52 protein-coding genes and 2 tRNA genes (2 of these 54 running past the window's edge) are annotated in these 56473 nt (G+C 72.8%); 20 read left to right on the forward strand and 34 right to left on the reverse strand.

The annotated features are described in order from the left end of the window. The 3 genes in view from AB0M83_RS16630 to AB0M83_RS16640 are tightly spaced (at most 57 nt apart) and all read left to right on the forward strand, a layout consistent with a single transcriptional unit that may run on beyond the window. Positions 1–1110: the 3' portion of a cytochrome bc complex cytochrome b subunit gene (locus AB0M83_RS16630; RefSeq protein ID WP_364517785.1), read on the forward strand. 522 nt of this gene lie to the left of the window's left edge; 1110 of the gene's 1632 nt are visible here — the last part of the coding sequence; the start codon falls outside the window, past its left edge; it ends in the stop codon at positions 1108–1110. After that, the gene (locus AB0M83_RS16635; protein ID WP_364517787.1) at positions 1107–1574 is read left to right on the forward strand and encodes a hypothetical protein; all 468 of its coding nucleotides are present in this window, start codon (positions 1107–1109) and stop codon (positions 1572–1574) included. The genes AB0M83_RS16630 and AB0M83_RS16635 overlap by 4 nt, the downstream gene beginning before the upstream one ends. 57 nt (positions 1575–1631) lie before the next feature. Further along, complete coding sequence (locus AB0M83_RS16640) at positions 1632–2474, forward strand: GAF and ANTAR domain-containing protein (RefSeq protein ID WP_364517789.1); 843 nt, start codon at positions 1632–1634, stop codon at positions 2472–2474. A gap of 40 nt (positions 2475–2514) precedes the next feature. Here the strand turns inward: AB0M83_RS16640 and AB0M83_RS16645 are convergent, their stop codons facing one another. From AB0M83_RS16645 to AB0M83_RS16655, 3 genes are all read right to left on the reverse strand, one after another. Next, a complete protein-coding gene (locus tag AB0M83_RS16645; RefSeq protein WP_364517791.1) occupies positions 2515–3234 on the reverse strand; it encodes a GAF and ANTAR domain-containing protein in 720 nt (239 codons plus the stop codon). Between the two features lie 413 nt (positions 3235–3647). After that, entirely contained in the window at positions 3648–3830 is a 183-nt protein-coding gene (locus AB0M83_RS16650; protein ID WP_364517793.1) for a hypothetical protein, read from the reverse strand. Between the two features lie 20 nt (positions 3831–3850). Next, the gene (locus tag AB0M83_RS16655) at positions 3851–4567 is read right to left on the reverse strand and encodes an ANTAR domain-containing protein (RefSeq protein WP_364517795.1); all 717 of its coding nucleotides are present in this window, start codon (positions 4565–4567) and stop codon (positions 3851–3853) included. A 407-nt stretch (positions 4568–4974) separates the two neighbouring features. Between AB0M83_RS16655 and AB0M83_RS16660 the strand changes: the two genes are divergently transcribed. Further along, a complete protein-coding gene (locus AB0M83_RS16660; RefSeq protein ID WP_364517797.1) occupies positions 4975–5244 on the forward strand; it encodes a hypothetical protein in 270 nt (89 codons plus the stop codon). Between the two features lie 21 nt (positions 5245–5265). On the opposite strand, the gene AB0M83_RS16665 is transcribed toward AB0M83_RS16660, so the two are convergent. The 3 genes from AB0M83_RS16665 to AB0M83_RS16675 all read right to left on the reverse strand — a co-directional run bounded on the left by AB0M83_RS16665 (position 5266) and on the right by AB0M83_RS16675 (position 6747). After that, entirely contained in the window at positions 5266–5487 is a 222-nt protein-coding gene (locus tag AB0M83_RS16665) for a DUF2188 domain-containing protein (protein ID WP_364517799.1), read from the reverse strand. Between the two features lie 178 nt (positions 5488–5665). Beyond that, positions 5666–6151 (reverse strand): hypothetical protein, encoded by a 486-nt coding sequence (locus AB0M83_RS16670; protein ID WP_364517801.1) that lies wholly within the window; start codon positions 6149–6151, stop codon positions 5666–5668. Then, positions 6148–6747 carry a DUF2231 domain-containing protein gene (locus AB0M83_RS16675; protein ID WP_364517802.1) on the reverse strand — a complete coding sequence of 200 codons (600 nt, stop codon included), beginning with the start codon at positions 6745–6747 and terminating at the stop codon, positions 6148–6150. Before AB0M83_RS16675 ends, AB0M83_RS16670 begins: the two co-directional genes overlap by 4 nt. 540 nt (positions 6748–7287) lie before the next feature. Between AB0M83_RS16675 and AB0M83_RS16680 the strand changes: the two genes are divergently transcribed. The 3 genes from AB0M83_RS16680 (at position 7288) to AB0M83_RS16690 (ending at position 8966) form a co-directional block, all read left to right on the forward strand. Next, a complete protein-coding gene (locus AB0M83_RS16680; protein WP_364517804.1) occupies positions 7288–7599 on the forward strand; it encodes an ANTAR domain-containing protein in 312 nt (103 codons plus the stop codon). Positions 7600–7603: 4 nt separating this feature from the next. Beyond that, positions 7604–8182 (forward strand): hypothetical protein, encoded by a 579-nt coding sequence (locus tag AB0M83_RS16685; protein ID WP_364517806.1) that lies wholly within the window; start codon positions 7604–7606, stop codon positions 8180–8182. 118 nt (positions 8183–8300) lie between these two features. Next, a complete protein-coding gene (locus AB0M83_RS16690) occupies positions 8301–8966 on the forward strand; it encodes a PP2C family protein-serine/threonine phosphatase (RefSeq protein ID WP_364517808.1) in 666 nt (221 codons plus the stop codon). 363 nt (positions 8967–9329) lie between these two features. Here AB0M83_RS16690 and AB0M83_RS16695 read toward each other — a convergent pair whose 3' ends face one another. The 6 genes from AB0M83_RS16695 to AB0M83_RS16720 form a co-directional block, all read right to left on the reverse strand. Beyond that, positions 9330–11477: a DUF6351 family protein gene (locus tag AB0M83_RS16695; RefSeq protein ID WP_364517810.1), complete on the reverse strand. Its 2148-nt coding sequence runs from the start codon at positions 11475–11477 to the stop codon at positions 9330–9332. Between the two features lie 163 nt (positions 11478–11640). Continuing rightward, complete coding sequence (locus tag AB0M83_RS16700) at positions 11641–12801, reverse strand: alpha/beta fold hydrolase (RefSeq protein WP_364517812.1); 1161 nt, start codon at positions 12799–12801, stop codon at positions 11641–11643. Between the two features lie 2 nt (positions 12802–12803). After that, entirely contained in the window at positions 12804–13733 is a 930-nt protein-coding gene (locus tag AB0M83_RS16705) for a fumarylacetoacetate hydrolase family protein (RefSeq protein WP_364517814.1), read from the reverse strand. After that, entirely contained in the window at positions 13733–14671 is a 939-nt protein-coding gene (locus AB0M83_RS16710; protein WP_364517816.1) for a VOC family protein, read from the reverse strand. The genes AB0M83_RS16705 and AB0M83_RS16710 overlap by 1 nt, the downstream gene beginning before the upstream one ends. Positions 14672–14689: 18 nt before the next feature. Further along, entirely contained in the window at positions 14690–15820 is a 1131-nt protein-coding gene (locus tag AB0M83_RS16715; protein WP_364517818.1) for an FAD-dependent oxidoreductase, read from the reverse strand. An 8-nt stretch (positions 15821–15828) separates the two neighbouring features. Continuing rightward, on the reverse strand, positions 15829–16788 hold the full coding sequence (locus AB0M83_RS16720) for a cyclase family protein (RefSeq protein WP_364517820.1): 960 nt from the start codon (positions 16786–16788) through the stop codon (positions 15829–15831). A gap of 85 nt (positions 16789–16873) precedes the next feature. Between AB0M83_RS16720 and AB0M83_RS16725 the strand changes: the two genes are divergently transcribed. Next, positions 16874–17818, forward strand: a complete 945-nt coding sequence (locus AB0M83_RS16725) for a LysR family transcriptional regulator (RefSeq protein WP_364517822.1) — start codon at positions 16874–16876, stop codon at positions 17816–17818. Between the two features lie 85 nt (positions 17819–17903). Beyond that, entirely contained in the window at positions 17904–19127 is a 1224-nt protein-coding gene (locus tag AB0M83_RS16730) for an MFS transporter (protein WP_364517824.1), read from the forward strand. A gap of 21 nt (positions 19128–19148) precedes the next feature. Here the strand turns inward: AB0M83_RS16730 and AB0M83_RS16735 are convergent, their stop codons facing one another. Next, a complete protein-coding gene (locus AB0M83_RS16735; protein ID WP_364517826.1) occupies positions 19149–19880 on the reverse strand; it encodes a hypothetical protein in 732 nt (243 codons plus the stop codon). After that, entirely contained in the window at positions 19873–22887 is a 3015-nt protein-coding gene (locus tag AB0M83_RS16740) for a DEAD/DEAH box helicase (RefSeq protein WP_364517828.1), read from the reverse strand. The genes AB0M83_RS16735 and AB0M83_RS16740 overlap by 8 nt, the downstream gene beginning before the upstream one ends. 252 nt (positions 22888–23139) lie before the next feature. On the opposite strand from AB0M83_RS16740, the gene AB0M83_RS16745 reads away from it, so the two are divergent. From AB0M83_RS16745 to AB0M83_RS16755, 3 genes are all read left to right on the forward strand, one after another. Continuing rightward, complete coding sequence (locus tag AB0M83_RS16745; RefSeq protein ID WP_364517830.1) at positions 23140–24681, forward strand: alpha/beta fold hydrolase; 1542 nt, start codon at positions 23140–23142, stop codon at positions 24679–24681. A gap of 198 nt (positions 24682–24879) precedes the next feature. After that, positions 24880–26025 carry a histidine kinase gene (locus AB0M83_RS16750; protein ID WP_364517832.1) on the forward strand — a complete coding sequence of 382 codons (1146 nt, stop codon included), beginning with the start codon at positions 24880–24882 and terminating at the stop codon, positions 26023–26025. Next, positions 26022–26696, forward strand: coding sequence for a response regulator transcription factor (locus AB0M83_RS16755; protein WP_364517834.1), 675 nt, complete (start codon positions 26022–26024; stop codon positions 26694–26696). Before AB0M83_RS16750 ends, AB0M83_RS16755 begins: the two co-directional genes overlap by 4 nt. A gap of 42 nt (positions 26697–26738) precedes the next feature. Here AB0M83_RS16755 and AB0M83_RS16760 read toward each other — a convergent pair whose 3' ends face one another. After that, positions 26739–27251: a lytic polysaccharide monooxygenase auxiliary activity family 9 protein gene (locus AB0M83_RS16760; RefSeq protein ID WP_364517836.1), complete on the reverse strand. Its 513-nt coding sequence runs from the start codon at positions 27249–27251 to the stop codon at positions 26739–26741. Positions 27252–27510: 259 nt separating this feature from the next. Between AB0M83_RS16760 and lexA the strand changes: the two genes are divergently transcribed. After that, positions 27511–28164 carry a transcriptional repressor LexA gene (gene lexA, locus AB0M83_RS16765; protein WP_364517838.1) on the forward strand — a complete coding sequence of 218 codons (654 nt, stop codon included), beginning with the start codon at positions 27511–27513 and terminating at the stop codon, positions 28162–28164. Between the two features lie 6 nt (positions 28165–28170). On the opposite strand, the gene AB0M83_RS16770 is transcribed toward lexA, so the two are convergent. Beyond that, on the reverse strand, positions 28171–29376 hold the full coding sequence (locus tag AB0M83_RS16770) for a cytochrome P450 (protein ID WP_364517840.1): 1206 nt from the start codon (positions 29374–29376) through the stop codon (positions 28171–28173). A 100-nt stretch (positions 29377–29476) separates the two neighbouring features. On the opposite strand from AB0M83_RS16770, the gene AB0M83_RS16775 reads away from it, so the two are divergent. Further along, positions 29477–30922 carry an MFS transporter gene (locus AB0M83_RS16775; protein WP_364517842.1) on the forward strand — a complete coding sequence of 482 codons (1446 nt, stop codon included), beginning with the start codon at positions 29477–29479 and terminating at the stop codon, positions 30920–30922. A 146-nt stretch (positions 30923–31068) separates the two neighbouring features. Here AB0M83_RS16775 and AB0M83_RS16780 read toward each other — a convergent pair whose 3' ends face one another. Both AB0M83_RS16780 and AB0M83_RS16785 read right to left on the reverse strand, forming a co-directional pair. Beyond that, positions 31069–31320, reverse strand: a complete 252-nt coding sequence (locus AB0M83_RS16780) for a DUF4287 domain-containing protein (protein ID WP_364517844.1) — start codon at positions 31318–31320, stop codon at positions 31069–31071. A gap of 76 nt (positions 31321–31396) precedes the next feature. Next, complete coding sequence (locus tag AB0M83_RS16785) at positions 31397–32179, reverse strand: class I SAM-dependent methyltransferase (protein ID WP_364517846.1); 783 nt, start codon at positions 32177–32179, stop codon at positions 31397–31399. A gap of 77 nt (positions 32180–32256) precedes the next feature. Here AB0M83_RS16785 and AB0M83_RS16790 point away from each other — a divergent pair, with 77 nt between their 5' ends. Further along, positions 32257–32856: a TetR family transcriptional regulator gene (locus tag AB0M83_RS16790; protein WP_364517848.1), complete on the forward strand. Its 600-nt coding sequence runs from the start codon at positions 32257–32259 to the stop codon at positions 32854–32856. A 159-nt stretch (positions 32857–33015) separates the two neighbouring features. Here AB0M83_RS16790 and AB0M83_RS16795 read toward each other — a convergent pair. Both AB0M83_RS16795 and AB0M83_RS16800 read right to left on the reverse strand, forming a co-directional pair. After that, positions 33016–33087: transfer RNA gene (locus AB0M83_RS16795), tRNA-Val, on the reverse strand. Positions 33088–33125: 38 nt separating this feature from the next. After that, positions 33126–33200 (reverse strand) — tRNA-Val (locus AB0M83_RS16800). A gap of 194 nt (positions 33201–33394) precedes the next feature. On the opposite strand from AB0M83_RS16800, the gene AB0M83_RS16805 reads away from it, so the two are divergent. Then, on the forward strand, positions 33395–34840 hold the full coding sequence (locus AB0M83_RS16805) for a DHA2 family efflux MFS transporter permease subunit (protein ID WP_364517850.1): 1446 nt from the start codon (positions 33395–33397) through the stop codon (positions 34838–34840). Positions 34841–35417: 577 nt separating this feature from the next. On the opposite strand, the gene AB0M83_RS16810 is transcribed toward AB0M83_RS16805, so the two are convergent. The 13 genes from AB0M83_RS16810 to AB0M83_RS16870 form a co-directional block, all read right to left on the reverse strand. Further along, entirely contained in the window at positions 35418–38774 is a 3357-nt protein-coding gene (locus AB0M83_RS16810; protein ID WP_364517852.1) for a serine hydrolase, read from the reverse strand. Positions 38775–38800: 26 nt separating this feature from the next. After that, positions 38801–39733: an ABC transporter ATP-binding protein gene (locus AB0M83_RS16815; RefSeq protein WP_364517854.1), complete on the reverse strand. Its 933-nt coding sequence runs from the start codon at positions 39731–39733 to the stop codon at positions 38801–38803. Next, the gene (locus tag AB0M83_RS16820) at positions 39730–41616 is read right to left on the reverse strand and encodes a dipeptide/oligopeptide/nickel ABC transporter permease/ATP-binding protein (protein ID WP_364517856.1); all 1887 of its coding nucleotides are present in this window, start codon (positions 41614–41616) and stop codon (positions 39730–39732) included. Before AB0M83_RS16820 ends, AB0M83_RS16815 begins: the two co-directional genes overlap by 4 nt. Before the next feature lies 1 nt (position 41617). Then, complete coding sequence (locus AB0M83_RS16825; protein ID WP_364517858.1) at positions 41618–42598, reverse strand: ABC transporter permease; 981 nt, start codon at positions 42596–42598, stop codon at positions 41618–41620. Next, on the reverse strand, positions 42595–44190 hold the full coding sequence (locus tag AB0M83_RS16830) for an ABC transporter substrate-binding protein (RefSeq protein ID WP_364517859.1): 1596 nt from the start codon (positions 44188–44190) through the stop codon (positions 42595–42597). The genes AB0M83_RS16825 and AB0M83_RS16830 overlap by 4 nt, the downstream gene beginning before the upstream one ends. Next, complete coding sequence (locus AB0M83_RS16835; RefSeq protein ID WP_364517861.1) at positions 44187–45077, reverse strand: serine hydrolase; 891 nt, start codon at positions 45075–45077, stop codon at positions 44187–44189. Before AB0M83_RS16835 ends, AB0M83_RS16830 begins: the two co-directional genes overlap by 4 nt. Next, positions 45074–46459, reverse strand: a complete 1386-nt coding sequence (locus tag AB0M83_RS16840) for a serine hydrolase domain-containing protein (RefSeq protein WP_364517863.1) — start codon at positions 46457–46459, stop codon at positions 45074–45076. The genes AB0M83_RS16835 and AB0M83_RS16840 overlap by 4 nt, the downstream gene beginning before the upstream one ends. Positions 46460–46577: 118 nt before the next feature. Then, complete coding sequence (locus AB0M83_RS16845; RefSeq protein ID WP_364517865.1) at positions 46578–46721, reverse strand: hypothetical protein; 144 nt, start codon at positions 46719–46721, stop codon at positions 46578–46580. Next, complete coding sequence (gene menC, locus AB0M83_RS16850) at positions 46718–47824, reverse strand: o-succinylbenzoate synthase (RefSeq protein WP_364517867.1); 1107 nt, start codon at positions 47822–47824, stop codon at positions 46718–46720. Before menC ends, AB0M83_RS16845 begins: the two co-directional genes overlap by 4 nt. Beyond that, positions 47821–48705, reverse strand: coding sequence for a GNAT family N-acetyltransferase (locus tag AB0M83_RS16855; RefSeq protein WP_364517869.1), 885 nt, complete (start codon positions 48703–48705; stop codon positions 47821–47823). The genes menC and AB0M83_RS16855 overlap by 4 nt, the downstream gene beginning before the upstream one ends. A gap of 32 nt (positions 48706–48737) precedes the next feature. Further along, entirely contained in the window at positions 48738–49859 is a 1122-nt protein-coding gene (locus tag AB0M83_RS16860) for a M20 family metallopeptidase (RefSeq protein ID WP_364517871.1), read from the reverse strand. After that, positions 49856–51328: an amidohydrolase family protein gene (locus tag AB0M83_RS16865; RefSeq protein WP_364517873.1), complete on the reverse strand. Its 1473-nt coding sequence runs from the start codon at positions 51326–51328 to the stop codon at positions 49856–49858. The genes AB0M83_RS16860 and AB0M83_RS16865 overlap by 4 nt, the downstream gene beginning before the upstream one ends. Positions 51329–51560: 232 nt before the next feature. After that, entirely contained in the window at positions 51561–52199 is a 639-nt protein-coding gene (locus AB0M83_RS16870) for a TetR family transcriptional regulator (protein WP_364517874.1), read from the reverse strand. A gap of 135 nt (positions 52200–52334) precedes the next feature. Here AB0M83_RS16870 and AB0M83_RS16875 point away from each other — a divergent pair, with 135 nt between their 5' ends. The 3 genes from AB0M83_RS16875 to AB0M83_RS16885 all read left to right on the forward strand — a co-directional run bounded on the left by AB0M83_RS16875 (position 52335) and on the right by AB0M83_RS16885 (position 54355). Beyond that, on the forward strand, positions 52335–52757 hold the full coding sequence (locus AB0M83_RS16875) for a DUF6010 family protein (protein WP_364517876.1): 423 nt from the start codon (positions 52335–52337) through the stop codon (positions 52755–52757). After that, the gene (locus AB0M83_RS16880; protein WP_364517878.1) at positions 52754–52954 is read left to right on the forward strand and encodes a hypothetical protein; all 201 of its coding nucleotides are present in this window, start codon (positions 52754–52756) and stop codon (positions 52952–52954) included. Before AB0M83_RS16875 ends, AB0M83_RS16880 begins: the two co-directional genes overlap by 4 nt. A gap of 87 nt (positions 52955–53041) precedes the next feature. After that, positions 53042–54355, forward strand: coding sequence for a jacalin-like lectin (locus AB0M83_RS16885; protein WP_364517916.1), 1314 nt, complete (start codon positions 53042–53044; stop codon positions 54353–54355). Here the strand turns inward: AB0M83_RS16885 and AB0M83_RS16890 are convergent. Further along, on the reverse strand, positions 54340–55524 hold the full coding sequence (locus AB0M83_RS16890; protein WP_364517880.1) for an MFS transporter: 1185 nt from the start codon (positions 55522–55524) through the stop codon (positions 54340–54342). The two genes, AB0M83_RS16885 and AB0M83_RS16890, sit on opposite strands and share 16 nt — an antisense overlap. A gap of 67 nt (positions 55525–55591) precedes the next feature. On the opposite strand from AB0M83_RS16890, the gene AB0M83_RS16895 reads away from it, so the two are divergent. After that, positions 55592–56473, forward strand: partial view of a metalloregulator ArsR/SmtB family transcription factor gene (locus tag AB0M83_RS16895; RefSeq protein ID WP_364517882.1) — the 5' portion only. 87 nt of this gene lie beyond the right edge of the window; only the first 882 of its 969 coding nucleotides appear in the window; its start codon is at positions 55592–55594; its stop codon lies beyond the right edge, outside the window.

Consider the following 56473-nt stretch of genomic DNA (forward strand, 5'->3'; position numbering starts at 1 on the left):
GACCTGTTGTCGGGCACCGGCATCCGCGCCACGCTCTCCGGCATCGTGCTGTCGCTGCCCGTGGTGGGCACCTGGATCCACTGGGCCCTCTTCGGCGGCGAATTCCCCGGCGACGTCATCATCCCCCGGCTCTACACGATCCACATCCTGCTGCTGCCCGGGATCATGCTCGCGCTCGTCGGCGTCCACCTGGCGCTGGTCTGGTACCAGAAGCACACCCAGTTCCCCGGCGTCCGCCGGAAGGAGACCAACGTCGTCGGCGTCCGGATCCTGCCCGTGTTCGCGCTCAAGGGGGGCGCCTTCTTCGCGCTCGTCACCGGCATCCTCGCGCTGATGTCCGGGCTCTTCCAGATCAACCCGGTGTGGAAGTTCGGCCCCTACGACCCGTCGAAGGTCTCCGCCGGCTCCCAGCCGGACTGGTACATGGGCTGGGCGGACGGCCTGCTGCGCGTCTACCCGCCCTGGGAGCTGTTCCTCGGCAACCACACGGTGCCGCAGCCGTTCTTCGCCGGTGTCGTCGGCATGACCCTGCTCCTCGGCGCCCTGATCAGCTACCCCTGGCTCGAACGCCGCTTGTCCGGCGACACCGCCCACCACAACCTCCTCCAGCGTCCGCGGGACGTCCCGGTCCGCACCGGCATCGGGATGATGGCGCTGGCGTTCTACGGCGTGCTGACCCTCTCGTCGTTCAACGACATCATCGCCCTGCAGTTCGACATCTCCCTCAACGCCACCACCTGGGCCGGGCGCATCGGCCTGCTGCTCGCCCCGCCCGTCGCCTACCTGATCACCTACCGCGTCTGCCTCGCCCTGCAACGCTCCGACCGCGAAGTCCTCGGCCACGGCATCGAAACCGGCATCATCACCCGCACCCCGGACGGCACCTACCTGGAGATCCACCAGCCGCTCGACGGCAAGGCCCTGACCTACCAAGGCGCGTCGGTCCCGAAGAAACCCAACAAGCTCGGCGCGGCCGGGCACGCGGTGCCGGGCAGCCTGCTGCGCCCCGACCCACCGGAGGAGACCGCGGCTCTGGAAGCGGCGGCCCGCCGCGGACAGCTGCGCCACGGCCTCGGCGGCGAACCGCAAGACGGGCAGGCCCGGCCATGACCCCGCCGGGCTCCGGCGGCACGGCGATGCCCTCCCGCTGGCAGATCGACGTTCTCGTCTACGAGGACGAGAACCTGTACCCCGTGCTGCTCCTGCAGCCGGGCCGCCCCGACGACCACCGGGAGCTGGTCCGCCTGCTGAGCAAGGCCGGCTTCGCCACCCCGGCCGGGTGGGAGTGGGAACGCGGCCTCTGGCCCTGGGCCGCCGGCTGCCACGTCGAGATCACCGGCCGGCCCGCGGTGACCGTGCACGCCGGCGGCCGGAGCCTCACCGTCGGTTTCGAACCGGCGAACCCGCCACCGGAGTGGACCTGCGCCGCACGCCGCCAGCGACAGGTGCTGTTCGTCCTGCTCCCGCCCCGGCCCGGCACCGGCGAAGACGACCTCATCGTCGACGACCTCGCCGCGCTGGGCCGGACCAGGGGATGGCGGAGCTGCCTGGCGGCCAGCATCCCGTTCGGCTGAGCCTTCGGCCGGCCTGGCCCGCCCTGAAACCGCTCCCCTGGCGATCCGCCGGACGACGTGGGAAGTTGGATCCACGAGGCGTGGATCAAGGGGTCCGCGGAGGGCGTCGAGGAGGGCGTGAAGATGGACCACCGGACGCACGACGTCTCCGCGGCCCTGCTCGAGCTGACGGAATCACTGCGAGCCGGCGAGCCCCGCGACGAGACCCTGGCGCGGATGGCCACCCGGGTGGTGGCGGTGCTGCCCGGCGCCGACGCCGCGAGCGTGACCTTGTTCGACGGCGGCGTGCCCCGCACGATCGCGGCCACCGAGGAGAGCGTGCTCGTCCTCGACAAGGCCCAGTACTCCCTCGACGACGGCCCCTGCCTCGAGGCGACGCGCACCGAGACGGTCGTCCGCACCGACACGGCCACGGCCTGCCGGCGATGGCCCGCGTTCGGCGAGGCCGCGGCCGGCGCCGGCGTCGAAACGATGCTGTCCTGCCCCTTGTTCGTCGGCGTCGACGATGCGGTGACCGGGGAAGCGGCCCGCCACCACGACCTGTCGGGCGCGCTGAACGTGTGGAGCCGGAAGCAGGACGCCTTCGACCCGATGGACGCCGCCCTGGTCGCCTTGTTCACCAGCGCCATGTCCGGGATCATCCTGACCGCGGCCCGGTGGGCCCACGCCCAGGTCCAAGCCCGGCAGCTGGTCACCGCACTGGAGACCCGCGACACGATCGCCACCGCCAAGGGCATCGTGATGGCTCGCCGCGAGCTCACCGCCGACGAGGCGTTCGCCTGGCTCACCCGGCTCTCCCAGCGGACGAACCGCAAGGTCCGCGACATCGCCGCGTTCATCGTGGCCCAGCCGGCGATCGTCGAACCGGCTCAGCGCGGCGGCGCGGCGGGCTCGGCCTGACCCGCCGTCTCGTTCCCGCCGGCTGACCGGTGTGCCGGCGTCATGACTCAGGGTCGGCGACCTCGGCCGGGTCGAGCTGCCTGGTCACGACGTCGAGCAGGGGCCGGCCGCAGGCGAACGCGTAGGCCCGGATCCGCGCCAGGGCCGCCGCGGGCGGCAGGGTGAGCACGGCCATCACCATGCCGGTGGCCTGGGACACCTGCCGGTACCGCATGCCCGCCCCCGACATCCCGGACCCGTCTCCGCCGAGCCGGCGACCGGCGTTCGACGACAGGCCCGACAACGCGAGCGCGGCGATGCCGGCCAGCTGCCGGGCGACGACCAGATCGCCGGGGCTCAGCTGACCGGGAACGGCGCGGTGGGTGTCGAAGGTCGCGACGGAGATCCCTCCGATATGGACCGGAAAGGAGAACAACGCCGCGGCCTGCGTCGCGGCCTCGACGGCGAAGACCGGCCAGGTCGGCGCGAGGTCGGCGGCGAGGTCGGGCACGAGCACCGGCTCACCGCCGGCGTATGCCTCGAAACTCGGACCTTCACCCAGCACGAACTGCAGGTCCGCGAGGGTGGCGCTGACCGCGTCGGTGGCATGCACCAGCTCCCGTTGCCCGGCATGAGCCACGACGGTGATCGCGGCGCCGTCCACCGGCACCAGCCGCACGCACTCCCGGCACACCCGGCCGAGCAGGTCGAGCCCGCCTTCGGCGGCGTTCGCGCGCAACGCCGACAGCACGCTCGCGGCCAGCCCCTTGACCTCAGTCATCACTCAGGGGTTCGGAGTCGGTGCCGGGTGGACGGTCGCGACGAACTGTCCGATGTGTGGCGATCGGTAGGTCCCTTCGAGAGTGATCGGCCGCTGCCTTCGGCCGGCACGCCACGGAACGACGGACCTCGCGGCCGGGCGCGCGGTGATGTGGGGCGCGCTAAGGAGTTCCGGCGGCTGCGGGAGTCACGGTGGGCGTGTGCGGGCCCGAAGTCATGTCGGTGCTCCCGTTCTCGACCTCCGACACCGGCCGAACTGGATGGTCCGGGAACGACGCGGGTTCGACCATCCACGTGCGAGGTGCCCACGGACTGCGCTCACCGTACCCCGGCCGGCGCGGCGGGGCGGCGGCCGCCGATGCCCGGGCCGACGGAACGGCCGACCGGAACTACGGGGCTGGAGCCCGACCCCGGTCAGGCGGTCAGGTCGGCCGGCGCGAGGGTGCCGTCGGTGACCGCGCGGGTCACTTCCCGCAGGACGAGGCCGTGCTCGGTGGCGTTGTCCGGACTGCCCACCAGGCGCGAAGTGATCGTGACCAGCGCACTGGCCAGGTCGGGTGGAGCCGTGCCGGACTCCCCGTCAAGGCGGTCGCTCATGGTGCCTCCTGCTGAGGGGATCATTCGGCCAGCTCGTCCAGGGAGATGCGCCGCTCCAGCACGTCCCGCGCGACGTCCCGGACCGACCGGTCCAGGCCGAACGCGTGGGCGCGCAGCCGGGCGAACGCGTCGTCGAGGGTGATCTGCAGCTGCGCGGCGAGCATGCCGGTGGCGATGTTGACGTCCTGGAACGAAGCGACGGGACGGGGCGCGAAGTCGTGGCCCGCCCGCTCGGCCTCGCGGCTGTGCCGGAGCAGGGCCGCCGTGGTCAGGTCCGCCGCCAGCGCGGCATCCCGCCGCTGCGCGCTGGGCAGTCCCCCGGGACGGCGGCGGACCAGCTCGAGGGTGCCGAACTTGATCGCGCCGAACCGGAGCGGGAACGCGAACACCGCCGCCGCGCCCACCGCCAGCGCCGCGTCGGCGAACCCGGGCCAGCGCACCTGCTCGACGCTCAGGTCGGCAACCAGCACCGGGCTTCCGCTGCCGAACGCTTCCACGCCGGGGCCTTCGCCGACGGTGTACTGCAGTTCCGCCAGTCTCGCCGCCCACGGGTCACTGGCACCCAGCACCTCCTCGGAGCGGGAGCCCCCTCGCAACGCCAAGATGGCGGCGTCGGCGTGCTCCAGGGTTTCCACGCAGGCCAGGCAGACCGTCTGCGCCCAGCTGTCGCGGCGGCCCGGTACCTCGGCGGCCGCGGCGATCGCCCGCCACAACCGCTCCCGAGGCAGTCCATCCACCGTTGCGCCCTCTCCACGCTGCGGGCCACCGGGCCGGCACCCGGAACCGCCAGCCTACGAGACACCGCCGCGGCGGGCATGCGGGGCGCCGCCGGTGGCACGTCACCTTCGCGGCACCGGCCACCCTTGAGGGCTACCGGCGGTGGCTCAGGTCCGTCAGCGGGAAGTCGCTCTGTCCCACGGTTCCGGTCGGCGACTCGGCTTCGCGGCGGTTCAAGACCTCGGCCCGGCGCGGCTGGGGCCGGCGCGGCACCAACCCGCACCACCGGGTGTCTCGCCGGCCGGCTCGGGTAAGCGCGGTCGACGCTGACGTTCCGGAGGACCGCATGACCGACCTGCCCTCGCCCGTCCACCACCGGACCCCGCGACGCGGGCGGCGCTGAGTGGCCGGACGTCGCGAACCCGCCGTGGCCGCGTCGGACCAGTGGCTCGACGACGAAGGCGTGCGCGCACCTCGCGGGTCCGTGCACGCCTGGCGGATCGGGACCAACCAGACGCTGTGCGGCATCCCGTTGCGCAAAGCCGGGTTGCGGCGCTTCCCGCACGTGCTGTGGCCGGACGCCCGGTGGCTCGCCGACACCACGGACGAACGGCTGGCACTGTGCCACCGGTGCGCCGCCGCGGCCGGCGAGCACCGCGACCGCCGGCCGTGGACGCGCCGGCGACCACGGCCGTGAGAGCCTGGGCTGCGAGCCGGCTCAGCGTGCGGAGCTGCTGCGCGGCCGGTAGTCGCGCTCGCTTTCGACGCCGCCGTCGGGTGTGTGGACCACGTGGGCCACCCGTCGCTTCTTGGCCGTCTGCCGGCCCGCGACCACCGCGTCGACGCGGCGCGGCGACGTGTTCGACGCCCGAGAGCCACCCTCGATCCGGTTCTTCCACACGCCGTCTTCGAGCACGGTGTGGACGTCGCCCTCGGCCATGGTGTTCCTTCCCCGCACTGACCAGGCGGACCGCTTCCGGTGACCGCCGCGACACGCGCGGAGTGACCGCGCGCCTTCGAAAACGGCCGCGGTTTCGACCGGGAGCACGCTGCCAGAACAAGCAGCGGGCGCCGACGGCATACCACGCAGGGTGGTCGCTAAACTCCCCTGGGCGAAATCACGTCTTCGCGGCGAACGCCCGCGTCCCGGCCTCGCGCCGGAAGGGCTCCAACGTCTGCCGCTGGCGGGCGGCGCGGACGAGCAACTCGTCGAAGTCCGTACCCGGCAACCGATCCCGCAACCCGGCCAGCTCCCCCAGCGTGTGCCACAGGATCTTCTTGCCTTCGATGCCCATGGCGAGCATCTCCAGCTCCAGGAAACGGCTCAGCGGCGAGTACGACACCCACCGGCCGTTGCGCTTGAGCCGCCCGAACCGCTCCCCGGCCGCCGCCAAGGCGACCTTCGCCCGGTTGGGCCGGACTCCGAGGGTCTTCATGATCGCCTCGAACGTCCGCACGTCCTCCGCGATCCCGTCCGCCACCTGCGCCAGTGCCGCACCGAGCTCGGTGCCTTGGTTGTGGTCGCGGGCGCGGCGGGCGAGGGCCCGCCAGGTGACCCCGAGCGCGAGCTGGTCACGCAGGTAGATCGCCAGGTAGCCGGTCATCGCGGAGCACCCGCGCTCCCGGACTGCCACCGGAAGACCCCGGCGCCCTGGGCGTAGGCCAGGTGGCCGCCGAGCGCGCCGCCGGCGCCGAGCACGAGCAGGCCGACGAGGTTCAGCGTCTTTCCCGCCGCCTTCGCGCCCCGGCCCCGGGCGAAGTAGGACTGGGCGAACACCGCGGCGGCGAGCGCGTTGCCCGCGGCGTGGGCCAAGCCGACGCGGCGCTGGCGGACGTCCAGCTCGCTGTAGTCCGCGGCGCCCAGCACCATCGCCGCCGGCGTGGCCAGCAAGCCCACCGCCACGAGCCGGCGGGCGGCGGAGTCGTTGCCCGGCAGGAAGTCCAGCAGCGACGAGCACAGCCACGCCCCGATCGGCAGCGTGACCGCCAGCGGGTGCAGCGGGTGCCCGAGCTCCTCTCCGCGCAGCGACCGGCCCGCTCGGCCGCCGAAGAGCCGCCGCAGCGGCTTGACGACGGCCTCGGCGGGCCGGTCCAGGATGCGTGCCCGCTCCACCGCCGCGAGCAGGCGGTGGGGTGCGGCCACCGCGCCGCCGTTCGCCGGTCCGCCGTCGTCCACGTTGTTGTCCGGGTTGTCCGTCATGGCTCCCGGCTACCCGCGCGGTCCGCGGTCAATCGCAGCGGGCTCTGTTCGCCGACCGCGCCGCGAGCAGGCGTGAAAGACCGCTGCCTGGGTAGTCCGGCGTCACGAATCTTTCGAGCCGCGGAGAGGAGGGGCGAGGAGTGCCTGCCGACCTGCCACTGGCCGACGAACTGGCCGTCGTCGTGGCGCGGATGTCCGGGCTGCTGCTGACGTGGGACGGCGTCGAGCCGGCCATGGAGATCATCGCCACCTCGGCCCGGGAAGCGATCGCGGCGTCGGTGGGCGCCGGGGTGAGCCTGTTCGAGGGAGGCCGGCGGACCACCGCGGTGGCCTCGGACCAGGTGGTGCGCAGGGCCGACGACCTGCAGTACACGCTCGGCGAAGGTTCCTGTTTGTCCGCGTTCTCCGAGCGCGCCACGTACCGCGTCGACGACGTCCGGACCGATTCGCGCCGGCCGGGGTGGGGCCCGGCGGCCGCGGAAATCGGGATGCTCGCGGCCCTCAGCGCGCCTCTGCTGGTCCAGGACACCGCTGTGGGCGGTGAAGGTCTACGCCCGCGAGGCCGGCGCCTTCTCCGCGCGGGACGAACGACTGCTCACCTTGTTCGCCGCCCAAGCGGGCGTGCTGTTCGGGTTCGTGCGCCGGGCCGAGGACGCCCGCCGGGCGAGTGATGCCTTCAAGGAAACCTTGCGCAGCCGGGACGTGCTCACCATGGCGAAGGGGACGTTGGTGGAACGGGAAAGCGTCGGCGAGGACGCGGCGTTCGGCATGCTGCTGAGCTCGGCCCGCCCGCGGCGCCAGGACGTCGCCCAGGTGGCCGCCTCCCTCGTCGGGCACCACCCGGGCAGCTGACGCCATGACCGCCACCGAAGACGAACAGCGGCAGCGGCTTGTCCGGTGTTTCGCGCGCGCCGACCTCACCCTTCAACAGCTCTGGATGCGCTACTTCGCTCTGGGCGGCTCAGTCGACCTGCTGGAGGTCGACGCGTACCTCAACGGAGCCATGCCGCTGCCCGGGGTGCAGCGCGACATGCTGGCCCACGCGGTCAACGAACGGCTGGACGAACTCCTCGGCCGCGACCGGGTCCCCTACAGCCGGCCCGTCCGCCAGTCCCACCCCGTCAGCGGACCCTTGGCCGCGCTGGTCGAGCTGCTCGAAGGCGCCCACCGCGCGGCCCCGGAGCGGCTGCCGTTCCTGATGGACGCCGCCGGGCGGGCCGTCGGCCTGCGGGTCGGGGTCTACCTCGCCGACTACGCCCAGCGCGGCGACGTGGTCGTCACCGCCGAGCCGGGCGGCCCCCGGCTGTGGGCGCCGTTGCTGGACGGGGTGGAACGGCTCGGCGTGCTCGAGGCGCACCCCACCGACGGCACGGATCCGCACGACCCCGTGCTGCGCGACCAGTGCCGGTGCTGGCTTACCTGTTCGGTCACCTGATCACCATCACCACGCAGTACGGCGACGGTCTCGACGCGTCCGGCGCCGCGAACACCGCGGTCCGATCACCGAGCTGCTCTGGACGGCGCTGCCACCGCTGACCGCCGCGACGAAGACGATGACCGTGGCCGCGGCGACCGAACCGGCCTACGGCACCACCAGCGACGTGTTCGACTACGCCCTGTCGGAGACCGCGGTGTCGTTCGCGATCTTCGACGCCGGCACCCGCGATCGCACGGGTGCGCTGGCCGCGGCCGTCGCGCTGACGGCCTACCGCGCCGCCCGCCGCGCCGGGCGCGATCTGGCGGAGCAGGCACACGCCCTCGACGAAGCGATCGGGTCGTCGGGCGGTCACGGTGGCGTCTCCGGGGTGATCGGCCGGTTCGACGCCGGCACCGGGCGGCTCGTCCACGTGACCGCCGGCCGGCCCGGCCCGGTGCTGCTGCGGGACGGCACGGTGACCGAGCTCCGGACCGGCGATCCGGCGCCGCCGTTCGGCCGGCGGGCGGACCGGGTCCCCGCCGAAGAGCAGTTGCGACGCGGTGACGTCGTGGTGCTCTACACCGACGGCGTCACCGGCGCCCGCGACGACGACGGCCGCGCCTTCGGGTTCTCCGGGCTGGCGCGGGTGCTCGAACACGACGTGCCCACCCGGCTGCTGCCCGAAGCCGCCCGGCGGATCACCCGGGCGGTGCTGGACCACGCGAACGGCCGGCCGGCCGATGACGCCAGCGTTCTGCTGCTGCGCCCCTTCGGCGACCGGAGGTCATCCGGGTGGTTTTGACCGGCCGGCGGTCATGGAGCGCGCGTCGAATCCACAAGGGACTTCCGTGGTCCTTCGGCTCGACGCCGCCGACCGGTTCTCCGCCGGGCGTGGATACGGGCGCTTACCTCACTCGCGTCCCAGGACGATGGTGGGTTCGAGGTCCTCGGCCTCGGCGACGGTCTCCGTCGTGCCCACCGGTTGCGGTGTGCCCTCCGGCACGGACTCGATCTGCATGACGTCCATGGCTGGCCTCCGTTCGTCGCCCACGCGAGCACCCGGTGACTGCCCGGCCGGGCAGTCCATCACGAACGGCGGCTACCCGGCTGACCAGCGCACAAACACATTTCGGAGTGCTTCGTCCCGATGCCCCCGATCGTGGGATCACCGCAGTTTCGTCGGCGGCGTGGTACCGGTCCGTTCGTCGCCGTAGCTCAGCCAGGGTCCGATCGGGGCACGCTGCCCGACACCCGGACGGCTGTAGTCGCACACTCCGCCGGGGAACGCCGCTCGCAGGCGCTTCTGGTCCGCGGCGGTGAAGGCGACCGGGTAGTCGCGGAAGTTCAGCGGCTTCAGCCGGCACTTCAGCACGTCGAGGGCCAGGCTCTCGCCCGCCACCATCCGGGTGTTGGCCGCCACCGGGTACTGCGCGCCGCACCGGCCGCTCGCCGGGTACGTCAGCTTCTCCGTGATCCGCGACGCGGCGGAGAGGTAACAGCCGTCGCCGAGATCGGCCGGCCGGTTCGCCAGCACCTTCTGCTGACGGCTCCGGTGGGAACGGTCGGCGTCGATCGCGGTCAACCAGCGGTCCATCGCGGTGAGCTCGTAAACGCTGGCGGCCGCCGCTTCGGCCGCGGTGGCGTGGTTTTCGATGATGACCTGGTTCGCCGCGGTGCCGTTGGCGCGCAGAAGCCGTTGGCGCATCACGTAAGACCACTCGGTGGTGTGAATGTCGTTGCCGAACCCGGCGAGGTCGAGATCGGTCCGCTGGTCGATGATCGGCGTTTCGCGCAGGCCCTGCGACGCCGAGTTCACGATGTCATCGGCGTACGCCGCGTTCAGTGCCTTCGGGTCGGCGGCGATCCGTTGCGGCACCGGCTCTCCGGTGTAGTCGAGGCCGCCGATGCCGGCGTTGAGGTCGGCGAACTGCGCCGCGGTGATCGTCCCGGCCTTCAGCGCGGTCAGGCCGTACTGGACGCCGGTGGTGTCCAGCGGGCTGCGCACGAACCCGGTCTTCGGGTCCCGCCCGATCTGGTTGGCCAGCTGCTCGGTGGAGTTGCACTTCACCCCACGCGGGTTGGTGACCGGGTCCCACCGCGCCGCGACCGGGATGGCCGCGTTGCAGCTGCCGGTCGCGGTGGCGCGGCTGGCGAACGTCTGCTCCCAGGAGACGCAGGTGTCGTAGCTGGCGAAGCCCGCGACGGCCTGCTTCTGCGCCGCGGTGAACGACGCGCCCGGCCCGGCGAAGTACCGGTTCAGCAGCCGGCAGTCCGACACCGGGCCGCCCACGCTCAGCGGGTCCGGGAACGAGACGCCGGGGATGATGCCGTCGACGATGCCGGGGTAGTTCTCGGCGATGTCGTACTGCTGGATCGCCCCGCCCGAGCCACCCCAGCCGATGGTGTGGGCGATCGGGCCGTAGGTCTCGACGAAGTGTTCCTTGACCATCATCGCCGCTTCCGCCGAGATGATCGGGCTGCAGTTGTTGTCGAGCACGTTCAGGGTCGACGACGCGACCGCGTAGCCCTGCGCCAGGAACAGGTCGTTGACGACCCCGCCGGTCGCGTTGCCCTGGTGGTAGCCCGCGTTGCAGCCGCCGCCGAAGGTGTAGACCAGCTTCCCGTTCCAGCTGCCGTCCGGCGCGACGGGCGACGGCGTGCCGTCGTAGAGCGCCGCCATCTCGTAGACGGCGCGGTCGATCGTGCCGCGCTCGACGCGGACCACGTACGGCACGGCGCGCCCGCCGACCGTGGCCGTCGCGAGGTCCGCGGGCCGGGCCGCCGGGTCCGCCAGCGGGGCGAACGCCCCGGCGGTGCTCTTGTACTGGTAGCTCACCCGGGTCGGCGCGCTGCAGAACGGCTGCGACGCCGCGGGCAGGCCGAACGCCTGCGTCTCGCAGTAGAACGGGCGCTGCTGTGCGCCGGAGAAGACGGGCCCGGTGATCGGGTGGTTGGTGACGCGCAGGTTCGCGCGCTGGTCCGGGCCGTGGCCGTTCGTCCGGGCGCTCAGGTCGTTGGCACCGTCGCGCAGGCCGCTCACCAGGCCGAGCAGGCTGCCGTCCGGCTGGGCGCGGAAGCTCGAGGTGACGTCGTGGCCGTTGGTGGCGACGGTGACCCGGGTTCGCTCCGGCGGAACCACCTTGACCAGCACCTGTCCCCCGCTGACCAGCGCGGGCCGCGGGTTCGACACCGTCTCGATCGTCAGCTGCCGCCCGGGTGGAGCGGCGGCCACCGCGGTCGCCGTCCCCAGCAGCAGGACGGGCGCGGTCAGGGCCGCCACCACGAGGGATGAGCGCACAGTACGGTTCGCCACCAGCCACTCCGCTCGCTTGTGGCATCGCGTCGTCGCGACACCGCGCAGGTGCCGGTATAGCACCCGCGGCCCGGCCGGAACAACATCCGGTGCCGGGCCGCATCCGTTGCGGACGAACCGAAACCGCGGGCGAAAGGTCCGGTTCGGCTCGCCGGCCCGCCCGTCAGCCGCCGACAGTGGCGAAGGTATCGGCCACCCAGTCGGCGATGTACGTGCTCACGTGCGGGAGGTGGTCGAGCCCGATGTGCTCGGTCGCGCCCTCTTCCGGGGTGAACACGCGCAGTTCGCGCCGGGGCGAGTGGACGGCCTGCTCGTAGGAGCGGTGTGCGTACTCGAGCGGGATCTGCCGGTCCCGCTCGCCGTGGGCGATGAGGAACGGCACGGTGATCTGCTCGACGACCCCGTCGAGGTGGACGTCGTCGGCGAAGGCGATGAACGTGTCGAGGTCGTCGTGGCCCCACACCCACAGGACGTGCTCCCAGTAGTGCGGCACCGGCCGCTCGCCCTCGCGTTCGAGACGGCGGCGCTGCACCGCGCCCCAGTTGTGGTTGGCGCCCCAGGCGACGCACAGCGCGAACCGCTTCTCGAAGGCCGCGGCCCGCGGGGCGTAGTAGCCCCCGAGCGACCAGCCCACGATCCCGATCCGCGCCGGGTCGACGTCGTCGCGCTGCTCGAGCCAGTCCACGGCGGCGCCGGCCCACACCTCGCTGTCGATGCGGGCCGTGATCCCGTGCAGCCGCAACGCTTCGCCGGTGCCGGGCTGGTCGAGCATGAGGCACGAGATGCCGCGGGCGGCCAGCTCCTCCCAGTGCGCCGACCCGTACATGTGCTCCTTGGTCGAGTCCAGGCCGTTGACCAGCACCACCACCGGCGCCGGGCCGTCGCTCGTGGCCGGCGCCGCGCTGAAGTAGGCGGGCAGGGTCGTACCCTCGTACGGGATCGCCACGCGGGAGATGCGCGGGTCACGCAGGTCGAACGCCTTCTGTGCCAGGGCGAGGACGCGGCGATAGGTCGGCAGCCGGTCGGGGTTCGAGTGCGCCAGCATGCGCTCGGCCTGGCAGAGGTAGCTGGTGGCGCGGAAGTACAGCTGCCCGGCGGTCCGGTCGTGCCCGGCCTTCTCCGCGGCTTCGGCCTGGGTGACGAGCTGGTCGGTCAAGGCCGTCCACGCGCGCAGGAAGTCCGGGGTGCCGGCGTCGGAGCCCCGCGCGGCGGCCTCGCGGATCGGGCGGCAGGCGCGGTCGATCTCGTCGATCAGGCCACCGGAGTTGAGCGCGGCGACCACGCCCAGGTTCCAGACGTAGTTTCCGGGGAAGTACTCGAACAAGGTCAGATCCTTTCAGGGTGGAGCCGATTCCGGGGCCGCCGCCGCGCCGGGCGCACCGGCGGCAGCACGACGCCGGGAACGACGGTGTTGCGGATCGTCCCGATGCCTTCGACGGTCATTTCGACGACGTCGCCGGGCTTCAGCGGCGGCGGCTGCTGTTCGCCGCGCCGGCCCCACAGCTCGGCCAGGCAGCCGCCGTTGCCGCACGTTCCCGACCCCAGGACATCCCCGGCCCGCACCCGGGTGCCGCGACCGGCGTAGGCGGCCAGTTCCTCGAACGGCCAGCCCATGTTGGACAACAGGTCCTGGCCCACCTCGACGCCGTTGACCGCGACCCGCATGTCCAGCGCGAGGAAGCCGTCCGCGTCCCGGTACGGCGCCAGCTCGTCGGCGGTGACGAGCCACGGCCCGAGGGTGGTCGCGGAGTCCTTGCCCTTGGCCGGGCCGAGGTTGACCCGCATCTCGCGGCGTTGCAGATCGCGGGCCGACCAGTCGTTCAGGATCGTGTAGCCGAAGATCGCGGCCGGCCCCAGCACGGCCGCGACCTCCAGCTCGAAGTCGAACGACCGCGAGCCCGGCGGGACCGGCACGTCGTCGTGCGCGCCGACCAGCGCGGCGGGGTTGGTGAAGTAGAACGTCGGCGCCTCGTACCATTCCGGCGGCACGGACCCCGGCGCGACCATGCCTTCGACGTGCTCCTCGAAAGCGACGAAGTCACGGACGCTCGGTGGCTCGAGCGGCGGCAGCAGCCGCACTTCCGTCAAGGCCACGGCCGGCCCGCGGAGAGCGGCCGCCCCGGCTTCGAGGGCGGCGGGGAGGCCGCCGCGGATCAGGTCGAGCACGGTGACCCCGGCCCGGAAGGCGTGGACGGCGTCGCCGGAGACCACGCCCGCGTGCACGGTTCGGCCGTGCTCGTAGGTGGCGAGGCGCATCAGACCGGCGGGGCGACGAACAGACCCTTGTCGGGGTCGTTGAACGAGCGGGCGGCGACGAACTCGTTCATCGCGTTGGCCGTGCCCCACTGGTCGGACACCCCGGGCTGGGTGAAGTCGTAGAGGTGCGGGTGCCAGGTGTCCTCGTCGACCAGGTCGAGTTCGGTGGTGTACTCGACGGTGTTGCCGTGCGGGTCGAGGAAGTAGCTGAAGGTGTTGTTGCCGGCCAAGTGCCGCCCGGGACCCCAGATCTTCTCCACGCCGGCCTGCAGCAGCCGTCCGGTGCCGCGCATGTACTCGTCGATCCCGCGCATCTCGAACGACGCGTGGTGCAGCGACGGGTGGGGCCCGCGGGCGATGGCCAGGCTGTGGTGCCAGGCGTTGATGCGCAGGAACCACATCATCCCGCCCATGCGCGGGTGCGTCAGGGTGTCGGACAGCTTGAACCCGAGGTGGCGTTCGTAGAACCGCCGCGTGCCTTCGGGGTCGGCGGAGTTGATCACCGCGTGGGACAGGCGGACCGGGATCGCCTCGCCCGCTTCGATCTTGCGGTGGGCGCGGACCGCGACGCCGGCGCTGATCTCGATGGTGCGGCCTTCGTTGTCGAAGAACCGGAACCCGTATCCCCCACCGGGAGTCTGCAGGGCGCGGGGCTCGTGGACCAGCGTGACGCCGGCGGTCGCCAGGCGTGCGGACAGGGTGTCGACGTCGGCCGCGGTGGCCGCGCCGAAGGCGATCAGGTCGATACGCTTGTCCGTTGCCTGGCGCAGCCGCACGATGTAGTGCTCGGGCGAGCCTTCCGCGGCGAGGAAGGCGATCCCGGTGTCGGTGTGTTCGGTGGTCAGTCCCCACGCGCCGGTGTAGAAGTCCTGCTGGCGGGCGAGGTCGGGCACGGCGAGGTCGACGTGCCGCAGGTGGGTGATGAGGCCATCGGTCATGGCGTTGCTCCGGAGGGTTCAGGCGGGTTGGGCGACGAGGGCGGCGATCCGGCCCATCAGGGCGGGGACGTCGCCTTGTTCGTGGTCGAGGAGCCATTGGCCGAGCTGGTTCGACGCTTCGACGACGGCTGTCGCCCGGGCGACGCGCCGTTCGCTGAAGGCTCTCCACAGCGCGTCGTCGAGGGTTTCGGCGCCGAGGAGGAGTTCACTGAGGACGATGGCGTCCTCGAACGCCTGGGCGCCGCCCTGGGCGAGGGTCGGCGGGCAGGCGTGGGCGGCGTCGCCGATCAGCACGACGCGGCCGCGGTGCCACGGCGCGGGGAGCACGTGGGTCTCGAACCAGGTGTAGTTGACGCGGGAGGGATCGTCGAGCGTGGCGAGGATGTCGTCCCACGGTCCGTGGTAGGCCGAGGCGAGCCCGCGCATGACGGCGAGCCGTTCCGAAGGGTTCAGGGAACTGCGGTCCTGCGCGTCTTCGACGACGTAGGCGTAGAGCGAGTTCTCGCCGGTCGGGCAGTAGCCCGCGATGTAGCAGGGGCCTCCGTAGAAGAGGTCGGTGCGCGTGACCGACGCCGGGCGGGGGCCGAAGGCGCGCCAGATGCCCATGCCGGTGGCGCGGGTCTTCAGGTCGATGCCCAGGAGCCGCCGGATCGTCGAACGGATTCCGTCGGCGCCGACGACCAGGTCGTAGCGGCCGGTCGAGCCGTCGGTGAAGGTGACGTCGACGTGACTGTCACTCTGCCGCAGCTCGGTGACGGTGGCGCCGAACCGGATCTTCGCGCCGGTCGCGGCCGCGCGATCGTGCAGGATCCGGGCGAGGTCGGGGCGCGGCATGCCCAGCGCGGCGGGCAGGTCCGGGCCGCCGGTGCGGGCGTCCGGCAGTTCGGCCAGCAGCGTTCCGGCGGCATCGGGCGCGCGCAGGCCCAGGCCGTCGAACCCGTACCCCTTCGCCCGGACTTCCTCCCAGACTCCGAGGGTGCGCAGTTCCCGCAAGGCGTTGCCCTGCAGGGTGATTCCCGAGCCGATGGCGGTGACGCCGGGTTCGGTTTCGACGAGGTCGACGGTGACTCCCGCCTTCGCGAGGTGGATCGCGGTGGCCGTGCCGGCGAGACCGCTGCCGACGACGAGGACGGTGGTGACGGCGGGCATGGCGGTCCTCACTTGACGGCGATCGGGGCGACCGGGGCGCCGACGGCGCCGGTCACGGGCAGGGGGTCGGCGGTCAGCCAGAACTCGTGGACTCCGTCGGCGGCGCAGTCGGCCGCGAGGGCGTCGAGGTCCCACATCTCGCCGAGGAACAGGCCGATGTGGGGAATGGCGACCTGGTGCAGCGGCTGGAAGGCGTCGTCGAACTCGTTGGGCCGGACCTCGAAGCCCCAGGTGTCGGTGGCGATGGCGGCGATTTCCCTGCCGTGCAGCCAGTCCGCCGTGGTGAACGACAGGCCCGGGGCCGGGCCGCCCGCGTAGTCGCCCCAGCCTTCGCGCCGGGCGCGGGTGAGCCGGCCGGTCCGCACCAGGAGCAGGTCACCGCGGCCGACTCGCGCGGTCTCGCCGTGGGCGGCGATGGTGGCCTCGAGGTCGCCGGTGGTGATCGCGAACCCGTCCGGCAGTTCGCCGTCTTCGCCGAGCACCCGGCCGACGTCGAGGAGCACGCCGCGGCCGGCGATCCGGCCCGCCACGGTCTCGATCCCGGTGACCCGGTCGCCTTCGCTGGTCACGACGTCGCCGGCGCGCCGGCCGTTCCACGCGACGCCGTGGTCGAAGATGTGACCGAGGCCGTCCCACTGCGTCGAGGCCTGCAAGGGCATGAAGACGACGTCGTCGGCGCCGCCGAGCCCGTGCGGGAAGCCTTGCCCGCGCTCGGCGTCCAGGCCGGTGTCGAGCATCGTGTGCACCGGGTTGGTGCGCCGTCGCCAGCCCTTCTGCGGGCCGTCCGCGTCGAAGCGCTGCGCCAGCGAGAAGCTGACCCCGCGCCGGACGAGCGCGGCGGCCTCCCGGCGTTTGGCGTCGTCCAGGAAATTCAGCGTGCCCAGCACGTCGTCGGGGCCCCAGCGGCCCCAGTTGGAGCAGCGCTGGGCGGCTTCGGCGATCGCGGCCTCGGGATCGGTTCGGTCCACCCCCTCACTGTCGGGCCGGACGGGATATCAGGGAAGAAGAGATCGATGATGTGGAGTATCGACAGCGTTGATACCGTGACTCGCTGTGAACCTCGCTCGCCTGGACCTCAACCTGCTGGTGGCGCTCGACGCGCTGTTGCAGGAGCGCAGCGTGACGCGTGCGGCGGCGCGGATGGGGCTCGGCCAGCCGGCGGTGTCGGCCCAGCTCGCCCGGCTGCGCCGGCACTTCCACGACGACCTGCTCACCCGCTCCGGGAACCAGTACCGGCTCACCCCGCTGGCCGTGCAGCTCAAGGAACGCGTGCGCGTGGCCCTGTCCGGAGCCGAGCGGGTGTTCGCCGCCGAGCCCGACTTCGACCCGGCGTCGTCGGCGCGCGAGTTTTCGATGCTCATGAGCGACTACGGGGTGGCCATGCTCGGCCCCGGGATCGCGGGCCGCCTCGCCGAGGAGGCGCCGGGCACCCGGCTGCGGTTCCCCGCGAACACGCCGAGGATGGTCGACGCGGCGGCGCAGGAGCTGGTCCACGCCGACCTGCTGGTGATCCCGCACGGGTTCGTCGGCGACCTGCCACACGAAGACCTCTACCGCGACGAATGGGTGTGCCTGGTGGCCGCGGACAACGCTGCCGTCGAGGGCGCCCTGACCGTCCGGCAGCTGGAGACCATGCCGTGGGTCGTGACCTACCACGGGCCGACGGCGTCCACCCCGGCCGCGCGGCAGATGCGCATGCTCGGGATCGAACCGCGCATCCAGGTGGTCACCGAGACGTTCCTGACCGTACCCGGGCTCGTCGCGGGGTCCGGGCGCGTGGCGCTGGTGCAACGCCGGCTCGCCGACGGGATCCCGGCCGAGCTCGGCGTGCGGGCGCTCCCGTGCCCCTTCGACGCGACCCCGCTCGTCGAGGCGATGTGGTGGCACCCGATGTACGACGACGATCCCGAGCACCGGTACCTGCGCGACGTCGTCCGGCGGGCGGTCGCGGCGATGATCGGCATCACCCCGGCTGATACCGGCCTTCGGGAGAAGTGATTTCCGCTCCGGCGCCGCTTTCCCGACACTTTTGCGCAAGCGCTGCCGATCACCGGAGACCGGCCGCACGTGGGCCGGAGGCGCCATGTCCGAACACCTCGCGAGTTCCCGTCCGAACACCGCCCCTTCGGCGGGCGGCCGCCGGCCGGGAACGGCTCAGCTGCTGATCCTGCTGTCCGCCAGCTGCCTGTCCGTGCTCGGCGCCGTGCTCATCGCGCCGGTGCTGCCCCAGCTGCAGAACGCTTTCGCCGGGGTGCCCGGCGCCGACGTCCTCGCGCCCGTGGTGCTGACGGTTCCCGCCCTGCTGATCGGGCTGACCGCGCCGTTCGCGGGCCTGATCGTCGACAAGGTCGACCGCAAGCGGCTGCTGCTCGTCGCCTTGGTGTGCTACGCGATCACCGGCACCGCGCCGCTCTATCTGCCGTCCCTGCCGGCGATCCTGGTCAGCCGCGTCCTGGTCGGCGTGTGCGAGGCGGCGATCATGACCTGCGCGACGACGCTGATCGGCGACTACTGGTCCGGGGCGCGGCGCAGCCGCTACCTGAGCCTGCAGACGCTCGTCGCGTCGTTGTCCGCGACGGTGTTCCTGGCCCTCGGCGGGGTGCTCGGGGCGCACAGCTGGCGGCCGCCGTTCTGGGTGTACGCGATCGCGCTCGCGCTGGTCCCGCCGGCCGCGAAGCTCATCTGGCAGCCGGCCGGCCAGGCGACCCCGGGCCGCCGTCTGGCACCGCTGCCGTGGCGCACGTTGCTCACGCCGTGCCTCGTCACGTTCATCGGCGGCATCGTGTTCTACACGCTGATCGTGGAACTGTCCTTTGTGCTCACCGAAGCGGGACTCGCGGCGACAGCGGCGATCGGCGGCATCAGCGCGCTGATGTCCGTGGCCACGGCCGCCGGGTGCGTCGTGTTCGCCCGGCTGTCCCACCGGACCCCGCGCACGCTGCTGCCGGTGGAGTTCGGGCTGTCCGCGCTCGGTTTCCTGCTGGTGTTCGCGACCGGTTCGATCCCGGTGATCTCCGCGGGTGCGGCGATCGCCGGTTTCGGCACCGGCATGCTCCTGCCCACGCTGCTGACCTGGGCGGTGAACGGCCTGGACTTCGAGCAGCGGGGGCGGGGAACCGGCGTGTGGACGGCGGCGCTGTTCATCGGCGAGTTCCTGTGCCCGCTGCTGATCGCGGCGATCGGCGTCGGTGTTGGCGGGTTGCGCCCGGCGATCGGCGTGCTAGGCCTGGCCGCGGCAGCGATGGCCGGGATCTGCGTGGTCGCCACGCGGCGGCACAACCCGCGGTTGGACCTCACGACTGACTGACCGGAAGCCCCACCGCCGAACCTAAGTGCCGTGCTCTCCGGTGATCGCCCGGTACACCGGCCGGAGCAGCTCGGTGACGTCTTCGCCGCCCGCCGTGATCGGGAACGGCGGGGCCTGGTCCAAAACCGCGTCGAACCGCGTTCGCGGTCCGGGTAGCGGCGCCGTGCCGCCCAAGCCCGGGGCCTGACCGGAGTCGAAGAACGTTTCCATGACTTCGGTCAGGGCCGGGGACCGGTCGTCGGGGTCGAGCGGCTCGGCGGAGATCAGCCGGTTCTTCAGCTCCTCCAGCAACGCTTCACGGTCACGGCCGCGCAGCGCGAGAACGGTGAACGGATCGTCGGCGACCCGCGCCACGAGCGCGGAGAACACCGCGTTCAGGTGGCCGCACGGCACCTCGGCGGCCGGGCAGGTGCAGTCCAGGGACACCTCCCGCGCCGACGACGGGAACAACGGCAGCCGGACCGCTTTGAAGATCTGTTCGACGTCGCGGGGCAACTCGCCGCGGAGCAGCTGGACCGTGGACGACGCTTTCGCGGCGAGCGCCTGCGTGATCGTCGCCCAATCCGTCTTCCCGAACGCCGTCAACCCGATCCGCACCTGGTGCGAACCACCGTCCCGCACCTCGGCGTCGACGCGCCCGGCTCCGACCGCCAAGGACACCACGTGCCCCTGGCCGTGAGCGGGCAGGAGGACGCCGATCGCCGTCAACGCCCGGATGAACCGGGTCGGCCACCACCCGAGCGGCTCAGTCATCGATCGCCTCCTCCCCCAGGGCCAGCACCCCGCGCAGCGCGTCCGTGGACAGCTCGGTCAGCCAGCTTTCGCCTTCGCCGACGACCATTCCCGCGAGTGCGCGTTTCCTGGTGATCAGCGTGTCGATGCGTTCCTCGATCGTGCCCGGGCAGACGAACTTCCGGACCTGGACGGTCCGCCCCTGCCCGATCCGGAACGCCCGGTCGGTCGCCTGGTTCTCCACGGCCGGGTTCCACCAGCGGTCCAGGTGCAGGACCTGGCTGGCGGCGGTCAGCGTGAGCCCGGAGCCGCCCGCCTTGAGCGACAGCAAGAGGATCCGCGGCCCGTCGGCGGCCTGGAAGCGTTCCACGATCGCGTCTCGCGCTCCCTTTGCCAGGCCACCGTGCAAGAACGCGACCTCGGCGCCCAGCCGATCCGACAGGTGCGGCACGAGCATGTGGCCGAATTCGGTGTACTGCGTGAAGCACAGCACCCGATCGCCCGACGCCAGGATTTCCGCGAGGATCTCTTCGAGCCGGATGACCTTGCCGGAGCGCTGCCCGATCGGGGAGCCGTCGTGCAGCAGGTGCGCGGGGTGGTTGCAGACCTGCTTGAGCTTCGTGATCGCGGCGAGGATGTTCCCACGGCGCTTGATGCCCTGGCTGTTCTCGATCTTCTTCATCATCTCGTCGACGATCGCGCGGTACAGCGTGCCCTGTTCCCGGGTGAGCCGGTATTCCTGCGTGATCTCGATCTTCTCCGGCAGCTCGGGGACGATCGCCGGGTCCGTCTTCACCCGGCGCAGCAGGTACGGCTGCGTGAGCCGGCGCAGCGCGGCGGCCGTGGCGGTGTCGCCCCGGCGCTCGATCGGGGCCGCGAACCGTTGGCGGAACTCGAACCTGCTGCCGAGCAGCCCGGGGTTGAGCAGGTCCAGCACCGACCACAGGTCCGCCAGCCGGTTTTCCACCGGGGTGCCGGTCAGCGCGAGCCGGTGCCCGGCCGTGAACCGCCGCACCGCCTTGGCCGTCGCGGTGTCGGCGTTCTTGATGGCGTGCGCTTCGTCGAGCACCAGGCGCCGCCAGGCGAACTTCTCGAGTTCGTCGGCGTCACGAGCGGCGGTGGCGTAGGTCGTGACGACGAGGTCGGCCGCGGCGACCTGCTCGGCGAGCGCGTCCCCGTGCGCGCGGGCGCTGCCGTGGTGGGCGAGGACCCGCAGGCCGGGGGCGAAGTTCGCCGCTTCCCGCTGCCACATGCCGACCAGCGACATCGGGCACAGCACCAGCGTCGGCTCGCGATCGTGGCCGGCCCGCTCGACGGCCTCGAGCGCCAGCGTCTGGACGGTTTTGCCGAGGCCCATGTCGTCGGCCAGGCACGCCCCGAGCCCGAGCGCCGACATGAAAGCCAGCCAGGCGACACCCCGCTGCTGGTACGGGCGCAGGGTGGCGCGGAACGACGGCGGCAGCTCGACCGGCCGCAGCACCTCGTGCACCCGCCCGGCCAGGACGTCCCCGACCCAGCCGCCGGCGCGGACGTCGGTGACGGGGAGCGGCGCCTCCCGCTCGAGGTGGACCAGTTCGAGGAGCTCGGCCGCGGTGGGTCCCTGGGTCGTCCGGTGCGGGTCGCGGCGCAGGAACTCGAGACCGGCGCGGAGCCGGTCGGCGTCGACGCTGACCCACCTCCCCCGCAGCCGCACCAGCGGGGTCTTCGCCGCGACGAGCCGGGCCAGCTCTTCCTCACCGATTTCGTCGTCGCCCACCGCGAGCGACCAGCGGAAGCCGGCCAGCTCGTCGCGGCCCACCCGGCTGCGGGTGACGACCTGCTCCGACGGCGTACTGCGGACCGACAGCCGGAGCCCGAGCCGGCGCCGGCCGTCCCAGCTGGCCGGGAGCTGCACTTCGAACCCGGCCTCGGTCAGCCGGGTCGCGCCCGAGGTGAGGAACTGTTCGGCTTCCTCGACGGTCAGGTCGTACTCGGCCGGCTGGGTCCGGCGCAACGCCGGTGCCAGCATCGGTTCCACCAGCGCGGCCCGGCCCAGTTCGGCGACGAACAGCCCCTTCGGGTCCCGGACCAGCCCGTTCGCCTCGCCCGACCAGATCTGGCCCGCGGACAGCAGCAAGCTCGGATCAGCCGTCGCCCGCAGGAGGAACTGCAGCTGCCACTTGGTGCCGTCGCCGGTCTGGTCGTCGGGATCGTCCACGGCCGCCTGCCACAGGGTGCCGACTTCGGCCAGCCGGAAACACGCCCGGCCGTCGATGACGTCGGTATCGGCGACTGCGTCCCACTTCGCGACGGCCTCGGCCAGGACCCCGAGCTCTTCCAGCGGCAGTTCGACGCGGGGAACGCCGCCCTGCAAAGCGGACAGCCACACCTCGGCCGCGCCCGGGCCCCCGGGCAGGTCGACGGGCGGATCCGCCCGCGCCAGCCGGTCCCGGACCGTCGCGTCGACCAGGGTGTGGAGGGCATCGGTGGCGAGCGCGCGCGGCGAGGCCCCGGTGAGCGGCGCCACCTGCTCGGCCCGCCCGACCGGCGGCATGGCCGCGACCAGCGCGTCGAACGCGACGAAGTCCACGCCCTGGAGCACCGGGCGCCACCGGGCTTCCGCCGCGTCGCCCCGGCGGACCAGCGTCGGCAGCACCCGCCCACGCCGCACCAGATCCGCGGCCAGGCGGGCCACCGCCCGCAGGTGGGTGACCGAAGCGCCGTAGGTGGCCGAGTCGTCGAGGTCGTCCAGCTCGGCCGCGTCCACGATCAGCGCCGGCACCGACCACGGCCGCAACGACGGCACACTCCGCTTACCCCTCGCCGCTTCGGAGGAGGCGAGCGGCCGGTTCGCCCGCGACGGCAGCAGCACCGTCGCCGAAGTGGGTTTGCCGGGATGCAGCGCGGTCAGCTGCGCGCTGGAGACCGCGAACGGATGCGGAAGGGCGATGTGCGCCGACCGGCTCGACGTGCCGGCCGGGCGCCGGTCGTGCTCCGCCCAGAGCAGCAGACCCCGGCCCGGAGACCACAGAGCGTGTACGAAGGGCAAGGTCTGTCGCTCCTTCGTCCGATCGGGGTTCCCCCAGATCGTCGCACGGCCGGGGCGAAGGCCGCCGCCCGAGACCCCTGACGGCGGCGATCCGTCCACAGAGGACACGCACCGGCTTGTCCCCCGAGCGAGCTACCCGGTCTGCTCGCTCCGGGGTGACGTTTTCGCCGTCCCGCTCTCGATAACTTCGGCGCCGTCACAGCGGACGGGGGCCACCAAGGCCCGCCGCCGCCGAAATCGGAGGGCTGCACCATGAGGAAGACACGCGGGTTACGGTTCGCCGCCGCCTTGGCGGTCACCACACTGACCGTTCTCGGCGTGACCGCCTGCGACAGCGCGGACGACGAAGACGCCCCGGCCGCCGCGGCGCTCGCGTGGGGACCGTGCCCGGCGGCGGCGCCCGGCGCTACCCGGGATCCGCGGCTCACCTGCGCGAAGGTGAAGGTCCCCCTCGACTACGGTCGTCCGGACGACACGACGATCGACGTCCAGATCTCCCGGCTGGGCGCCGCCGACCCCGCGAAGCGCCACGGCGTCCTGCTGCTGAACCCCGGTGGTCCGGCGCTGCCGGGGCTCGACACGCCCGGCGCGATGGCGCCGACGCTGCCGAAGTCCGTGCTGGACGGCTACGACCTGATCGGCTTCGACCCGCGCGGCGTCGGGACCAGCACCCCGCAGAGCTGCGGCCTCGAGAACGCCAGCGTCGCCACGCTCTTCCCCTACCCCGCCGCCGACGGCTCGATCGAGGCGAACGTCCAGGCCGCGCGCGCCACGGCCGCGAAGTGTGCCGCCAAGGCCGGGGAGAACCTGCGCTACTTCACCACCGCCAACACCGCTCGCGACCTCGACCGCGTCCGCGAAGCCCTCGGCGAAGCCAAGATCTCGTACTGGGGCCAGTCGTACGGCACCTACCTCGGGAGCGTCTACAACGCGCTCTACCCGGACCGCGCCGACCGCGTGATCCTGGAAGGCAACGTCGATCCCGCCCACGTCTGGGCCGGTGAAGCGGAGAGCTGGGGCAAGGGCATGGCCGAGCGGTTCCCCGACGCCGCCGCCGTCGCCGCCGCGCAGAACGGCGCTCTCGGGCTCGGCGCCACCCCCGCCGAAGTCACCCGGACCTACCTCGCGCTCGCCGACCGGCTCGACCGGCAGCCGGCGCCGGTCCCGGGCACGCCGCAGTCGGTGAACGGGGCGCTGCTGCGCAGTGTCACCTACGCACTGCTGATCCACAACGACACCGTGCCGGTGCTCGCCCAGGTCTGGAAGGCCGCCGCGGACCTGGCCGACGGCCACCTCACCGAGGCCGACGGCAAGGTGCTCACGCAGGTGTTCGCCGACACCCCGGCCACCCCGGGCGTTCCCGCGGACAACCAGGTGACCATGTTCCTGGCCCTCACCTGCGGTGACGCCGAGTGGTCCCACGACGTCGGCAGCTACGCCGCGCGCACCGCCGCCGACCGGAAGGCCTGGCCCCTCACCGCGGGCATGCCGGCGAACATCTGGCCGTGCGCGTTCTGGCCGCAACCGATCGAGAGGCCGGTGGCCGTGACCGGGCAAGGCGCGCGCAACACGCTGATCCTGCAGAACCGCCGCGACCACGCCACGCCGTGGGACTCCGGCGTCGGCCTGCGCCGCACCCTGGGCGACCGCGCCGCCTTCGTAGGCGTGGACAACGGCGGGCACTACGTCTACCACGAAGGCTCGGCCTGTGCCGACGACGCCACCGTCGCCTTCCTCGACACCGGCCGGCTGCCGGACAAGGACCTCGACTGCACCGACGTCGCGCAGCGCTGATCACCCGCGAGCGGGCGGCCTTCCCCCGGGGACGGCCGCCCGCTCGTGTCGGAGGACGCGACGCGCGCAGCGGATTCGGCACCGGAATGCCCGGCCGGACCAGGATTCCTGCCCTGGTGGACGGTCGAGCCCCGCCGTGTCTTCCGCTTCTCCCGCCGGGCCGACCGGGGCGCGGCCGGCCTCGCTAGGCTCCCGCCCATGCCGACGCTGGGACGTCTCCGGAACCGATGGGCGGACGTGTCCCCGGACGTCCGGGACCGGGCGCTGGCCGCGGCCGTCACGGCCGCCGCGTTCGTGCCGGGACTCGACATGATCGGGGCCCAGTTCGGCGACCTGCCGAGGCACGACGGCGGTGTCCTCGCGGTCGTGCTGGTGCTCGGGCAGACGCTCCCGCTCGCGGTGCGCAGCCGGTGGCCCGCGCTGACCCTCGCGATCGTCGCGACCTGTTTCGCGGCGCACGAAGTGCTCGCGTACCCGCCCACGATCGGCAGTCTCGCGCTGTACTTCGCGCTCTATTCGGCCGGAGCACGCGAGGAGCGGTTCCGCCGGGCGCTGCCTGCCGCGGTGTCGGCCGGGTACGTCGTCTTCGCGGTCCTGGTCACGTTGCGCGGCTCCCCGACGGAATTGCCGACCTACGTCGTCTACTACGCGGTGCTCATCCTGTTCTGGTCGCTGGGTGCCCTGGTGCGGCAACGGCGGCGGCAGGAGGCCGAACGGCGGCGGCTCACCGCCGCGGCCGCGGCGGCGGACGAACGGGCGCGCCTCGCCCGGGAGCTGCACGACGTCGTCACCCACCACGTGACGGCCATGGTGGTCCAGGCCGACGCCGCCCAGTACCTGCCGCCCGGCCACTTTCCCGAAGTGCTCGCCGCCATCACCGGCTCGGGCCGCGACGCTCTCACCGAACTGCGGTTCCTGCTCGGCGTCCTCGAAGCGACCGGCGTGCGCACCCCGGGCCTGGGCGCGCTGCGCGGCCTCGTCGAGCAGCCGGGCCGGGAGGCCGAGCTGGTCGAGTCGGGCGAACGCCGGGCACTGCCGGCGGAAACCGAGCTCACCGCGTACCGGATCGTGCAGGAAGCGCTGACCAACGCGGCCAAGTACGCCGCCGGCCGGCCGGCGACGGTGCGCGTCGGCTACGGCGCGGACCTCCTCGAGATCGACGTGATCACCCGGGGCCCGGCGACCGACGCCGGCGTTCTCGGCTCCGGCGGGCGGGGGCTGACCGGGCTGCGCGACCGCGTCGACGCGCTCGGCGGCCGGTTCACCGCCGGACCGTCGGCGGACGGGTTCCGCGTCAGCGCCGCGTTCCCGACGGCCGGGGCCCCCGTGCGGAGCGACCGATGACCGACGGCCCGATCCGGGTGCTGATCTGCGAGGACCAGGAGCTCATCCGCGCGGGGTACGTGGCCGTGCTCGGCGCCCAGCCGGACCTCGAGGTGGCGGGGCAGGCCGCGAACGGCCGCGAAGCCCTCGCCGAGGTCGGGCGGCTGCGCCCGGACGTCGTCGTGATGGACATCCAGATGCCGTACCTGGACGGGATCGAGGTGACCCGCCGCGTGGCCGGCCCCGGCGCGGCGATGCCGGCGAAGGTGCTGATCGTGACGACGTTCAACGTCGGCCAGTACGTCTACGACGCGCTGCGGGCCGGGGCGAGCGGGTTCCTGCTCAAGGACGCGCCCCTGAACGAGCTCGCGGAAGGCGTGCGCACGGTCGCGCGCGGCGAGTCGCTGCTTTCCCCGGCGGTGACCCGGACGCTGATCGGCCGCTACGCCGACCGCATCCAGCCGGCGGCTCCCACCGGCGGGCCGCTGGACCGGCTGGCCCCGCGGGAGCTGGAGGTGCTGGAACTGATCGCCGGCGGCCTGTCGAACGCCGAGATCGCGGCCGAGATGGTGCTGAGCGTGGAGACGGTGAAGACGTACGTCTCGCGGATCCTCACCAAGCTCGACCTGCGGGACCGGGTCCAGGCCGTGGTACTGGCCTACCGGACGGGGCTCGTCAGCGCCGCGGGCTGACCGTCCACCCGGGACCCGCGCGCTCCCGGGTGGACGGTGGGCTCAGCTCACCTGCAGATCGATGCAGCTGTAGAACGCGTTCGTCGTGTCAGCGATGTTCCACACCGCCAGCACCGTCTGGCGGCCCGTGTGGTTGCCCAGGTTCACCTGGTGCGACACGGTTTGCGGCGGCTGCTGGTTGTTGCCGCTGATGTCGGCGACCTTGTCGTTGCCGATCCAGTACTCGTAGTTCGCCGTGCGGTGGCGGGCGGTGAAGGTCCACGTGAACGTCGCCGTGCGGCCGACCGGCGAGGCCTTCCAGCCCTTGCTGTTGTCGTTCAGCTCGGCGAACTGGGAATTGCCGCCGTTGCAGGACTTCAGGCCTTTCGGGCCTTCCACGCTCTGGGGCTCGTACTTGATGTTGCCGCAGGACACCGTGCCCTGTGCGCACTGCGCCTGGCGGCTGGCCGGGGAGTTGACGTAGCCGTGCGCGCTCGCGATCCCGGCGGGACTCACCACCACCAGGACGGGGGCCAGGAGAGCACCCGCCGCGGCCGCGACCAGTTTGCGGTTCATACCAGCTCCTTCGGGGACAGGCTCGCTTCCCGGATACGACGAACTCGCGGCAGGGGGGTGCCCACCGCGCCGGGAAGGGGTTCGAGCGAAGGAAAATTGTGGTCTAGACCATACGGCGAATCGGACACGAGGTCAACAGATGGCAAAGTCGAAGTTCATGTTGGTAAGACGCCAACCTTCACCCGGTGTTCCGGTCAGCGGGACCCGCCGGGGCGACCAGGGCGCGCCGCGCACGGCGCCTGCCTCTAGGATTCCGCCGGTGACCACCTACGACGACACGTTCGAGCACCTCGACGCCGCGGCCCTGCCGGAGCGGCAGCAGAAGATCCTGGTGGCCATCCGGGACTGGGTGGTCCGCCACGGGTACTCCCCCAGCACCCGCGAGATCGGCGAGGCGGTCGGCCTGCAGTCGACGTCGTCGGTGTCGAAGCACCTGGCGAGCCTGGAGGACAAGGGTTTCCTGCGCCGCGGCGCGGGCGTGTCGCGGCCGATGGACGTGCGTGCGTTCCTGCAGGGCGGCGAGGTGCGCGAAGACAGCGACTCCGTCCCGGTGCCGGTCGTCGGCGACATCGCCGCCGGTACGCCGATCTCGGCCGTGGAACACGTCGACGACGTCCTGAAGCTGCCGCGCGACCTCACCGGGCGCGGCACCGTCTTCGGCCTGCGCGTGCGCGGCGACTCGATGATCGACGCCGCGATCTGCGACGGCGACATCGTCGTGGTCAAGCAGCAGAGCGAGGCGCACTCGGGCCAGATCGTCGCGGCGATGATCGACGAGGAGGCGACGGTCAAGGTGTACCGCCGCCGCAACGGCCACGTGTTCCTCGAGCCCCGCAACCCGGCCTACGACGTCATCGACGGCGACCGGGCGGCGATCCTGGGCGTGGTCGTCTCGGTGCTGCGGAGCGTCTGACCCGCTTCACCAGGTGACCGGCAGCTCGTACACGCCGTACACGGACCCGTCGTGCTTGAACGGGATCCGCCCGACGTCGGTGGCCAGCGCCAGCGTCGGGATCCGCCGGTACAGCGTGCCGTAGACGATCTGCAGCTCGAGCCGGGCCAGCGGCTGGCCGAGGCACTGGTGGACGCCGAAGCCGAAGGCGACGTGCCGGTGCGCGTCGCGGGTGAGGTCGAGCCGGTCGCCGCCGGGGAACACCGCCGGGTCGCGGTTGGCGAGGTCGTTGGCCATGATCAGGCCCTCGCCCGCGCGGATGGTCTCGCCGGCGATCTCGATGTCCTCCAGCGCGAGGCGGCGGCGGCCGTTGTGCGTGATGTTCAGGTACCGCAACAACTCTTCGACCGCCGACGCCACCAGGGCCGGGTCGTCGGACTCCCGTAGCAGCGCCAGCTGGCCCGGGTGCTCCAGCAGGGCCAGGGTGCCGAGGGCGATCATGTTCGCCGTCGTCTCGTGGCCGGCGATGAGCAGCAGCACGCCCATCTGCGCCGCCTCCGTACGCGACAGCTCCCCGGCGTCCACGCGGCGGGCGAGCCCGGAGAGCAGGTCGCCGGCGGGCGCCGCGAGCTTCTCCCCCATCAGCCGGTCGAGGTACCCGACGAGCGCCTGGTGCCCCGCCGCCCGCTCCTCGGGCTGGGCGTCGCGCCGGATGATGAGCTTGCTGTTCTCCTGGAAGAAGCCGTGGTCGGCGTACGGGACGCCGAGCAGCTCGCAGATCACCAGGGACGGCACCGGCAGCGCGAACGCCTCGACGAGGTCGACCGGCTTCGGGCCGGCCAGCAGCTCGTCGAGGAGGTCGTCGACGATCTTCTGCACCGCCGGGCGCATCGCGGCGACGCGCCGGATCGTGAAGGGCGCGGTCACCATCTTCCGCAGCCGCGCGTGCTCCGGGTTGTCCATCAGGATGAAGCTGATGCCGGTGCCGCCCTTCGGCAGCGGTGCCGGGCTTGGGTAGCCGGACCGGGTGATGTCGGCGCTGACGCGGGGATCGGCGAGCAGCGCCCGCTGTTCGGCGTAGCGGGTGACCAGCCACGGCGTGCTGCCGTCCCACAGCCGTACGCGCGCGAGCGGAGCCTCATCCTGCAGCGCCCGGGCGGCGGGCGGCGGGTCGAACGGACACCCCGCGGCGCGCGTCATCGGGAACCCGGGGATCTCGGCGGTGCTCGTCATCGTTCCTCCGCGGTGGCCGTCGGTTCGTGATCAGTCAACCGAAGACTGCTACGCTAAGTCAAGCGACTGATTTAATTCGGACATCCGGAGGACCGCCCCCGTGCTCGACCCAGCCCAGCCCGCCGCAGAGGCGTCGCCCCGCGCGAACCTCGTCGTCGCGGTCCTCGCCCTCGCGGGCATCACCGTCTCGCTGATGCAGACGCTGGTCATCCCGCTGATCCCGGCGCTGCCCGGGCTGCTGCACGCCTCCGCCGCCGACGCCACCTGGGCGATCACCGCCACCCTGCTCGCGGGCGCCGTGGCGACGCCGACCATGGGCCGCCTCGGCGACATGTACGGCAAGCGGCGGATGCTGCTGGTCAGCCTCGGCGCACTCGTGGTGGGCTCGGCGATCGGCGCGCTCTCCGACACGCTCGTGCCGATGGTCGCGGGCCGGACACTGCAGGGCCTGGCCGCCGGCGTCATCCCGCTCGGGATCAGCATCATGCGCGACGAACTGCCCGCCGAACGGCTCGGCTCGGCGACGGCGTTGATGAGCGCGTCCCTCGGTGTCGGCGGCGCGCTGGGCCTGCCCGCGGCGGCGCTGCTGGCCGAAAACGCCGACTGGCACGGGCTGTTCTGGACCGCGGCCGGCCTCGGCCTGGTGGTCACCGCGCTGGTCGTCGCGCTCGTGCCGGAGTCGCCGGTGCGCACCGGCGGCCGGTTCGACGTCCTCGGCGCGGCCGGGCTCTCGATCGCCCTCGTGTGCCTGCTGCTGGCGATCTCGAAGGGTGCCGACTGGGGCTGGGGCAGCGCGGCGACGCTCGGCCTGTTCGCCGCGGCGGTGCTCGTTCTGCTGTTGTGGGGCCGGTGGGAGCTGCGCGCCCCGCGGCCACTGGTCGACCTGAGGACGAGCGCGCGGCGCCAGGTGCTGCTGACGAACATCGCGTCGGCGGTCTTCGGTTTCGCGATGTTCGCGATGTCGCTGGTGCTGCCGCAGCTGCTGCAGCTCCCGGCCGCCACCGGGTACGGCCTGGGCCGGTCGATGCTCGTGGTGGGCCTCGTGATGGCGCCGTCGGGGCTGGTCATGATGGCGCTGGCGCCGGTGTCCGCGCGCATCACAGCCACGCGCGGCCCGAAGACGACGCTGATGCTGGGCGCGGTCGTCGTCGCCGCCGGGTACGCGCTCGGCATCGTCCTGATGAGCGCGACCTGGCACCTGGTGCTGGTGTCGAGCGTCATCGGCGCCGGCATCGGGCTCGCGTACGGCGCGATGCCGTCGCTCGTGATGGGCGCCGTGCCGGTATCGGAGACGGCGGCCGCGAACAGCCTCAACACGCTGATGCGTTCGATCGGGACATCGGTGTCGAGTGCGACCGCGGGCCTGGTCCTCGCGCGGCTGACCGTCCGGTTCGGACCGGTGGAACTGCCTTCACAGAACGGTTTCCGGCTCGTACTGGGAATGGGATCGGCCGCGGCGCTCATCGCGCTGGCCGTCGCCGCCTTCTTGCCGAGGCACTCGGTTCCGGCTCCGGCGAGCCCGGAACCCGCCGCGGCGAGTCGCTGACCGGCGGCCCGCGAACGGCGTCCCGAGCCTCTGATGCGGCGCCGACCCGGAGGAGCCAGACATGACGAATAACGCTGGGATGACCCGGTGGCCACGACCTCATTGGCGCCGTGGTGCAGCGCACCGTCGGCGGCCGGCCGCCCGGGTCAGGCCCGGGCGGCCACGCCGTCGAGGTGCAGGACGCCATCCGTGTGCTGCGCGGCGACGAACTCGGGCCCCTTGGTGACGAGCCGCGCGATGGCCGTCGCGTGGCCGTGGCCGAGGCCGTGCTCGGTCTTCAGCCACGCGACGAGCTCGCCGTGCTTCGTGAGGTTCTTCTCGGCCGCGAGGGCGAGGAAGACACGCGGGGTGATGCCGGTCTGCTTCTCGGCGTTGTCGAGGTAGGCCTGGAAAGACATGGTGACTCCCGGGTCGGGCCGAAGGTTCTTCGGTCGGTGCGGCTTGCCACCAAGATCTCACCGACAACTTTTCTTGTCAAGCCTTCTTCGCGACCACCGCCAGCGTCGTGTACGCGAGCGTGAAGCCACCACCGAGCGCGTCGATGGCCGCGCCGACGCCGGCGAGCACGTCGGCCAGCGCGTCCGGCGCGAGCCGGGTCAGACCGCCGGTCGTGGGCAGGAAATCCAGCCACTCGTCCCGGGTGTACGTCCGTTCCCAGGCGAACGACCACCGTTCGGGTTCACCGAAGCGGCCCGATTCCCGGATCCCGTCGGCGAACTTGGCGAACATGACGTCGTACAGCTCGGCAGGACTTCTCGACTCCCCCGCGAACGGCGAGTCCGGCAGCACCCGGCGAATGCCTGCGGCAAGGGCGTCCGCCACCGGCCCCGGCGGCTGGAACACGTGCGCGAACACGGCAAGCAGGCCATCGGAACGCAGGACATCGGCCGCCTTGGCCGCACCGGCAACGGGATCGACCCAATGCCAGGCCTGCCCGGCAACGACGGCGTCGAAGGTCCGCCCCGCACTGTCCCAGTCCTCGAACGTCGCGACTTCGACGTCAACGCCGGTACCGCGAGCGAAGGCGGCCATCCGCGGATCAGGATCGACCCCGAGCACAGAGCACCCGGCGCCCCGGAACTGCCGGGCCTCGATCCCGGTACCACACCCGACGTCGAGGAAGTCACGACCAGAACTCGCCGCGACAACACGATCGACGAGTTCAGCGGGATACTGCGGCCGAGCGCGGTCGTAGCGTTCGGCATCGACCCCGAAGGATTCAGCGAAGGAACGAGCTTCATGAGGCAAAGTGGGCATGCGCCCACCATAGTGGGCATCCGCCCACTAGAACAACCGCGAGAGCGTTCGCGCCGGGCGTAACGGAGAATGAAGCCATGCCAACCGGGGTCCACCTACGCGACGTACGCCAGCAGCTGTTCCAAGCAGCCGAGCGAGTCCTCCTGCGCGAAGGCCCCAACGCCCTGACCAGCCGAGCGGTAACAGCGGAAGCCGACGTGGCGAAGGGCGTGTTGCACCGCCACTTCACCGATTTCGACGAGTTCCTGGCGGAGCTGATCAAGGACCGCATCGCCCGCCTGACGGACCAATCGGCGATCCTGGAGGCATCAGCGGGAACGCGCAGTGTGGCCGACAACATCATCGACGCACTGACCGAGCTGTTCGACCCGGTATCGGTGGCCCTGACCAGCTTGCTGTTCTTCCGCGACGAACTCCGAACCCGCCTACGCGACCCCCACGGCGGCCTCCCCTTCCTAGCGGAGGCAAGGGAGATGCTCGCGGCCTACCTGACAGCAGAGCGCGCCCAAGGCCGCATAGCGGCAGACGCAAACACGGATTCCCTGGCTGTATCCCTGATCGGAGCAAGCCACCTGATCTTCGCGGGCCGCCCCCGCCACACGCTCCCGAACACGGCCGAGCTGACCCAGATGGTGCACACGATCACAGCGGACGCAGTCCAGCGCAGGCTGTTGTAAGAGTCAGAAGTGGACGAAGCCTGGCCACAAACAGGACGCAACCAAACTGGGGGTCCGGGGGCGTGCCCCCGGCGGGGGTGTGGGGGTTCGACCCCCACAAGACACCACGAGAAGAGCCCTGCTTGCGTTTCCGCAAGCAGGGCTCAACCGCGAATCTCGTGGGCGATACTGGGATCGAACCAGTGACCTCTTCGGTGTGAACGAAGCGCTCTCCCCCTGAGCTAATCGCCCGTCGTACGAACTTCCACGAGGTCCCGGGGGTGGGCTCGTGGTGCGCGATACTGGGATTGAACCAGTGACCTCTTCCGTGTCAGGGAAGCGCTCTCCCGCTGAGCTAATCGCGCGCTGCGGAACTCCGTACTTGCTGAAGCATATCGGATGGTTCCGGAGCGTCAGCAGGGGGTCGGGTGTGACCGGGGGCACGGCGGAAACCGCCGTGACACGAAGGTGCCGAAACGGGCAGACTGCAGGAAGACAGCACGCTTGACGTCCCGGCTGTCGCCGGGTCCGTGCGCCGACCAGGAGAGCTCTCACCTCGATGACCGACACCGTGTCCACCCCGCCCGCCGACGTCGACCGCGCTCCGGTGCGCCCGGGGCTCCTCATCGGGGTCTTGGTGCTGTCGGCGTTCGTGATGATCCTCAACGAGACGATCCTGAGTGTCGCGCTGCGCGACCTGACCGTCGACCTGCGGGTGCCGACGACGACCGTGCAGTGGCTGACCAGCGGGTTCCTGCTGACGATGGCCGTGGTCATCCCGACGACCGGGTTCTTGCTCGAGCGGTTCTCGCCGCGGACGGTCTTCCTGTTCTCGCTGTCGGCGTTCAGCCTCGGCACGCTGTTGTGCGCGGTCGCGCCCGGGTTCGGGGTGCTGATGGCCGGGCGGGTGGTGCAGGCGTGCGGTACGGCGGTGATGCTGCCGTTGCTGATGACGACGGTGATGCGGCTGGTGCCGCCGGAGCGGCGTGGCGCGACGATGGGGACGATCACGATCGTCATCGCGGTGGCGCCCGCGATCGGGCCGACGATCGGCGGCGCGGTGCTGTCGTCGCTGGGCTGGCGGTGGATGTTCTGGATCGTGCTGCCGCTGTCGGTCGCGGCGCTGGTGACCGGCGCGCTGCAGCTGAGGCTGACGAGCGAGACGCGGCGGGTGCCGCTGGACGTGCCGTCGGTGCTGCTGTCGGCGATCGGGTTCGGCGGGGTGCTGTACGGGCTGTCGTCGTCCGGTGAGCAGGCCGGCGCGGAGCCGCTGGTGCCGATGTGGGTGCCGATCGTGGTCGGCGTGGTCGCGCTGGTGGTGTTCACGTGGCGGCAGCTGCGGCTGCAGCGTCGTGACCGGGCGTTGCTGGACCTGCGGCCGTTCACGCACCGGAGTTTCGTGGTGGCGGTGGTGCTGATGGCGCTGCTGTTCGTGTGCCTGATCGGCGCGGCGGCGATCCTGCTGCCGCTGTACCTGCAGACGGTGCTGCACACGAGCACGTTCGTGAGCGGTCTGGCGGTGCTGCCCGGTGGCTTGGTGCTGGGTCTGCTGGGCCGTCCGGTGGGGTCACTGTTCGACAAGGTCGGCGCGCGCCCGCTGGTGATCCCGGGCGCGGCGGCGATGGCGGTGTCGCTGTGGCTGTTCACGACGCTGGGGGCGGGTTCGCCGCTGATCGCGGTGATCGGGATCCACGTGCTGCTGATGACCGGGCTCGGGCTGATGATGACGCCGCTGTTCACCGAGTCGCTGGGTTCGCTGCCGGATCACCTGTACTCGCACGGGAGCGCGATCCTGGCGACGCTGCAGCAGGTGGCGGGCGCGCTGGGGACGGCGGTGTTCGTGAGCGTGGCGACGCTGTGGAGCGCGGACGGCGCGGCGGCGGGGCCGGACGCTGCCGGGCTGCGGGCCGCGTTCGTGGTGGCCGGCGTGATCGGGCTGGTTTCCTTCGCGGGGACCTGGCTGATCCGCTCGAAGTCCGGCGCCAAGGCGACTCCGGCGCACTGACGGCGGGCCGCGGTCCGGACGTCGCGAACCCACTGCCGGACTGCAGTGAATGACTCATTCCTTGCGCCGGACGCCAGGAATGAGTCATTCACTGCATCCGCATGAGTCATGCGTCGGTCCACTTCGGACGGAGAAAGTCCCGCTTCCGCTCAGCGAAGGCTGGGGGGAGACCTGCGAGCGAAAGCGGGAGTTCGGGGCCGGTACGGGGGTCGCCTCGCGGCGAGTGGCTCGACACGGCTCCAGCCGAACTGGTGATCCGTGAAGGCAGTGGGTGAGGCCCGGGGACTCCTCCGTACCGACACCCGTTACAACGTCCCGCGCCCGCCGGTGTTCCCCGACGTGACCGGGCTCATCCCGGCATCCGGCCCAGACGCGCACACCGAGCGGCCGTCGTCGCGGCCGGCCTCGCGTGCGACCAGGCCGCGGCGGACCGCCCGGTCGACCAGCCCGCTCACCGACGACCGGTCCAGCCCGAGTGCGGTCGCGCAGGATCCCGAGCAGCCGACGGCTCGCTCTACACCGGAACGGGTGAACTTCCGTTCGTCCCCGGCATCGACGGCGCCGACGCGCGTCGTGATCAGCCCTTGAGCTCCTTGACCTTCGGCGTCGCCCGCACGCCCGAGTGCAGGTACCGCTCCCCCGTCGGCAGCGTGTAGAACGTCACCGACACCCAGCCGCGCATGCCCGCCGGGCTGTACGCGAAGTGCGCCGGGCCGACCGGCACCAGCTCGTCCTCGGTCGTCGGCTCCGGTACCAGCTCGGCGAGCGGGCCGGTGACGGTCTGCCGGATCCACAGCTTCCCCTCGCGGGTGAGGACTTCGGTGCGGACCGACTCCCGCTCGTAGACGCCGAGGAACTCCGAGGCGTCGACGTCGGGAGCCGGCACGGCCGGTTCCAGCGGCCGCGGCATCGCCACGCCCGCCAGCTCGGCGAAGAGCTCGCGGTAGAGCTCCTCGTAGAGGTCGTGGGTGCTGCCGCCGTTGGTGAGCAGCGTGATCGCCAGCCCGTGCCCGGGCAGGATCCGCAGGAAGGCCGCCTGCCCGATCGTGTTGCCGTCGTGGCCGTAGACGCGGTGGCCGTCCCAGCCGAAGCGGATCCAGCCGAGGCCCCACGAATCGCCGAGGGTGTCCTTGTCCGGCATCTCGAACTGCTCTTCGGTCATCGCCTGCGCGGATTCGGCCGAGAGCACGCGCGAGCCGTCCGGGCCGAGGCCGCCGGTCAGGTGCAGGCGGGCGAACGCGAGGACGTCGTCGGTCGACGCCGTGATGAGCCCGGCCGGGCCCGCCGAGCGCTGCAATCCCCACACCGGCGCCGGCTCCGGCTCGGCGTCCCCGGCCGCGACGTGGCCCATCGCCGCGCGCTGCAGGAGCGCTTCCTCCGGCAGGGTGCTCGTCCGCTTGAGACCGAGCGGCGTGAACAGGCGCTCGCGCAGAGCCGCGTCCCAGGTCTTGCCGGTCAGCTTCTCGATCACCCGGCCGACGAGGACGAACCCCGAGTTGCAGTAGGACAGCGTCGCGCCGAGCGGGTGCGTCTGCGCGGCCTGGTCGAGGATCGCGACGTACTTCTCGAGGCAGTCGTCGCCGCGGCCGGTGTCGGTGAAGACGTCGCCGTCGATGCCGCTGGTGTGCGTCAGCAGGTGCCGCAGCGTCACCTTCTTCGTGACGTCGGGGTCGGCGAGCCGCAGCTCGGGCAGGACGTCGGCGATCGGCGCGTCGAGCGTCAGCAGCCCTTCGTCGACCAGCTGCATCGCGACGGTCGCCGTCCACACCTTGGTGATCGAGCCGATCTGGAACACCGAGTCGTCGGTGACCTCGACCCCGGTCGCCTTGTTCAGCACGCCGTGGCTGACCTGGACGACCTCGTCGCCGTCGAGGCGGAGGATGCCGAGCGCCGCACCGGGAACGCGGTGCTTGCGCGCGAGCTCGGCGAGGCGGCGGCGCCAGTGCGCGGCGTCGATCGGCACCCGGACCGGCTGGCCCGGCTCGCCCGCGTGCTGCTCGACCCAGTCGGCGACGCGGCGGTTGAAGTCGGCGCGGTGCGACGGGCGGCCCTCGAGGATGAACAGGTGCGACGCGCCCGGGTAGAGCACCAGCCGGGTGGGCACGCCCTGCTCGCGCAGGCCGGTGAACCACTGTTCGGCCTGCCCGGCGGGGCACCGGTCGTCGGCGGCGCCGTGCACGACCAGCGTCGGCGTGCGCACCTTTTCCACCTGCGCCAGCGGGGAAAGCGCCGCGTAGTGCGCGCGGTTCTCCGCCGGGACGGCCCCGAGCTCGGCGACGCCGAGGTAGTGGCCGCTGTCGGACGTGCCGGCCATGCTGACCACGTCGCTGACGACCCCGCCCGCGACCGCGGCGGCGAACCGGTCGTCGCGGCTGGTGAGGTAGCAGGTCATGAAGCCGCCGTAGCTGTAGCCGGTCACCGCCAGCCGTCCCGCGTCCGCCGTCCCTTCCGCGACGAGCTGGTCCAGCGGCTCGAGGAAGTCCTTGGCGTCGGCCACGCCCCAGGCGCCGACCGCGGCGGTGTAGAACGCTTCGCCGTAGCCGTCGCTGGCGCGCGGGTTGAGCAGCAGGACCGCCCACCCGCGCGCGGCGAGCCGCTGGTGGTAGAGGTGCACGGCGTCGGCGGTCCCGTTCCACGCGTTGTGCGGGCCGCCGTGGATGTCCAGCAGCAGCGGGAGCGGGCCGGTGCGGGCGGGGTCGCGCAGCAGCCAGCCGTGCACGACGGTGCCGTCGGAGACGGTGAACTCCCGCTCCTCGCGCGTGAACAGCTCGACGTCGCCGGGGCCGTGGGCGGTGTGCACCCGCGCCGCTCCCCCGGCGACGTCGACCGTCGCGATCTCGCCGAACGACGCCGGCGTGCTCAGCACGACCGCCGCGGTGGTCCCGGCGACGCTCAGCCCGTCCACGGCGGTTCCGGCCTCGCCGAGGACGCGCCGCGGCTCGCCACCCGCGACGTCGACGGCGTACAGGTGCGTGCAGCCGCGGTCGCGGACGCAGAACAGCACCGCCGAGCCGTCGCCGAAGAGCCGCGGGACCGCGCCGGGGTAGCCCGGGCCGCCCGCCATCACGTTGCGGTCGAGGGACGCGGCGAGATCGACGGTCTCGCCGCCGTCCAGGGGAACGCGCAGCAGCCCGGCGTGGCCCGGCGCGGTGTCGCGGCGGCCGATGACGAGCAGGGCCGCACCGTCCGCGGTCCAGGTGACGGTCCCGCTCATGCCATCGGCCGAGCCGGCCAGGCGCGGCTCCGAGGTCCGGTCACCGGGCTCGAGAACGTAGACGCCCGAACGGAAAGTCAGGTCGGGGTCGGCGTCCAGGGCACCCGGGAACGCCAGCTTCGAGCCGTCGGGCGACCAGGCGGGGTCGCCCGCGTGCCAGTCCCCCGACGTCACCCGGCGGACCTCGCCCGTGGCGACGTCGAGGACGTGGACGTGCTTGCGCAGGGTCCGCAGCAGCCCGGCGCCGTCGGCCTTGAAGTCCAGCCGGTCGGCGACCACCGGGGCGCTCGCGCGGCGGCCCTGCGCGCCGTCGTCTTCGCCTTCCTCGGCGGCGAGGTCGATCGGGGCGCTGAAGGCGATCTCGGCGCCGTCCGGGCGCCACACCGGGGTGCCCGCGCCCAGCGGCAGCGTGGTGACCTGCTCGGGCTCGCCGCCGTCGGCGGGCAGCAGCCACAGCTGCGCCGGACCGTCCTGCGCGCGCAGGAACGCGATCCGCGTCCCGTCCGGCGACCACACCGGGGCCGCGTCGGCGGTGCCGCGGGTCAGCCGGCGCGCCTCACCGCCGTCGGTGGCGACCTGCCAGAGCGACCGGGTGTCCTCGTCCTTCTCGCGGTCGGCGGTGCGCAGCGCGTAGACGATCCGCGTGCCGTCCGGGGAAATCGCCGGCTGCTCGGGGAACTCCAGGGCGTACAGGTCGTCGATGCCGATACGGCGGGTCATGCGGATCTCCTTGTGGGATGACGGGCTCACGCGGCGAAGTGGCAGGCCGCGTGGTGCGGCCGGTGGGCGGCGTCGTCGGCCGGGTCGGCGCTGACGCAGAGCGTGCGGTCGGTGTGCACGAGCGGGCCGATCGGGCACCGCGGGTGGTAGCGGCACCCGGGCGGCGGGTGGTGCGGGTCGGCGGGTTCGGTGTCGGCGAGCGGGTCGCCGCCCACGTCGTCGAGCAGGCCGCGGTGCGCCGACGGCGCGGCGGCCAGCAGGTCCCGGGTGTACGGGTGCCGCGGGTCGGTGAGCACCTGCTCGGCGGGCCCGGCCTCGACGATCCGGCCGAGGTACATCACCGCGACGACGTCGCTGACGTACCGCACCACCGCGAGGTTGTGGGAGATGAACAGCATCGACAGCGCCAGCCGCCGCTGCACGTCCCGGACCAGGTTGAGCACCGCGCCCTGCACCGAGACGTCGAGCGCCGAGGTGATCTCGTCGGCGATCAGGACCTGGGGCCGCCCGGCCAGCGCCCGGGCGAGGGCGACGCGCTGGCGCTGCCCGCCGGAGAGCTGCCCGGGCAGCATCGTGGCCCGTTCCGGGTCGAGCTGGACCAGGTCGAGCAGCCTCGCGACCTCGTCCCGCCGGGCTCCGCGGGACGTGTCCCGGGGCATGGCTTCGGTGATCGACTCGCCGATCGCCATCCGCGGGTCCAGCGATGAGTACGGGTCCTGGAAGACCATCTGCAGGGGGCGGCGCCGGGGCAGCTTCCGGACGTCGACGCCGCCGAGCCGCACCCGGCCCCCGCTGACCGGAGCGAGCCCGACGGCCGCCCGGGCGAGCGTCGACTTGCCCGAGCCGGACTCGCCGACGAGGCCGACGACCTGTCCGGACGGGACGGTCAGGCTGACGCCGTCGACCGCGGTCAGCTTGCCGTAGCGGACGCTCACGGCGTCGAACTCGAGGGCACTCATGCGGCACCTTCCTCGCGTGACTGTCCGGAAAGGACACTGACCTGCGGGTGCCAGCACGCGACCCGGTGCGTGCCGGCGGCCGGTGCCGGCACCGGGTCCTCGTCCCGGCAGCGGTCGGTCGCCAGCGGGCACCGGGCGGCGAAGGCACAACCGGCCGGCACCTGGTCCGGCTCCGGCGGGCGGCCGGGGATCACTTCCAGGGGCGCGCCGCGGTCGGTGTCGAGGTCGACGGTCGTGGCCAGCAGCGCCCGCGTGTACGGGTGCTGCGGCGGGCTTCCGGTCGGCAGGTCCTCGACCACGCGCCCGGCGTACATCACCAGCATCCGTTCGCACGTCTGGGAAACGACGGCGATGTCGTGGCTGATGAGCAGGATCGCCGCGCCTTCGGCTTCGCGGGTGCGGGCGAGCAGGCGCAGCACCTGGCGCTGCACGGTGACGTCGAGCGCGGTCGTCGGCTCGTCGGCGATGACGAGCTTCGGCTGACCCATCAGGCCCATGCCGATCATCGCGCGCTGCCGCATGCCACCGGAGAACTCGTGCGGGTACTGGCGGCCCCGCCGGGCCGCGGCCGGGACGCGCACCGCGGCCAGCCGGTCGATCGCCCGGGCGAACGCCGCTCGCCGCGACAGGCCGTGGTGCTGTTCGGACACCTCGGCGAGCTGCCGCCCGACCCGGCGAGCCGGGTTGAACGACGTCATCGGGTCCTGGAACACCATGGCGAGCGACGTGCCGAGCTCGCGGTCCGAGGCCTTGTCCACGGGCTTGCCGTCGAACTCCAGCCGGTCCGCGGTGACCACGCCGGGCGCTTCGATCAGGCGGGACACCGCCAGCGCGGTCAGGCTCTTGCCGGAGCCCGACTCGCCGACGACGCCGACCGCTTCCCCCGCGCGGACGCTGAAGCTCACTCCGCGGACCGGCACCGTCCACCCGGCCGGGCCCGGGAACGCCACCTGGAGGTTCTCGACGACCAGCACGGCGTCGTCCGGGACCTCGCCGGCGGCCGCGGGCCGCGGGGCCGGCAGCGGGCCCGCCGCCCGCCGCGACGCGCGCGTCCGGACCCCGACCACGCCGGCCACCGTCTCCCCCACCAGGTTGAACGCGAGCCCGGCCAGCACCACGGCCCCGCAGGGCGCGAGCGCGGCCACCGGGTTGACGTAGATGCCGTCCAGTCCTTCGCGCAGCAGCCGGCCCCAGTCGAAGTCCGGTGCCTGCACGCCGATCCCGAGGAACGACAGGCCCGCGAAGGCCAGCAACGCCGAACCGGCCCCGATGGTCGCGTTCACGACGAGGGGTTCCCCGATGTTGGGCAGGACGTGCCGGGCCAGCAGCCGGCTCCGCCCGACGCCGGACACCCGGGCCGCGGCGACGAAGTCGCGTCCGCTCACCGACGCGGACAGCGTCTGCACGAGCCGGGCGAACGCCGGCGCCATCGCGAACGCGATCGCCAGCACCGCGCCCTGCGTGCCGACGCCGAAGATCACCGCGAAGAACAGCGCCAGCAGCAGGCCGGGGAACGCGACCGCGATGTCGACGGCCGCGATGACCAGCCGGCCCGCCCACCGCGGCAGGACCGAGGGCAGCGTGCCGAGCACGACCCCGGTGCCGACGCCGATCGCGGTCGCGAGGACCGCGAGCCCGATCGACAGCCGGGTCGCGACCAGGGTGCGGAGCAGGAGGTCGCGGCCGAGGGAGTCGGTGCCGAACGGGTGCGCGCCCGAAGGGCCCTGGCCGATGGCGTCGGTGTCGATCGCCGCGGCGCCGTCACCCCACACGAGCGGGGCGAGGACCGCCAGCAGGACCACGACGGCCAGCAGCACGGCCGAGCACGCGCCCACCGGGGTGCGCACGGCCGCCACCCACGCCGAGCCCCGTCGTCGCGCCATCTCAGGCCTCCCGGATCGCCGAGCGGGGGTCGAGCAGCCCGAGCAGGACGTCGACCAGCAGGTTGACCAGCAGCACGCCGACGCCGTAGACCAGCACGATCCCCTGCACCAGCGGGTAGTCCTTCGTCACGATCGACTGCACGATCGTCGAGCCGAGGCCGGGCCAGGCGAACACGTTCTCCACCAGGACCGTGCCCGCGACCATCCCGGTCAGCATCAGCCCGCCCAGGGTGAGCGTCGCGGTGAGCGCGTTCGGCAGCGCGTGCCGGACGTAGACCAGCCGCGCGGGCAGCCGCTTCGCCCGCGCGGTGCGGACGAAGTCGGCGCCCAGCACGGAAAGCAGCTCGACCCGGATGATCCGGGCCAGCACCGCCGCCGGCCCGATCGCCAAGGCCGCGACCGGCAGCACGTACGCGCTCACGTCGTCGGCGCCCGCCACCGGGAACCAGCCGAGGCCGACGGCGAGCAGCGCCACCAGCCCGACTCCGACCAGGAACTCGGGGATGGCGGCGACGAGCACGCTCACCGACGTGAAGCCCAGCTCCGCGCCCCGGCGGCGGCCGCCGCGCGTGAGCACCGCGAAGCAGACGCCGAGCGGGACCGCGACGAGCACCACGACGGCGAAGGCCGGCACGGCCAGCTGCAGCGTGGCGGGCAGCCGGTCGCCGATCACCTGCGCGACCGGCTGCCCGCTCACCATCGATGTCCCGAAGTCGCCGGTGACCAGACCGCGCAGGTAGTGCCCGTACTGCACCCACAGCGGATCGTCCAGGCCGAGCGCCTGGCGCCGGGCGGCGACGAGGTCGGCGGGCGCGGTCATGCCGAGCGCCGCCCGGACCGGGTCGCCGGGGACCAGGTGGATCATCAGGAACGCCGCGGTGAGCAGCGCCCACAGCGAGACGGCGAACCGGGCCAGCCGCCGCGCGGCGAACGCCGGCCACGGGCCGCCGCGCAGGCGGGCGGGCGCCGCCGCGGTGGTCACTTCGCGAGCATCCGGATCGAGGACGGCATCAGGCTGCCCTGGCTGAACGTGAACTTCGCGCCGCTGCCGTAGGTCGGCACGACGGAGTCGAAGTAGGGCACCGCGTCCACCCGCTTGACCAGCGCGGTCTCCGCCGCGTTCCAGTCCGGGCAGCTCGCCTCGCCGGGCTTCGACGCCGCCTGCTGCACCGCCTGGTCGTAGGCGGGGTTGGCGATGTGGGCGAAGTTCGTGCCGTCCGGGGCGGCCGGGCCGGAGACGAACGGCACCAGCTGGCTGGGCAGCGCGAAGCCGACCGGGCCGAGGGACACTTCCCACTCGCCGGTGCCGAAGAGCGCCTGGTTGAGGCCCGGGCTGTCGACGCCCTTCAGCGTGACCTCGGCGCCGAGCGACTTCCACATCTGCTGCAGCAGTTCGGCGGTGGGCGCCATCGTCGGGCCGAGCTGCGTGCCGTAGAGGACGGTGAGCGTGAGCCGCTTGCCGTCCTTGGCGCGGACGCCGTCCGCCCCTTTCTTCCAGCCCGCGGCGTCCAGTGCCGAGGCCGCGGTCGCGGGATCGTGGGCGGGCAGGTTGCCGGTGACGGTGTCCCCGGTGCAGACCTTCGGCTCGGCGGTGATCATGCCCTGCGACGGCTTGCCCGCGCCGGCGGTCAGCACCTTGCCCAGCTGGGACAGGTCGAGGCCCTGGGTGAGCGCGCGGCGGACGGCCTCGTCCTGGCCGGGCCGGCCGGTGGCCTGGTTGTAGAAGATCTCGCCGAGCGGGGCGAGGTAGTCGGCGTGGAACAGCTTGCGCCCCTCCAGGCGCTGCCGGTCGGGCCCGTTGATCGCCGCCGCGTTCAGCTCGCCCGACAGCAGCAGGTTGGTGGCGGTGGTGGTGTTCGGGATGACCCGGACGACGACCTTGTCCGGCAGGCCGGTCTCGGCCTTCCAGTCGCCGGGACCCCACGTGTAGTCCTTGCGGCGGGTCAGCGTGTAGTGGTCGTTCGGGACGACCTCGCTGATCGCGAACATGCCGGTGCCGCTCTCGCCCTTGGCCAGCAGCTTGCGGTCGGCCAGTCCCTTGGCGCAGGCGATCGGCACGCCACCGATGTTGCGGAGCAGGAACGCATCCGGCTTCCCGCTGGTGACGGTGATGGTCCGGGTCGCCTCGTCGGCCGTCGCCTTCGTGCCGGGAGCGATGTAGAGACCGGCGATCGGCGACTTGTTGGCCGGGTCGCCGATGAAGTTCACGTTGGCGGCGACGTCGGCGGCGGTCAGCGGGGCGCCGTCGGAACAGGTGACGCCGGGGCGCAGGGTGAAGCTCGCCGTCGTCGTCGTGCTGGCGTCCCACTTCTCCGCCAGCCCGGCGACCGGCTTGCCGTCGGCGGACTGCCCGAGCAGCGAGTCGTAGAGGAACAGGTCGAGCTGGATCGCCACCGAGAACACCGTCATGTGCGGGTCGATGGTGCCCGGGTCCGAGCCGATGCCGAGGCTGAACGTCTTGCCGTCCACCGGGGTGCCGTCGCCGGAGCCCGGGCCGCTGCCCGAGCCCCCGCAGGCGGTCGCGGCCAGGGCGAGCACCCCGAGCACGACCCCCGCCGTCCGAGTCCTGGTCATGGTGTTTCCTTCCGCAGGTGGTCCACGGCGAGGCGGGCGGCCTCGCCGATCGCGGCGTCGACGGCGGGTTGCCGCTCGGCGAGGGAGTCCGCGCGGGTGAAGACGGCGACGGCGAACCGGCGGCCGTCCGGGTAGGACACGACGCCCGCTTCGTTGCGCACCGCGGGCAGGGTGCCGGTCTTGGCCGCGACGGCGACGTCGGAGGGAAAGCCGGAAGAGATCCGGTGCGGCCAGATCTGCCACGCCATCATCGACCGCACCCGTTCGCACGCGGCCGGCTCCGCGGCGCGGTCGGTCCAGATCGCGTCGAGCAGCGTGGTGATCTCCCGGGGCGTGGACGCCGACGTGCGCTCCGGGTCGAGCACCGTGAGCTTCCGGGTCTGCTCGGGCGTCGCGCCGGCGAACACGGCGTCGAGGTCGGCGTCTTCGGCCGCGCCGAGGTCCGCCAGCACGGAAGCGAAGAGGTCCTCGCAGCAGCCGATCAGCCGGGTGTGGCGCAGGTCGAGGTCGGCGAGCACGCGGTCGACGGCTTCCTGGCCGACGCGGTGGAAGACGACGTCGGTGGCGGCGTTGTCGCTCATCGTCAGCATGAACAGCGCGAGGTCGCGCCAGCTCAGCTCGACGTCGTCGGCGCACCCCGCCGTGCCGATCCCGCCGATGCGGTACCGCTTTCCGACGCGGGTCCGGGCGGTCTCGTCGAGCCGGCCCGCGACGACCTCACGGGCGTAGGCGACGGCGACCGGGATCTTGAACACCGACGCGAGCACCACCGGGTCGTCCGCGCCGACGGCCACCTCCGGCCCGCCGCCGACCTCGCGCGCGTGCAGGAAACCGCGTGCGCCGGCCCCGGCGAAGACGTCGGCGATCGCCGTCTCGACGGGACTCACGCGCTGACCCGCCGGTCGGCCCGGCCGGTGTGCAGGTAGAGCGCCCGGCCGGTGCCGTCGTCCCCGACGAAGGCGTGCGGCCGGTACATCCCCTGCATCGGCTCGGCCAGGATCAGCGTGTCGCCGTTCATCGCGACCAGCTCGGTCTTCTCCGGCTTGGCCAGCTCCGCGAAGATCCCCTTCGGGACGCGCTCGACCCAGACGCGGCCGTCGCCGTCCTGGCTGACCGTGATGTCCGCGACGGACGACGCGTACTCCCCGACGTACCGCGTGGCGTCGATGCGCGGTGGGTCCGGAGCCGGCACCGGCAGCACGGCGAGCTCGATGCCGGTCAGCTCCTTCAGGAGGTGGCCGACGACCTCGGTGTACACCGCGACAGGGTGGCCGCCGTTGGTCAGCAGCGCGACGGCGACGTCGTGTCCGGGCGCGAGGCGCAGGAACGACGACTGGCCGATCGTGCCGCCGTCGTGGCCGACGACCCCGCCGTCGTCGAAACCGAAGAGCGACCAGCCGAGGCCCCACGCCCGGCCCATCAGGCCGAGGTCGGGCAGCTCCACCACGCGCTCCCGCATGGCGCGGGCGCTGTCCGCGCTCAGCACGCGGGTGCCGTCCGGGTCTTCGCCGTCCCGCAGGTGCATGCCGGCGAACGTCACGAGGTCACGGGCGCGCATGGCGAGCATCGCTCCGGCCGGGGCGTTGGACGGCGCCAGTGCCCAGATGCCGGCGGGTTCCGGTTCGGCGCCGGGTTCCCGTGCCACGTGACCCAGCGCGGCCCGGAAGCGGATCGCCTCGTACGGGCTCGCGGCGGCGTGCGTCAGTCCCAGCGGGACGAACAGGTACTCGGCCAGGCAGTCGTTGTAGGGCTTGCCGCGCAGCACTTCCACGACGCGGCCGAGCACGCAGAACGCGGCGTTGTTGTAGGAGAACATCTCGCCGGGGGCGAAGAGCTGGGGCACGTCGCCGAGGGTGGCGACGTACTTTTCGACGCAGTCGGCGCCGCGGCCGGTGTCGGTGAAGATGTCGCCCTCGAAGCCCGCGGTGTGGCACGTCAGCTGCCGGACGGTGATCCGCGCGGCGGCGCCGGAGTCGGCGAGCCGGAAGTCCGGCAGGTACTTCCGCACCGGCTGGTCGAGGTCGAGCAGGCCTTCGTCGACGAGCTGCAGTGCCAGTGTCGTCGTCCAGATCTTGGTGATGGACCCGATCTGGAACAGCGAGTCCGTGTCGGCTTCGACGCCGGTGCCCTTGTTGAGCACCCCGGCCGCGTGGTCGATGATCTCGCCGCCGGCGTACACGGCCACGGCCGCGCCGGGCACCCGGTGCTCGGCCAGCAGCGCGGGGAGTCGGCTTTCCAGCCAGGCGGAGAGTTCGGTGAGCTTCGACATGGTTGCCTCTCGTCCGACGATGGGGAACCGGCGATGCGGGGATGCTAGGACGGCGACCGGGGCGGCCGATTCGTCGAAACCGACGAGAACCGGCGAAACTTTCATCGCGGCGGACGAATCACCGCGGCCGCAGCCGCCGGGGCAAGGCGGACCGGGCCGCCGCGTACCCCACGGCGACCCGGATCCGGACCTTCGACGTGGTGACCGCCGCCCGGACCGCGTACTGCCGGGCCCGCGCGATCATCGTGTCCACTGTGGTCATGACGCGAGCCACGACTTCGCGGTGGTGACCTCGGCGAGCCGCGCCGGGATCGGGGTGACGCCGAGGCCGGGCCCGGACGGCACCGGCAGCCGGCCGCCTTCCAGCACGAACGGTTCGGTGATGTCGTCGGTGTAGAACCGGTCCGACGCCGAGGTGTCGCCGGGCAGGGTGAACCCGGGCAGCGACGCGAGCGCGACGTTGGCCGCCCGGCCCAGTCCGGTCTCGATCATCCCGCCGCACCACACCGGGACCCCGTGCGCGGCGCAGACGTCGTGCACCCGCCGCGCCTCCAGGTAGCCGCCGACGCGGCTCGGCTTGATGTTGACGATCCGGCACGCGCCGAGCTTGATCGCGTCGGCGGCCGAGCGGGCGGAGACGACCGACTCGTCCAGGCAGATCGGCGTCCGGATGTGCTTGGCCAGCTCGGCGTGGCCGAGCACGTCCTCCTCTTCGAGGGGCTGCTCGATCAGCAGCAGCTCGAAGGGGTCGAGCCGCTGCAGCTGCGGCACGTCCGAGAGCGTGTACGCCGTGTTCGCGTCGACCTGCAGCAGGATGTCGTCGCCGAAGCGCTCCCGGACCGCGCGCACCGGCTCGACGTCCCAGCCGGGTTCGATCTTCAGCTTGATCCGCAGGTACCCCGTGTCGAGGTAGCCGCCGACGACGTCGAGCAGCTTCGGGATCGTGTCCATGATGCCGACCGACACCCCGCACGGCACGGAGTCCCGGGTGGATCCCAGCGCCGTGCCGAAGGACACGCCGTGGGCGCGCAGTTCGGCGTCCAGCACCGCCATCTCCAGTGCGGCCTTGGCCATCCGGTGGCCCTTGAACTTCGCCAGCAGCGGCGCGACCTTGTTCGCGGTGAGGTCGCCGGCCGCGAGGAGCGTGGGCACGAGGAACGTCCGCAGCACGTGCTCGACGCCGTCGACGTACTCGGACGAGTAGAGCGGGTCGACCATCGCGCCGCACTCGCCCCAGCCCTCGCCTTCGGACGTCACCGCGCGCAGGAGCAGCAGTTCGCGTTCGGCCTGCGTGCCGAACGACGTCCGGAACGGCGCGACCAGCGGCATCCGGACACGCAGGAGTTCCACCCCGGTGAGTTTCACGACGACTGCTCCTTCGCGACCACGTACCAGCCGGCACGATCGAATCCGACGACCGAGGCGCCGCCGGCCAGCAGGCCGCCGAGCACCTCCCGCAACGCGACCCGCCACGCCCGGCCCCGCCCGGGGTCGGCGCGCCGGAGCGCCTCGATGTCCGGCGGCACGGCCACGAGCACGACCGGCGCGTCGGCGGGCCCGGTGACCGGGTCACCGCCGGGGCCGGCGGCCAGCGCGACGGCGGCGCCCCGGGCTTTCAGCGTGGCCGCGTCGAGCCGGGCCGGCTCGCCCTCGGCGGCCGCCCGCACGGCCGGGCTCGCCAGGTCCCAGACGGCCATGAGCCGGTCGGTGTCGCCCCCGCTGTTGATGCCGTCCTCCATCGGGCCGTAGAAGTCGGGCAGGTACTGCTCCGCGCGGGCGGCGAGCTTGGTCAGGTTGAAGTGGGCGTTGCGCCGCACCAGCGGGTCGAACGTCCACGAGATCACCGGGACGTCCTGGCGCAGGGCCCACGCGCGCTGGTGCAGCTTGAGCGCGAAGCCGATGCCGCGGCCGTACCCGGCGGTCGCGACCCCGGCGATGTGGCTGTGCAGTCCCCCCTTCGCGGGCCCGCCGAAGAACCCGAAGCACGCGCCGAGGAGGTCGGGCCCGTCGAACGCGCCCGCGACGTAGTTACCCGCCGAAACCATGGCGCGCAGCAGTTCGGGCGTCACGAGCTGGTTGCCGGGGGCCGGGCGCCAGATCGACTCGAAGAGCCGGGTCACGGCGGTCAGGTCGGCGACCTCGGCCAGGGCCCGGACCTGGACCCCCGAGGCCGTGGCGGCGGCGACCGCGCTGGCGGCCGCCTCGTCCCGCAGCGGCGGGGCTGTGTTCGTCACGACTTCTGTCACGCCTCCGATCCTGTCCGGAGGCCGCCGGCGGGTCACCGTTGTCCCGCACCGGATTCGCCCCGCGCGTTCGTCGGGGCGGACGAACTCCGTTGCGTCAGCACGGTTTCGGTGAGTGCCTTGAGGAGCGCGGTGCGGCGGGTCAGCTCGGCGACGACGACGTGCTCGTCGTCGGCGTGGGCGCCGCCGCCGACCGCGCCGAGGCCGTCGAGCGTCGGAATGCCCAGCCCGGCGGTGATGTTGCCGTCGGACGCGCCGCCGACCGCCGCTTCGGTGAGCGTCCCGCCCGCGAGTTCGTTCGCGAGCACGAACAGCTCCGACGAGGCTCGCGCGTCCAGCGGCGCGCGGTTGACGCCGCCGGCGATGTGGATCCGGGCCTTTTCGTGCACCGGGGTGAGGCTTCTGATGGCCCGGTCGACCCGGTCCTGTTCGGCCGCGTCCCACGCGCGGACGTCGACGGCGACGCTCGCCTTGGCGGGCACGGTGTTCGTCGTGGTCCCGGCCGTGAGCGCGGTCGGGACCACGGTGGTGCCGCTCGCCGGGTCGGCGAGCGCGGCGATCGCGAGGATCTGGTGGGCGACCTCGATCCCCGCGTTGACGCCCTTCTCCGGTTCGAGCCCGGCGTGTGCGGCGCGGCCTTCGACCTCGACGTGGTACAGGGAAACGCCTTTGCGGCGCGTCTTCAGCGCGCCACCGTCGGCCGAGGCTTCGAGCACGAAAACCGCGTGGCAGCTCTTGGCTTCCTCCTCGATCAGGGTGCGGGACAGCGGCGAGCCGATCTCCTCGTCGCCGGTGACGAGGATCGAGAGGCCGTCCCGGTCGGGCAGCGCGGCGGCGGCGTGCAGGGCCATCACGACCCCGGCCTTCATGTCGAAGCAGCCGGGTCCGCGCAGGATCCCGTCGCGGACTTCGAAGGGGTGCGTGCGCAGGGATCCCAGCGGCCACACGGTGTCGTGGTGGCCGAGCAGCAGGACCCGCGGCGGGCCGTCGCCGAACCGCCAGCGCAGGTGGGTGCAGCCGTCGGTGATGATGCGTTCGGGCTCGACGCCGAGGAGGCGGCGGCCGACCCCCGCGACGACCTCGGCGCTGCGCGCGACGGCTTCGTGGTCGGCCGAGGGCGACTCGCAGCGGACGAGCGTCTCGATGTCGTCGATCACCGCGGCTCACCCCGCAATGGCTTGCCCGGCAGCGCGTCGGTGTTCAGGTTTCCTTCGCTGATCACGGGAATCCCGGCGACGTAGAGGTGCCGGACGCCGACGGACGGCCGGGTCGGGTCGGGGTAGGTCGCGGTGTCGGTGATCCGGGTCGGGTCGAGGACGACGAGGTCGGCGTCCGCGCCCACCCCGAGGTGTCCCTTGCCGCGAGCGCCGGGCGCGACGTCGTCGAGGAGCCGCGAAGGCAGGTAGGAGCAGCGGCGGAACGCCTCGAGCCAGCTCCACGCCCCGGCTTCGCGGACCATCAGGCGCAGCGTCTTGGCGAAGGTGCCCGCGGTCCGCGGGTGCGTCGTACCGCCCGGGGGCAACGGCCACTCGGTGCTCTCGGTGCGGCCGTCCGGCCAGTAGACCGGCATGGCGTCGCTGGCCACGACGGCGTCGGGGAAGGCGAGCGCCTGGTGCAGCAGGCCGCGGTCGCGGGGGCCCCGTTCGTCGAGGAACTCGAGGAGGCAGGGCGCGCCCGGGTCTTGCTGCCGCAGCTGCCGGAGGCGGCCTTCGTCGCGGACCCGCTCCCCGGTTTCGAGGATGACGACGCTCGACGGCTTCAACCCCTTGAGGCGCAGGCGTTCCGGCTCGATGAAGGCGGCGCCGACCGCCGTGCTGCCCGCACCGTACGGATAGGCCTCGACGGTGACCCGCGAGCCTTCGCGCCGGGCGGTGTCCAGGGTGGCGAGGACGCGGTCGATGTGGTGGCCGGAGGTGCTGTTGACGTGGCAGTGGTGCATCGCGGCACCGGTCTCGCCCGCAGCGACGGCGACCTCGACGGAGCCGTCGACCGGGATCGCCGGATCGACCTCGACCAGTTCGCGCACGTGGGTGTAGGTGGGCACGCCGGCCTTCGCGGCGAGGTGCGCGACGGCCATGAACTCGCCGGGATCGGTGGCGGGCGCGTACCCCATGAGGACGCCGATGCCGAGGGCGCCCTTCGCGAGTTCGGCTTCGAGCAGGGAAAGCCACGCGGCGAGTTCCGTCTTCGAGGAACTCCGTTGCCACTGCGGGTTCCCGAGGATCGCGAGCCCGCTGTCGATGCTCGCGTCGGGGGCGATGTTCGCGAGCACCTGCGCCCGGGCGGCGCCCCAGGACGCCGAAAAGCCGTAGTGCAGCGGACGTCCGGCTTTCGCGGCTTCGGCGTAGGCCCGCTCGATCGGCATGAGCCCGGCTTCGAGGTCGAGGGCGGTGGTGACGCCGTCCATGGCCTGCAGCCGCTGCCCGGCGACGGAGTGCACGTGGCTGTGCAGGTCGACGAACCCGGGCCCGACGACGAGCCCGGTGACGTCGACTTTCCGCGCATCCGGGGCGTCGAGGTCCGGGCCGACGGCTTCGACCGCGCCGTCGTTCAGCAGGACGTCGGCGACGCCGTCGAACCCGCTCCCGGGGTCCACGACCCGGCCGCCCCGCAGAAGTGTGTGCACCCGTCCGCCTCCTCGTCGTCGCCGATCGGGCTGACGTTAGGAGGATTTCCGGCGAGGCCGTTCGTCCGCGGCGACGAATCGGGGCGACGGGGTTCAGCCGCGCGGACGAACTCGCCCGGCAGGCGCGCCGGCCGCCCTCGGGACGCAGTGAATGACTCATTCCTGGCGCCGGACGCCGTGAATGAGTCATTCACGGCGTCCGGCAAGACGGGATTCGGGTGGGGCGGGCCAGTCAGGCCGGGGTGACCGGGGCCAGGAGCAGGCCGGTGATCGCGTCGATCAGGCCCGTCCCCGCGTCGTCCCAGGTCGCCCTCGGCGTGGGGGTGCCCTCCGCCAGGGCCCGCTCGCGCTCCGCCGTCATGTGGATCATCAGCTGCCGGGCCATGTCGCCCCGCTCCGCGCGGACGTCCGCCGGCAGGCCGTCCAGGCAGCGGTTCAGCCCCTCGACCGCGCGGGCGAGCGCCGGGGACGCGAGCGACTCCTCCGCGATGATCTTGCGCAGCGCGGGGTCGGTCATCACCTGGGCGCTGAACCGGGCGAACCACGTCGGCGCGCCGAGTTCCCGCAGGTACGTCGTGCTCGGGCGGACCAGGCAGGCCACCCAGTCGCGCAGCCCGGCGTCCTCGCCGGTGGCCTCCACGAGCTCCGCGCGCAGCCGTTCCATCGGCCCGGTGTGCTTGCGCACGATCGCGCGGACCAGGTCGACTTTGGTGCCGAAGTGGTAGTTGACGGCGGCGTTGTTGCCCTGCCCGGCGGCCTCGCTGATGTGCCGGTTGGACACCACCTGCACCCCGTGCTCGGCGAACAACCGCTCCGCCGTCACGAGGATGCTCTCCCGCGTCGCACTCGCGCGGGCCGCCTTCACGTTCATTCCGAAACCACCTGGTCAGCCTGATCATCCACCGGGCCCCCACCTTACGGAGCCCACCGCGCCGGCGAGAAACCGGCGGAACGTGGCACTACAGCCACTGGCGGCGCGGGCGGCGCCTTCCTAGCGTCGTCGATCATGATCGCAGTGCTCGCGCCGATCCTGATCGGCCTCCTCTACGTCGTGCTCAGCTCCCTGATCGCCGAGCCCCACCGGCGGAAGTTCAACGCCGTCATGGTGGGTGGTGCCGGCGCGGCCTACCTTTCCGGCGGCGCGCTCGGGCCGTGGGAGCTGGTGTTCTGCGCCGTGCTGACGTACGTCGCGTTCCGCGGGCTCGACTCGTGGACGTTCATCGGCATCGGCTGGCTGCTGCACACCGGCTGGGACGTCGTCCACCACCTGAAGGGCCAGCCGATCCTGCCGTTCGCGCACGACTCTTCGTTCGGCTGCGCGTTCTGCGACCCGGTGATCGCGATCTGGTGCTTCACCGGCGGCCGGTCGGTCACCGCCTGGTTCCGGCGGGTTGGCGCGCCGGGAGCGCGGGTACCCGGCGGGGCATGAGCACCGACGTCGAACGCGCCGCGCACGCCTTCTGCCCGCGGTGCCACCCCGATCCGCAGCCGGGTGAAGTGCTCGTCGCGCTGTGCGGCGCCCGCCACTCCTACTACGGCCGCCGCGACCGGCCGGTGAACACGTGCCCGGCCTGCGTGCGGCTGGCCTCGGCGAACGTCTACGCCTGCGGCCACCCCGGCGCCTGAAGGGCGGTTGTGTGAGCGCGAACAACGGGCTAACGTGAGAATTCTTCACAATGGTGCCGTCCTGGAAGGAACGCCGCCTTGCGCCGAGTGTTCACCGCCTTCGCGACGGCTGCGCTGGCCGCGTCCGGGCTCACCCTCACCGCTCCCGCCGCCCATGCCGCCAGTGGCACCTTCAGCGTGCTGTCCTACAACGTCGCCGGGCTGCCCGAGGCCATTTCCAGCGCCCCCACCCCGCGCGCGCCGAGCACGACCGCCATCGGGCAGCGCCTCGGCCCGTACGACCTGGTGCACGTCCAGGAGGACTTCAACTACCACGCCAACCTGTACGCGGCCGACGCCCACCCGTACCGGACGCCGACCAGCGGCGGCGCCGGGATCGGGAGCGGCCTGAACAGCCTGTCCACCCTGCCGGTCGACGAGCTGGAGCGCGTCCGCTGGACCTCGTGCCAGTTCGACTCGGGCGACTGCCTGACGCCGAAGGGCTTCACCTTCACCCGGCTCCGGCTCGCCGAAGGCGTCTACGTCGACGCCTACAACCTCCACACGAACGCGGGCACCAACGCCGGCGACCAGGCGTCGCGCGCCGCGAACCTCGAGCAGCTCACAGCGTTCATCACCACGCACTCGGCGGGCAACGCCGTGCTCGTCATGGGCGACACCAACACCCGCTACACCCGGGCGGCCGACACGATCCGGGCGTTCGCCGCCGCCAACGGCCTCACCGACGCGTGGGTCCGGCTCGAACGCGGCGGTGTCCCGCCCGCCGCGGGCAGCGATCCCCTGGTGTGCGACGAAAGCGCGGTCACCAACGCGTGCGAAGTCGTCGACAAGGTGCTCTACCGCGGGAGCAAGCAGATCACCCTCGACGCGACGTACTACAACAACGACCACCGCGCGTTCCTCGACGCGTCCGGCGCGATGCTGTCGGACCACGATCCGGTGACCGTGCGGTTCAGCTGGGCGGACAACCCGGCGTTCCGGCTGAGCGACCGGTTCGGCGGCCCGCACGGCATGCCGTTCACCGACCTGGACCGGATCACGCCGGCCGCGCGGGTGTCGGCGTTCACCCTGAGCGCGGGCAGCCGCGTCGACCGGATCGGCTCGACGTCGGCGGACGGCACGACGGTCAGCCACGGCGGAACCGGTGGCACCGCACGGACCTACCAGCTGGCCGACGGCGAGTACGCGGTCTCCGCCGAGCTGTGCCGAGGCAGCTACGGCGGCCACACACGGATCTTCTCCGCCCGCATCACGACCAACCGCGGCGGCACGCTCGCCGGCGGAACGACGACCGCGGACTGCACGACCGCGACGGCACCGGACGGCTGGCAGATCGCGGGGTTCCACGGCCGCGCGGGTGACGAAGTGGACCAGCTGGGCTTCGTCTACACGCGGCGCTGACCGGTCCACAATGGACGGACCAGCACCGGCAGCGCGGCCACCAGGGCGAGCCCGCGCACGACGGCCGCGACCAAGTACGGCGCCCGCAGCCCCAGCCCGTGCGCCAGGAGGCCGCCGGTCAGGGTCCCGAGCGGGATCAGGCCCCAGCCGAGCAGCCGGTACGCGCTGGAGACCCGGCCGAGGAGCGCGGGCGGCACGAACCGCTGCCGCAGACCGACGGTGACGATGTTCCACAACGTCGTCGCGAAGCCGTTGACGGCGAGGAACGTGCCGAGCACCACGGCGTCGCGGCTCAGGCCGATGCCCGCGAACGCGCCGACGTTCACCGCCAGCGCCGTCAGCACCGCCGCCCGCGGCCCGATCCGGGCCACCACCCGCGCGTTGACCAGCCCGCCGAACACGCTGCCCAGCGCGGCCCCGGCGAGCAGCAGGCCGTAGCCGCGCGCGCCGAGGTGCACGACCTGGGTGGCGAGCAGGACCAGGGTCGCGTAGGCGAGCTGGCCGCAGAAGGCGTTGACGCCCACCAGGATCGCGAGCGTGCGCAGCAGCCGGTGCCGCAGGAGCCACGCCAGGCCGTCCCGGATCGCCGAGCGCGTCCGGGCACCACCGGCCCGCCGGGGCAGCGTCGCCACCAGGACGGCCGACACCGCGAACGAGACGGCGTCGAGGCCGAACGGGAGCGCCGCCGCGACGCCGAACAGCAGGCTGCCCAGCGGTGGGCCGGCGAACTGACCGGTGACCGTGGTGATCGCCTGCTGGCGGCCGTTGGCGCGGGACAGCAGCGGCGCCGCGACCAGCTCCGGCACGATCGCCTGGGCCGCGGTCCCGAAGACGACGTCGCCCGCGCCGATCCCGAACGCCGTGACGACGAGGGCCGGGATGCCGATCGCCCCGCAGGCGGCCAGGACGGCGGTCACGGCGACCAGCACGGCCTGCGCCGCCTGCGCGCGCCACATCAGGCCGGCCCGGTCGTGGCGGTCGGCCAGCGCGCCGGCGGGCAGCGACAGCAGCAGCCACGGCAGGTAGGCCGCGGCCGAGACGAGCGAAACGAGCCGCGGGTCGTGGGTGACCGTGACGGTCAGCAGGGGCACCGCCGCGGTGAACGCGCCGGTGCCGAGGTTGTCGATGCCGGTCGCCCACAGGAGCCGCCGGAAGTCCGGTCCGATCATGACCCGATCCTTTGGCGCGCCGCGGCTTCGCGGACAGCATTTAGCTCCGGGCTACATACTCGGAGCCATGGCCCTGACGATCGAACTCGGCGTCGCGGAGCTCGCGGCGACCCGCTTCGCGATCTCCCCGCTGTCGGAGACGGTCGCGTGCCTGCAGCAGCTGGGCGGGCGCGAGCGGCAGGCGAGCGCCCTACCGTGGCTGCGCTGGGCGGAGGACGAGCTGGCCCGCGAGCCGCTGGACCTCCCGTGGACGTGGCCGCTCATCGTGAACGACCGGCCCAACTGGCCGGAGTTCCTGGTACCGGCACCGCGCGGCGCCGGTCCGTCCATCGAGGACGACCTGGCCGCGCTGCGGCGGACGACCGCGCGCCAGGTCCGGACCAGCCTCGGGCGGGTGTTCGGCGCCGACCTCCGCGGAACCGTCGCCGAGCTCTCCGCGCGGCCGGCGGCCGGGCTGAAGGCGATCGCCGGGGAACTGCTCCGGGCGCACGACCGGCTGCTCGCCCCGCACTGGCCCAGGATCCGGGCCGTCCTCGACGCCGACGTCGCCCATCGCGCGCGGACGCTGGCCGCGGGCGGCGCGGAACGGCTGTTCGCCGGCCTGCACCCGGATCTGCGCTGGCGCGCCGGAAAGCTGTTCCTCACCGGCGATCGCCCGGTGAACCGGGGTCCCGGCGGCCTCGTCCTCATCCCGGTCGTGCTCGGCGGCCCGCACGTCCTGATCAAGCGGAACACGTCCACGCAGACGACGGTCCGCTACCCGGCCCGCGGGCGCGGCGTCCTGTGGACGGCGGGCACCCGGCCCCCGGCGGGCGGCACGGTCCGGCTGCTCGGCCGCGCGCGAGCCGCGCTCCTCGAGGCGCTGCGCTCCCCCGCCACCACGACCGAGCTGGCCCGCGCCCTCGGCGTGACGCCCAGCGCGGTGTCGCAGCACCTGGCCGTCCTGCGG

This window comes from Amycolatopsis sp. NPDC051106, assembly GCF_040682775.1.
GTDB lineage: Bacteria > Actinomycetota > Actinomycetes > Mycobacteriales > Pseudonocardiaceae > Amycolatopsis.

Coding starts and splice junctions, on each gene's coding strand:
- AB0M83_RS16750 (WP_364517832.1), top strand. CDS start 24,880: ATGCCGACGCTGGGACGTCTCCGGAACCGATGGGCGGACGTGTCCCCG.
- AB0M83_RS16790 (WP_364517848.1), top strand. CDS start 32,257: ATGCCAACCGGGGTCCACCTACGCGACGTACGCCAGCAGCTGTTCCAA.
- AB0M83_RS16710 (WP_364517816.1), bottom strand. CDS start 14,671: ATGACCGATGGCCTCATCACCCACCTGCGGCACGTCGACCTCGCCGTG.
- AB0M83_RS16840 (WP_364517863.1), bottom strand. CDS start 46,459: ATGTCGAAGCTCACCGAACTCTCCGCCTGGCTGGAAAGCCGACTCCCC.
- AB0M83_RS16780 (WP_364517844.1), bottom strand. CDS start 31,320: ATGTCTTTCCAGGCCTACCTCGACAACGCCGAGAAGCAGACCGGCATC.
- AB0M83_RS16690 (WP_364517808.1), top strand. CDS start 8,301: ATGACCGTGGCCGCGGCGACCGAACCGGCCTACGGCACCACCAGCGAC.
- AB0M83_RS16870 (WP_364517874.1), bottom strand. CDS start 52,199: ATGAACGTGAAGGCGGCCCGCGCGAGTGCGACGCGGGAGAGCATCCTC.
- AB0M83_RS16685 (WP_364517806.1), top strand. CDS start 7,604: ATGACCGCCACCGAAGACGAACAGCGGCAGCGGCTTGTCCGGTGTTTC.
- AB0M83_RS16635 (WP_364517787.1), top strand. CDS start 1,107: ATGACCCCGCCGGGCTCCGGCGGCACGGCGATGCCCTCCCGCTGGCAG.
- AB0M83_RS16785 (WP_364517846.1), bottom strand. CDS start 32,179: ATGCCCACTTTGCCTCATGAAGCTCGTTCCTTCGCTGAATCCTTCGGG.
- AB0M83_RS16755 (WP_364517834.1), top strand. CDS start 26,022: ATGACCGACGGCCCGATCCGGGTGCTGATCTGCGAGGACCAGGAGCTC.
- AB0M83_RS16890 (WP_364517880.1), bottom strand. CDS start 55,524: ATGATCGGACCGGACTTCCGGCGGCTCCTGTGGGCGACCGGCATCGAC.
- AB0M83_RS16805 (WP_364517850.1), top strand. CDS start 33,395: ATGACCGACACCGTGTCCACCCCGCCCGCCGACGTCGACCGCGCTCCG.
- AB0M83_RS16770 (WP_364517840.1), bottom strand. CDS start 29,376: ATGACGAGCACCGCCGAGATCCCCGGGTTCCCGATGACGCGCGCCGCG.
- AB0M83_RS16715 (WP_364517818.1), bottom strand. CDS start 15,820: ATGCCCGCCGTCACCACCGTCCTCGTCGTCGGCAGCGGTCTCGCCGGC.
- AB0M83_RS16810 (WP_364517852.1), bottom strand. CDS start 38,774: ATGACCCGCCGTATCGGCATCGACGACCTGTACGCCCTGGAGTTCCCC.
- AB0M83_RS16745 (WP_364517830.1), top strand. CDS start 23,140: ATGAGGAAGACACGCGGGTTACGGTTCGCCGCCGCCTTGGCGGTCACC.
- AB0M83_RS16665 (WP_364517799.1), bottom strand. CDS start 5,487: ATGGCCGAGGGCGACGTCCACACCGTGCTCGAAGACGGCGTGTGGAAG.
- AB0M83_RS16735 (WP_364517826.1), bottom strand. CDS start 19,880: ATGACTGAGCCGCTCGGGTGGTGGCCGACCCGGTTCATCCGGGCGTTG.
- AB0M83_RS16670 (WP_364517801.1), bottom strand. CDS start 6,151: ATGACCGGCTACCTGGCGATCTACCTGCGTGACCAGCTCGCGCTCGGG.
- AB0M83_RS16820 (WP_364517856.1), bottom strand. CDS start 41,616: ATGGCGCGACGACGGGGCTCGGCGTGGGTGGCGGCCGTGCGCACCCCG.
- AB0M83_RS16815 (WP_364517854.1), bottom strand. CDS start 39,733: ATGAGTGCCCTCGAGTTCGACGCCGTGAGCGTCCGCTACGGCAAGCTG.
- AB0M83_RS16650 (WP_364517793.1), bottom strand. CDS start 3,830: ATGAGCGACCGCCTTGACGGGGAGTCCGGCACGGCTCCACCCGACCTG.
- AB0M83_RS16645 (WP_364517791.1), bottom strand. CDS start 3,234: ATGACTGAGGTCAAGGGGCTGGCCGCGAGCGTGCTGTCGGCGTTGCGC.
- AB0M83_RS16730 (WP_364517824.1), top strand. CDS start 17,904: ATGTCCGAACACCTCGCGAGTTCCCGTCCGAACACCGCCCCTTCGGCG.
- AB0M83_RS16880 (WP_364517878.1), top strand. CDS start 52,754: ATGAGCACCGACGTCGAACGCGCCGCGCACGCCTTCTGCCCGCGGTGC.
- AB0M83_RS16705 (WP_364517814.1), bottom strand. CDS start 13,733: ATGCGCCTCGCCACCTACGAGCACGGCCGAACCGTGCACGCGGGCGTG.
- AB0M83_RS16875 (WP_364517876.1), top strand. CDS start 52,335: ATGATCGCAGTGCTCGCGCCGATCCTGATCGGCCTCCTCTACGTCGTG.
- AB0M83_RS16830 (WP_364517859.1), bottom strand. CDS start 44,190: ATGACCAGGACTCGGACGGCGGGGGTCGTGCTCGGGGTGCTCGCCCTG.
- AB0M83_RS16845 (WP_364517865.1), bottom strand. CDS start 46,721: ATGACCACAGTGGACACGATGATCGCGCGGGCCCGGCAGTACGCGGTC.
- AB0M83_RS16675 (WP_364517802.1), bottom strand. CDS start 6,747: ATGACGGACAACCCGGACAACAACGTGGACGACGGCGGACCGGCGAAC.
- AB0M83_RS16760 (WP_364517836.1), bottom strand. CDS start 27,251: ATGAACCGCAAACTGGTCGCGGCCGCGGCGGGTGCTCTCCTGGCCCCC.